This window comes from Streptomyces solicavernae, assembly GCF_029968095.1.
Lineage (GTDB): Bacteria > Actinomycetota > Actinomycetes > Streptomycetales > Streptomycetaceae > Streptomyces > Streptomyces solicavernae.
On the sequence record NZ_JASCIR010000018.1, the window covers coordinates 57,672 to 115,342 of the forward strand.

Genomic DNA, 57,671 nt, shown 5'->3' on the forward strand with positions numbered 1-57,671 from the left:
GTACACCGAGTGGCCGGACAGGGCGTGCCCCGCCTCGTGGCCGACGACGGCGCGCATCTCCTCCTCGTCGAGCAGCTCCACCAGGCCCGTGGTGACCACGATGATCGGCTCGTCCAGGCCGATGCACATCGCGTTCGGCTTCGGGTCCTGCGTGACGTACATCGCCGGGACCTTTTCCAGGTCCAGGATGTAACAGGCATCGCGCAGCATGGTGTTGAGGTGCGCGAACTGGGCGTCGCTGACCCGCACCGAGTCCGACAGGAACAGCAGCCGCAGGCTGCGCTCCGGCAGCAGTCCGCTGAGCGCCTTGAAGACGGTGTCGAACCCGCTGAGCCGGCGCAGGGCCACCAGCGCCGAGCGGTCCGCCGGGTGTTCGTACGCCCGTGAGGAGATCCCGGGGAAGCGGCGGCGCTGCCGGCCGGGGAGATTCTCGTGCTGTCCGGAGTTCTCGGTCATGTGGCCCCCAAAATTTCTGCGGCTGGTCCCGCCCCCGAAGAACGTCCAGCCTATGCGTTTCGGTTCCATCGCGGCGGGGGCACATCGATCCACTTTTTCCGCGCGGGCTACGGTGGCGGGGCAGCACACCGAAGGAGTACGCGTCATGGAGTACGGCCACACCGCCCTGCTGGCCGCCGCGGAGTTCGCCGAGCTCGCCGCGGAGGACCAGGGGCCGGGCACCACCCTGCGCATCGTCCTCGTCGCCTCCCTCGTCGGCGCCGCCCTGCTCGCCTGGCTGCTGCTCCGCGGCTACCGCAGGGACGCGGACGACGACCGCGACGACACCTGAGCGAAGCCGCCCCGGACCCGCGCTGTGCCCGGCCCCGCTCCGGACCCGCCCCGGCCCCCGGCCCCGTCCCCGAACCTGCCCCAGCCCTGCCCCAGCCCTGCCCCAGCCCCGCTCCGGGCCCGGCCGGGCGCCGATGCCTGAGTCGGCGTGAGCGCCCGCGAGGTGCCCGCATACGATGTGCGGGAAGTCTCGATCCCGCTCCCACCCGGATAGGTCCTGCCGACGATGAGCCTCCACACCACCACTGCCCAGCTGGTCACCCTCGCCTCCGGCGGCGGTGAGCACGTAGACGAGCACGCGAGCATCAGCCCTTACGTCACCGGCGGCGGCGCGCTCGTACTGCTGCTCCTGCTGCTCTGGATCACCACCCGCTTCAACCGCGACCGCTGATCCGCATCCCACCGCCGACAGCGCCTTCGCCTGTGGCCGGTAGGGTCTGCACGCATGGGAGAGCAGGACATGCCTACCGGCCCGTCGATCTCGGGCAAGCGCCGTCTCGGCGTCATGGGCGGAACGTTTGACCCGATTCACCACGGGCACCTGGTGGCCGCCAGCGAGGTGGCCGCCCAGTTCCACCTGGACGAGGTCGTCTTCGTGCCCACCGGGCAGCCGTGGCAGAAGAGCCACAAGACCGTCTCCCCGGCCGAGGACCGCTACCTCATGACGGTCATCGCGACCGCGGAGAACCCGCAGTTCTCGGTCAGCCGCCTCGACATCGACCGCGGCGGACGGACGTACACGATCGACACTCTGCGCGATCTGCGCGCGCTCAACCCCGACACGGATCTGTTCTTCATCACCGGTGCGGACGCACTCGGCCAGATCCTCACCTGGCGGGACGCGGAGGAGCTCTTCTCCCTCGCGCACTTCATCGGCTGCACCCGACCCGGCCACCACCTGTCGGACGACGGGCTTCCGGAAGGCGGGGTCTCGCTTGTCGAGGTGCCCGCCCTCGCGATCTCCTCTACGGACTGCCGCGCGAGGGTCGCCAAGGGGGAGCCGGTCTGGTATCTGGTGCCGGACGGCGTGGTGCGCTACATCGACAAGCGCGAGCTGTACCGCGGCGAGTGAGCCGAGAGGGGCACCGGTGAACGACCGACAGTACGAGCCTTACGACCCGTACGCAGACGGCCGCTACGAGATCGTCGGCTACGACGAGTACGGGCAGCCGGTGTACCAGCAGGTAACCCCCCAGCAGCCCCAGCCCCAGCCCCAGCCCCAGCAGCCCATGCAGCAGCCCCAGGGCCACGACCCCTTCGGCGCCCAGCAGCAGCCCCAGGGCTACGGCTACGACCCGTACGCCGCGCAGCCCGCGTACGACAACGGCCCCTACGGGCAAGGCGGTTACGCCCAGGGCGGGTACGGCGATCCGGCGTACGCCCCGGACCAGGAGGCCGCGTACGACCCGTACGGGCAGGCCGCCGGCACCGGGCAGCAGCAGCGCGTCGAGGAACAGACCGCCTGGGTGCCGCAGCAGCGGCCGGAACCTCACGTTCCCGAGGAGTCGCGCACCGCGGGCGAGTACCGCACCGAGCAGTTCCAGTTCGTCGAGGAGCCGGACGACGAGTCCGAGGACGTCATCGACTGGCTGAAGTTCACCGAGTCCCGCACCGAGCGCCGAGAAGAGGCCAAGCGCCGCGGCCGCAACCGCCTGATCGCCCTGGTCGTGGTCCTCGCGCTCGCCCTGACCGGCGGCGTCGGCTACCTCTGGTACGCGGGCAAGCTGCCCGGCCTGTCCGGCTCGGAGGGCGGCCCCGCCGCGGCGGACGGGCCGCAGAAGCGCGACGTGATCGTGCTCCACCTGCACAGCACCAAGAAGCCCGGCACCTCCACCGCCCTGCTCGTCAACAACAGCACCACCGGCCAGGGCTCCACCGTGCTGCTGCCCAACTCGCTCTCCGTGACCGACGAGGACGGCGCCACCACCACCCTCGGCAAATCCGTCGACGAGGACGGTGCGGGCGGCACCCGCGAGGCCATCAACTCGCTCCTCGGCACCAGGATCGAGGGCACCTGGCGCCTCGACACCCCGTACCTGAACAACCTCGTCGAGATCGTCGGCGACATCGAGATCGACACCGACACGAACGTGCCGGACCCCGAGGCGAAGAAGAAGGGCGAGGCCCCCCTCGTCAAGAAGGGCGAGAAACAGACCCTCAGCGGCCCGATGGCCGTCGCGTACGCCACCTACCGGGCGCCGGGCGAGAGCGAGACGGCGCAGCTGAAGCGGTTCGGCGCGGTCATGCACGGCGTGCTGCGGAAGATCTCCAGCGACCCGGACGCCGCCACCACCACCGTGAAAACCCTCACTCAGATCCTCGATCCGTCACTCAAGGAGAACGATCTGGGTGCCGCGCTCGCGACGCTCGCCGAGCACGCGAAAACCGGCGCTTACAAGACGTCGGTTCTGCCCGTGCAGCCGGACGGCACCCTCACCGAGCAGGCCACGCGGGCCGTGGTCAAGGACGTCCTCGGCGGCAAGGTCAAGAGCCCCGACCAGGGCGACACCGTACGTATCAGCGTCTCCGGCGCGGAGCGGTCCGTGCAGAGCGCCCGCGTCGACCTCGTCAACGGCGGCTGGGCCGTCGTCCGGGGCCGCTCGCCGGCGACCACCGTGTCGCAGGTCACTTACGCCGACGCCGCCCAGAAGGCGCAGGCGGAGGAGGTCGCCAAGACCCTCGACCTGCCGGCCGGCGCCGTCAGGAAGGGCAAGGTCGCCGCGAACGCCGACGTCACAGTGGTCCTCGGCGCCGACTACCGCGCGGGCTGACACCTGCCGCGCGGGCTGACAACCACCGCGCGGGCTGACACCGGGCCGCGAGTGGTCAGGGTCCGGGTAATTGGTTGAGGTGCCGTCCGTGGTCCGTGAGACCCTTGACGGGTACTGACCGCCTAAAGAAAGCCTCGTAGTGACCGCGACGGACCGCTCCAACGAGCTCATCAACGTTGCCGCACAGGCGGCGGCCGACAAGCTCGCGCACGACATCATCGCCTACGACGTCAGCGACGTCCTTGCCATCACGGACGCCTTCCTGCTGGCCTCCGCGCCCAACGACCGCCAGGTCAAGTCGATCGTCGACGAGATCGAGGAGCGCCTCAACAAGGAGCTCGGCGCCAAGCCCGTACGCCGCGAAGGCGACCGCGAGGCCCGCTGGATCCTCCTCGACTACGTCGACATCGTGGTGCACGTCCAGCACAGCGAGGAGCGCGTCTTCTACGCCCTTGAGCGCCTGTGGAAGGACTGCCCCGAACTCGACCTGCCCGAGGACGCCAAGGCGACCCGCGGCAAGGGCGCCGAGCACGCCGAGCAGCAGGCGGCGGCCGACGCCGACGCCGGAGACCTCCGGTGAGCTCCAAGGGCTCGTTCCTGAACGCCTCCGGCGGCCGCGGCCGCCGCGTCATCCTGTGGCGGCACGGCCAGACCGCCTGGAACCTGGAGCGCCGCTTCCAGGGCAGCACGGACATCGAGCTGACCGACGAGGGCATGGCCCAGGCCCGCCGCGCGGCCCGGCTGCTCGCCTCCCTGAAGCCGGACGCCATCGTCGCGTCCGACCTCAAGCGCGCCGCCGCCACCGCGGCCGAACTGGCCTCCCTGACCGACCTCGACGTCGCGCACGACGGCGCCCTGCGGGAGACCTACGCGGGCCGCTGGCAGGGCCTCACGCACGACGAGATCATGACCCAGTACGGCGAGCAGTACGCCGCGTGGAAGCGCGGCGAGCCGGTGCGCAGGGGCGGCGGTGAGCTGGAGACCGAGGTCGCCGAGCGGGCCGCCCCTGTGGTCCTCGGGCACGCGGACAAGCTGCCCGACGGCGGCACGCTCGTCGTCGTCAGCCACGGTGGCACGATCCGTACCACCATCGGCCGGCTGCTCGGTCTGGAGCCGCACCACTGGGAAAGCCTCGGCGGGCTCTCCAACTGCTGCTGGTCGGTGCTCGGCGAGGGCGCCCGCGGCTGGCGGCTGCTCGAACACAACGCGGGCACGCTGCCGGAGCCGGTCCTCGGCGACGACGACTGAGACCGGCCGGTCCTGCCTTCCGCGGCCTGGGACCCGGATTTCACTTTCCGGCAGGTCGCAGGCTAAAGTTCTTCTTGTTCGCCCGCCGAGCGGGAAGAACACCAGGGGCTATAGCTCAGTTGGTAGAGCGCTTGCATGGCATGCAAGAGGTCAGGAGTTCAATTCTCCTTAGCTCCACAGTCACCGGAATCCCGTCCCCGTCAGGGGGCGGGATTTTGCGTTGTGCGGGTTTCGCGTGGGTGTGCGTTTCGCGTGGGTGTGCGTTTCGTGTTGTGCGGGGTTTCCGTGGCATGCGGTTTCCGTGGCTCGCGGTTTCCGTGGCTCCCAGGTCAACGCCGCCGCAGCGCGCGCAGCGCGGCCGTACGGGAACGGCTCAGCTCGTCGGCCGGGGTGTACGCCACGATCCGGCACTCCGGCATGCCGTTGACCGACAGGGACACCGACGTCAGGCGTATCTCGCCGACCCTCCGGTGCCGGAACGTCTTCACGCGCGGGCCCGGCGTCACCACGTCCCCACTGCGCCACAGCTCCGCGAAGTGCGGGCTCGCGGCCGACAGATCACGCACGAAGTGCTCCCATGCCGGCTCGCCCACATGGGAGCCGTACGCCTGGCGCAGCTGCGCCACCATCATCGGGAGCTCCGTGTCCCGGAACATCACCGGGCACTCGGCCTCGTCGAGCGTGAACAGCGCCCACAGGCTGTTGTGCACGCCCACTGAACGGACTGCCGGGGTGTCGAACAGGTCCAGATAGGCGGCATTGGTGGCCAGGACGTCGTACCGCGCGTTGTAGACCACCGCCGGGTGCGGGTCCAGGGCGTCGAGGATGCCCTGGAGCTCCGGGCTGACGCGGTCCGTGTCCGGGCCGCGCGGTGGGACGTACGGCACCTGCGCCAGGTGGTAGAGGTGCTCGCGCTCCGTCTCGTCCAGGCGGAGCGTGCGCGCCACGGCGTCCAGAACCTGCGGGGAGGCGTTGATGGGGCGGCCCTGCTCCAGCCACGTGTACCAGGTCACGCCCACGCCGGAGAGCTGCGCCACCTCCTCGCGGCGCAGGCCGGGCGTGCGGCGGCGCAGGCCCGGTGCCATGCCGACGTCGGCGGGCGTCACCCGGGCCCGGCGGCCGCGCAGGAAGGCGGCGAGCTCCGGCCGGCGGCGCCGAGTGGCCGCTGTCTCCGTCACGGTCGTCACATCCCCCAGGATCGATCGGCTCGGGTGCTGTTGCCAGGTGCTGTCAGTACCCGTATCGGCGGGCTCTCGTGAGGCGCGGGCATGGGCGGGCACGCTCGCTGCCATGACGACAACCGCTGTGCCCAGTAAAGACCTTGGCACTGACATCGCGACCCCTGTGCGGCCCCGCAGACTCCTCGCGGTGGTGCTCGCGGCCCAGTTCATGGCGCTGCTGGACGTGTTCATCGTGAACGTCGCGGCGCCCACGATCCGCGCCGACCTCGCCGCCTCCGGCGCCGGCCTGCAGCTCGTGGTGGCCGGCTACACCGTCTCGTACGCGGTGCTCCTGATCACCGGTGCGCGGCTCGGGGACCGGTTCGGGCAACGTCGCATGATGCTCGTGGGGCTCGCGTTCTTCACGGCCGCCTCGCTGGCCTGTGGACTCGCCCAGAACACCGGGCAGTTGATCGGTTTCCGGCTCGCCCAGGGCGCCGGGGCCGCCGTGATGATTCCGCAGGTCCTCAGCCTGATCCAGCGCAACTTCACGGGCCACGCGCGCGTGCGGGCCCTCGGCGCGTACTCGGCTGTGCTCGCGGTCGGCGCCGCTGCGGGCCAGGTCGTCGGCGGCGTGCTCGTCGCGGCCGACCTGTTCGGCAGCGGCTGGCGGCCCGTGTTCCTCGTCAACGTGCCGATCGGCCTCGCCCTGCTGGCCGTCGGCGCCCGCGTGCTGCCGCGCGACGCCCGCGCACAGACCGCCCGCGGTCTCGACCTGCCGGGGCTGCTGCTGCTCGCCGCGGCCGTGTCGCTCTTCACGGTCCCGCTCGTGCTCGGCCAGGAACAGGACTGGCCGCTGTGGTCCTGGCTGTCGCTTGCCTCAAGTGCCGTGTTCCTCGCGGCATTCGCGGCGTACGAGAGCAGGCTCGCGGCCCGTGGTGGTGCGCCGCTGATCGCACCGCGCGTGTTGCGGATTCCCGGAATCGGCGCCGCAGTTGTGCGGATTCTGCTCGTGATGGCGGTGAACGCGGGCTTCCTGTTCGTGGTGACCCTGCACTTCCAGGCCGGCCTCGGACACAGCGCGCTGCGTACGGGGCTCACGTTCGCGCCGACGGCCCTGGTGTTCGGCGCGGTCGGGCTGACCTGGACGCGCTGGCCGCAGCGGCTCCAACGGTCCCTGGTCCCGGCCGGGTTCACGATCACCGCGCTGGCCGGGGCGGCGGTCGGCCTGCTGCTGCGCGACGGCTCCTTCGGCGGACCGTGGCTGTACGTGGCGTTCGCTGCGGTCGGCCTGGGCCTCGCGCTGGGCTACAGCCCGTCCCTGACCCGCGCGCTCGGCGGCGTACGCAAGGAGGACGCGGCGGACGCCAGCGGGCTGCTCGCGACCGTCACGCAGCTCGGCCAGCTCGTCGGCGTAGCCGTCTTCGGCAGCCTCTTCCTCGCACACCTCACCGACGCGGGCGCGGCCTCCGCCCGCCAGGGTTCCGCCGACGCCCTTCTGGTCGCCTGCCTGGCACTTGCGGTGACGGCGCTCCTGGGCGTCGTGTCCGGACCGGTACGCGCGCGACACTGACCCATCTGGCGGTCCGTGGCAGAATCGGGCGGGCCGGAAAGGGGGCCGCACGGCCGGCGAAGGGTGCCCGACGGGAGGGAGAAGCGCGATGCCTGCGAGCATCCTTGAGGAGGTCAACGACCTGCTCGACGTGGCCGAGGCGCAGGGCTACGACTGGTTGCCGGAGTACGCGCTCCGCTTCACCTGCCCCCCGTGCGAGTGTCCCGCGGTCCGCACGTCCCTCAACTGCCCGTCCTGCGGTTCCGGCCACGTCGCCCAGGTCCTCGGCGACAACGGCGGGATCTCCTACGTGTGCACGGCCTGCGGCCACAGCTGGAGCTGATCGATGGGTGCACACAGGCGGAAGTGCGACTGGTGTGGCAGCGGCACGCCGATCGTCCGCGACATGGAGCCGGTCAACTCCGAGTACCAGTACTGGTGCGAGGAATGCGCGCGGGCGCTGATCATAAAAGGCGACCCCATCGAGACGTACCGCGAGCTTGAGGGCGAACCGATCTACGGCAGGCTCCTCGATGAGCACTGCACGCTCAAGCGCTTCTATTCGTTCGCCAGGGCCTGAGTCCGCCGCGGCACTGGCACGCGCGCGTGGATCCTGTTTTCGGGCAGTCGGTTCTCGCGCAGCCGCCGGGCGGCCAGAGCGAGGAACGCGAGGCCGGCCAGCGTGTAACCCGCGGACAGCGTGAACTGCCAGGCGTTCTGGTCGAGTTCGGGGCGTGAGGTGGTGCTTCCCCCGGCGTGCGGCACCCACCACAGTGCGAACGAGTAGAACAGCACCGTCATCCCGGCCGTCCCGGCCCTGAGCCACGCACCGCGCGTACGACGTGTTTCGGCGGCGAGCAGGATCAGCACGGGCACGATCCACACCCAGTGGTGCGACCACGAGATCGGGCTGATCAGCAACGCGGTCACCGCACAGGAGGTGACCGCCCAGGCGGCCCGCGCGCGGAGCAGCGCGACGACCGCCACGGCGAGCCCGGCCACCGCGACGAGAGCCGCCGCCACGGTGTAGGCGGTGTCCGGTTCGGCGGTGTGCAGCAGCCGCGCCAGGACCCCGCGCAGCGACTGGTTCGCCGTGTCCTCGGCCTGTCCCGGGCGGCTCGCGGCGAAGATCATCTCCGTCCAGAACCGCTTCGAGTCGTACGGCAGGACCAGCCAGGACGCAGCGGTGACCGTCAGGAACGTGACCGTGGCGACCACGGAGCCGCGCAGCCACGTGTTCCACCACCGCTGCCCGCCGCGCGCGAGACGCACCGCCTGGACGAGGCCCGCCAGGGCCAGCATGACGGCGAACAGCGCGGGCGTGAGCTTGATCGCGGCCGCGAGGCCGATGCCGATCCCGGCCCAGCGGTTGCCGGGGCGGCGGGTCAGGTCCCACAGCACGAGCACGGCGAGCAGCAGGTTGATCTGCCCGTACCGCAGCGTCGTCCAGACCGGCTCGCACCACACGAGGAGCGCGGCCCCCCACAGGGCGGCCACGAGCCGCTGCCGGCGCCGCTCGACGCCGGTCAGGCGCAGCGACAGGTACACGACGGCCAGGACGAGCAGCAGGTTGAAGCCGGTCGCGAAAGTGCGCATCTCCGGTACGCCGAGCAGCGTCAGCGGCGTGAAAAGCAGGGCGGCGAACGGCGGGTACGTCGTCGGCAGTTTGTGGACGGTCGCTTCCAGGGCGTAGAGGTCGCCCCCGTTGCGCACCGTCCAGCCCTCGGCGCGGTAGACCATCACGTCCAGGAGCGTGACCCCGGCGAGGCGCTGGGCGACCCAGAAGGCGCTGAACGACGCCAGGCAGACCAGCAGGGCGGTCAGGAGCCGACGCCGGCCGGGACCCGCGGTGCTGCCGTCCGCAGGGGCCTCGGCGCCGTGTCCGGTCCGGTCCTGCTCGGGCCGTTCATCGGTGTTCGCGGCCGCTCGTCCCTGTGTGGTCACGCGTGCTGACAGTACCGGGTGGAGCGTCGTCGCCGGTGGGGCGGACAAACGATTTGGTGGAGCGGCGGGGGACCGGTACTGTTGTCGACGTCGCCGAGGGGAAAGCCCGGGCGGCGCACCGCAAGGGGCTATAGCTCAGTTGGTAGAGCGCTTGCATGGCATGCAAGAGGTCAGGAGTTCAATTCTCCTTAGCTCCACAGGAATTGGAGAGCGGGCCGTCCGAATCGGACGGCCTGCTCTCTTTTTGTGTACCGGTTCTGTGGTGTGCCGGTTCTCGATTCTCTTGTAGTGCCGGTCTTCTGTGGTGCAGGTCTCAGTGCGGCCTGTTCAACTCCGCCCGCTGTCCAGGGCCTTGCGGCCGAGCGGGCCGGGAAGGGCGGGACGGCCTGCGGAGGCGGTCCGTTCCAGGCGCAGGGCGAGCGCGGGACAGCGGCGTACGGCCCGCTGCGCACGGCCGCGCAGCTGCAGGGGCACCGAGGCGTCCGCGACCGCAGGGAAGCCGTCAGGGCCGAGCCTGATCAGCTCAGGCACGACGTCCGCACAGAGACCGTGCCCCTCGCAGAGCGTCCAGTCGACGGCGAGCCGCTCCCCGCTCGTCGTCCCCGGGGCGGGCGCACCGGCGGTCGGCAGCGGCAGTACGCCTCTGGTTCGACGGCCGCAGCCACCCCTCAGTACGTGCGCCGCGACGTCGTCCGCGAACGCCGCGAGCGTCGACTCGACGAAGCTCGCCGTCCCGTCCGGGTGCTTGCACGCGCCGCGGCCGCGTACCGCCGAGAGCACCTCGCGCAGCGCTTCGAGCGCGGTGGGGCCGCCGCCTGTGAGGAGGTCGGCGAGGCCGGCCGCCGCGGCGGGCAGGCCGAGGCGGCACGGACCGCACTGGCCGGAGCTCTCGGCGGCCAGCCAGTTCGCCACCCGCAGGGCCTCGCCGAGCGGGCAGGTCTCGGGGCCGATCGGCAGCACCGCGCCCGCGCCCAGGGCGCCGCCCAGCGACTCCAGGGCGGCGCGCGACACGATCGCGGCGTGCGCGGCCGTCGCGCCCAGCCAGCGGCCGTGGTAGCCGCCCGTGAGCACGCCCTGGGGCAGTGGCGGGGCGCCGGCCAGCCGCAGGACGTAGCGCAGCGGCACTCCTGCGGGCGCCTCGACGACCATCGGGCGGGCCACGGACCCGGACAGCGTCAGCAGGACCGTGCCGGGCTCGTCGCGCAGGCCGGTGTGGCGGTAGCGGGCCGGGCCCATCCGCGCGGCGACGGCGAGTTGGGCGAACGTCTCCGCGTTGGACAGCAGCGTGGGCGCGCCGCCGACCCCGGCGTCCGAGGCGCGCGCCTTGCGTCCCGGCGGCAGCGCGGGGCCGCCTTCCGCCGAGCGCACCAAGGCGGACGCCTCACCGGTCACCATGCGGTGTGGGTTGCGTTGGACACGCGCGCGTAGGGCCGCGTTTCGCCGGTTGGTGAGGCCGCGCTCGGCGAGGGCCGTGGTCATCGCCGCCTCGGTGGAGTCGCGCGTGACACCGATCACCAGAGTGCGGGCGCCCAGAGCCTCCGCGGCCAGCAGCGCGCCGTCGAGGACCAGGTGTGGCGCGCGGTTGATGAGGACCGTGTCCTTGCGGCAGGCGGGCTCGTCCTCGCTGCCGTTGACCACGACCACCGGGCGTATCCCACGGCCGATCGCCGCGCGTGCGACGGCCCGCAGCTTTCTGGCGAACGGAAAACCGGCGCCGCCGCGGCCGCGCAGCAGGACGTCGTCGGCCAGCGCGGCGAGCCGCTCACCGGCCATCGGTTCCAGCGGACCGTGCACCTCGAGGTGCATGGCCAGGTCGAGCCGCTCGACCAGGTCGAAGCCCGCGGTGAGCTGAGGGAGGCCGACGACACGCACTTCGGGGACGTCGGGGAGCGGGGCGTTCAAGGGCGGCCTCCTGGAGAGGGACGGCTCCCTGGAGAGCGGGATGTCAAGGACGGCCTCCTGTCGAGCCGGATGCGCTCCAGGGTTCACCGGACGTGGGCGGCCCGTAGGGCGGCATGTCCTTTTGAGAGGGGCGGTGAGGCGTGGCCTTTCTCGCGGCCTGGTGAGCCGTGACAGTCGGCGTCTCCCCGCTGTCGTCCGGGTCGTACGCGCGCGGTGTGTACGTGGGCGGCTCCTGGCCGGGGTGCGGGGCGCGGGCCGGCGGGGGCGGTGGCGAGGGGCAGGGCGTGGGCGGCGCGGACAGGGCGCGGTAGGCCGCCGTCATGTCGCTGCCGGGTGCCGGTGCGACGGGCGGCCTGTGCATGGTTTCGCCGAGCGGGGAAGCGGGCGGAGCGTGGCGGAGGCCGGAGGCGTGCGGGCCGGAACCGTACTCGTTCCCGTAGGGGTTCTCCCGCCCGCGCGGAGGCGGGTGCGGCGTCCAGCGGGGTCGTACGGGGATGTCGCCGGGCGGCGGGGGCGGTGCCGCCGAAGGGGGCTCCATTCCGGGCAGCGGTGCCTGCCTGCGCGGCGGCTCCCGGTGCGCGGACCGGCGCCCGCGCGGTGCCGGATCGAGCAGCGCCAGGAGGCGGCGGGCCACCTGGCGCTTGACCGGCGGGGGCGCCGAGCGCAGGGCGAGGGCGCCGGCCACGGCGACCAGGCACAGGCAGTACAGCGCGATGACGAAGCCGCTGGGCTCCCGGCCCGCGTACAGGCCGTGCACAAGCGCCGCGCACCAGGCCGGATAGGCGAGCGTGTGCAGGGCGCGCCAGCGGCCGGCGGCGTGGGCCGGGGAGGCGAAGGCGCTGCGCAGGGCGCCGGTGACGCCGGTGACCGCCATGAGAAGCCCCGCCAGGGCGCCGAGGCCGATCAGCACGCCCGTGCCGCTCAGACCGAGCGAGAACGGCACCAGGGCGCCCAGGAGCGACACATGGTCGAGCACCAGCTTCACCGTGCCGTGCAGCAGCAGGAAGCCGGTCGAGGCGACCGCAGTGCCCCGGTGCACGGCCTGGGCCAGCAGTCTGTGCCGGGTGGTGAGGAAGATCCGGTCGGAGGCGACCAGGCCCCAGACGACCGAGCAGGTCAGTGCGACCAGCGCGAGGACTCCGGTGGTGAAGTCCAGCGCCTCGCGCAGTCCGTCGCCGCCGGTGACGACGGTGAGAGGGATCAGGAGGAGCAGCGCGGCGACCAGGCCGCCGCGGACGGTGCGGCTCAACTCCGGTACGGCACCCGAGCGTTGATGTGGATCTCGAACGTGCGGAGAAGTTCGTGGAGGGTTCATGGGGTCACTCCGAATAGTTCGGCAAAGCGCGTCCCGGGCCGCATGCTAAGTGGCCCCGTACCGGCCAGTAAGGGGTTTGAGTTATTGCGCTGTTATCCGGTGGCAATCGGTCTGTTGTGTTGCCCCGATAGGCGCCGGTACGCCGAGTAACCGCAGGGGGCGGGCCCGCGGTGCAGGCGGAATGCGGGTGCTTCCCAAAGCTCGGTGCGACCGTCGTTGGCGCTGCGGTACCCTGACGCCATGCGTGCCGTACGCCTTCTGCTTAGCGAGCCGCGCTGATCAGTACCGACCACGGTCTTCCGAGGAAGCCGGTCGGAGTCAGCGCGGCGTCCCCTCCTGTGTGAGGGGATTTTTCATTTCGGCTGTACGTCGCAGCCGAAAGCGCCGGCAGAGACGATCGATGGAGCCTTAAGGATCATGAGCGAGACGAATTCTGCTGCCGAAGTGGCAGCGCCGCACCGCTACACGGCCACCCTGGCCGCGGACATTGAGGCACGCTGGCAGGACTTCTGGGACGAGAACGGCACCTATGAGGCGCCGAATCCGAGCGGAGACATGGCGGGCGACGCGTCGGTCGGCTCCCAGCCCAAGAAGTTCATCATGGACATGTTCCCGTACCCCTCCGGTGCGGGCCTGCACGTCGGCCACCCGCTGGGGTACATCGCGACCGACGTCTTCGCGCGCTTCCAGCGCATGACCGGGCACAACGTCCTGCACACCCTGGGCTTCGACGCCTTCGGCCTGCCCGCCGAGCAGTACGCCGTGCAGACGGGCACCCACCCGCGCGTGTCCACGGAAGCCAACATCGTCAACATGAAGGCGCAGCTGCGCCGCCTGGGCCTGGGCCACGACAAGCGCCGCTCCTTCGCGACGATCGACCCGGACTACTACAAGTGGACCCAGTGGATCTTCCTGCAGATCTTCAACTCCTGGTACGACACGGACGCGAAGAAGGCCCGGCCGATCGATGAGCTGATCACCCAGTTCGAGAGCGGCGAGCGCCCCGTGCCCGCCGACGAAAACGGCACCACGCGCGCGTGGTCCGAGCTGAGCCCGGCCGAGCGCGCCGAGGTCCTGGGCCAGTACCGCCTGGCGTACGCCTCCGACGCCCCCGTCAACTGGTGCCCCGGCCTGGGCACCGTACTGGCGAACGAGGAGGTCACCGCCGACGGCCGCTCCGAGCGTGGCAACTTCCCCGTCTTCAAGGCCAAGCTGCGCCAGTGGAACATGCGCATCACCGCCTACGCGGACCGCCTGATCGACGACCTGGACGGCCTGGACTGGCCCGAGGCGATCAAGCTGCAGCAGCGCAACTGGATCGGCCGCTCCGAGGGCGCCCGCGTCGACTTCCCGATCGACGGCGAGCGCATCACGGTCTTCACGACCCGCCCGGACACCCTGTTCGGCGCCACCTACATGGTGCTGGCGCCCGAGCACCCGCTGGTCGAGAAGTTCACCCCGGACGCCTGGCCGGAGGGCACGCACGACGTCTGGACGGGCGGCCACGCGACGCCCGCCGAGGCCGTCGCCGCGTACCGCAAGCAGGCCGCCACCAAGTCCGACGTCGAGCGCCAGGCCGAGGCCAAGGACAAGACCGGCGTCTTCATCGGCGCCTATGCGACCAACCCGGTCAACGGCGAGCAGGTCCCCGTCTTCATCGCCGACTACGTCCTGATGGGGTATGGCACCGGCGCGATCATGGCCGTCCCCGCGGGCGACCAGCGCGACTTCGAGTTCGCGCGCGCCTTCGAGCTGCCGATCCACTGCATCGTCGAGCCGACCGACGGCCGGGGCACGGACACCTCCACCTGGGAAGACGCCTTCGGCTCGTACGACGCGAAGATCATCAACTCGTCGAACGACGACATCTCCCTGGACGGCCTGGGCGTCGCCGAGGCCAAGGCGCGCATCACCGAGTGGATGGCGCAGCGCGGCGTCGGCGAGGGCACCGTCAACTTCCGGCTGCGCGACTGGCTGTTCAGCCGCCAGCGCTACTGGGGCGAGCCCTTCCCGATCGTCTACGACGAGGACGGCATCGCGCACTCGCTGCCCGAGTCGATGCTGCCCCTGGAGCTGCCGGAGGTCGAGGACTACTCTCCGCGCACCTTCGACCCGGACGACGCGGACACCTCCCCGGAGACCCCGCTGTCGCGCAACGAGGACTGGGTCAACGTCCAGCTGGACCTGGGCGACGGTGTCAAGACGTACCGCCGCGAGACCAACACCATGCCCAACTGGGCCGGTTCGTGCTGGTATGAGCTGCGCTACCTGGACCCGCACAACAGCGACAAGCTGGTCGACCCCGAAATCGAGCGCTATTGGATGGGCCCCCGCGAGGGCCGGCCGCACGGCGGCGTCGACCTGTACGTCGGCGGCGCCGAGCACGCCGTACTGCACCTGCTGTACGCCAGGTTCTGGTCCAAGGTGCTGTTCGACCTGGGCCACATCGCGTCGTCCGAGCCGTTCCACAAGCTGTTCAACCAGGGCATGATCCAGGCGTACGTCTACCGCGACAGCCGTGGCTTCCCGGTGGCGGCCGCCGAGGTCGAGGAGCGCGACGGCGCGTACTTCTTCGAGGGCGAGCCGGTCAAGCGCGAGCTGGGCAAGATGGGCAAGTCCCTGAAGAACGCGGTCACTCCGGACGAGATCTGCGCCGAGTACGGTGCGGACACCCTGCGCCTGTACGAGATGGCGATGGGCCCCCTTGACGTCTCCCGGCCGTGGGACACGCGCGCGGTGGTGGGCCAGTTCCGGCTGCTGCAGCGGCTGTGGCGCAACGTCGTCGACGAGGCCACGGGTGAGGTCACCGTGTCCGACACGGAGCCCGACGAGGGCACACTGCGGGCCCTGCACAAGGCGATCGACGGCGTCCGCCAGGACCTGGAGGGCATGCGGTTCAACACCGCCATCGCCAAGATCACCGAGCTGAACAACCACCTGACGAAGTCAGGTGGCGCGGTGCCGCGTTCCGTCGCCGAGCGCCTGGTGCTGCTGGTCGCGCCGCTGGCCCCGCACATCGGCGAGGAGCTGTGGCGCAGGCTGGGCCACGACGCATCGGTCGTCCTGGAGGTCTTCCCGGTCGCCGACCCCGCGTACGTCGTCGACGAGACCGTCACCTGCGTCGTACAGATCAAGGGCAAGGTCAAGGCGCGCCTGGAGGTCTCCCCGTCGATCTCGGACGAGGAGCTGGAGAAGGCGGCCCTGGCCGACGAGAAGGTCGTGGCGGCGCTGGGTGGCGCGGGCCTCCGCAAGGTGATCGTGCGTGCGCCGAAGCTGGTGAACATCGTTCCGGCGTGATGCGCCGGTGAGCCGTGCGTCCGGCTGATGCGCGGGTCGTGAACCGCACATCGGGCTGATCGGCGGCGCAGGGCAGGGATGTCCCCTACGGGCAGGTTGGGGGTTCGAAGGAACCCTCGGCCTGCCTGTCTGCGTTTACCGTGGAAGAGACCGTCGTCGAAACTCCCGGAGGCCCGCCATGGGTGAAGCGATCGCCGTACTGGCGGTGCTTTTCGCGCTCTTCGTGGTGCTGGGGGTGTTCGTCACGATCAAGGTCGCCAAGGCCGCCGCGCGCGGTGTGGACCGCACCATCGAGCAGGCCCGCCGCACGGTCGAGGACACCACCCTCAAGGCGAAGACGTACGCACAGCCCGGCTCCGCGGGTGAGCTCGCGCGGCTGCGCGTACAGCTGCGTTCGACGATGAGGGCCACCCAGGACGCCCTCGGCGCCGGCGCGAGGGAGGACGCCTCGCTGCAGGAGTCGCTGCGCCTCTTCGACCGCCTGAGCGCACACGGGCACGAGCTGGACCATGAGCTGAAGCGCCTGGAGCGCGACCCGGACAAGACCCGCCTCGCGCAGCGGCTGCCCGACCTCAAGGAGCGTACGGACCAGATCACGCAGGCCGCGGACTCCCTGCGCTGGGCCGCCCACGACCGTGCGCGCAACTTCGCCGAGGACGACCTGGCGGAGCTCGGCCGACAGATCGACATGGAGTCGGGCGCCCTGCGGCACTGGACTCCGGCCGGGGCTGAGGCGGGGGCTGGGGGTGAGGAGTCTCCGGGCTCGCGTCCGGCTGCCGCGCCCTCGTGGCCCGAGCCGACGCTCGTGGACGGGCCTGCGGCGCCGACCGAGCAGACCTGGCCCGACGGCCGGTCGGAGCGCTCGGAACACTCGGAGCGCTCGGAGAGGGAGGCGGGGAAGCCTGCCGAGGGCGGGCCCGAGGCGATCGAGCCGAGCAGACCGGCGCCCACGTACACGTGGCAGAAGGAAGCGAAGCCGGAGAGCACCACCTGAACCGCGAAGCGGTTTACGGGCGCCGAACTTGAGCAGGATCCGGTTCGGTCAACGTGCCACGCCGCAGGTGCGGCCGCTGATCGCCCCGAAGCCCCCGGACTGCCGCACGTGCGGTCCGGAAGGTAATCTCCAGCTCATGTCCCGCCATGTCGCGATCGTCACGGATTCAACGGCCTACCTGCCGCAGCGGGCGATCGAGCGGCACGGCATCACGGCGGTGCCGCTGACCGTGGTCCTGGGCGACCGAGCGCTGGAAGAGGGCACCGAGATCTCGGCCCGCTCGCTCGCCACCGCACTGCAGAAGCGCCGGCCGGTGACCACCTCCCGGCCGAGCCCCGAGCTGTTCGGCGAGATGTACCGCCGCGTCGCGGAGTCGGGCGCGACGGGCATCGTGTCGCTCCACCTGTCGTCGGAGTTCTCCGGCACGTACGACGCGGCGGTGCTGGCGGCCAAGGAGGCTCCGGTGCCCGTACGTGTCGTGGACACCGGCATGGTCGCGATGGCCCTCGGGTTCTGCGCCCTGTCCGCCGCGGAGACCGCAGAGGCCGGCGGGACGGTGGACGACGCGGTGGCCGCGGCCGAGAAGCGCGCGGCTTCCACCTCCGCCTACTTCTACGTGGACACCTTGGACTACCTGCGCCGCGGCGGCCGGATCGGAGCAGCCCAGGCGCTCCTCGGCTCGGCGCTCGCGGTGAAGCCGCTGCTCCAACTGGACAACGGGCGCATCGAGTTGCGGGAGAAGGTGCGTACCGCCGCCAAGGCCATCGCCCGGCTCGAAGAGATCGTGACGGAGCGGGCGGGCGTCAGCGCCGTGGACATCGCCGTGCACCACCTGGCCGCGCCGGAGCGCGCGACCGCACTCGCGGACCGCCTCAAGGAGCGCGTGCCGGGTCTGACCGAACTGCACGTCAGCGAGGTGGGCGCGGTGATCGGCGCGCACACCGGGCCTGGGCTGCTGGGGGCGGTCGTCTCGCCGCGGTAGGAGCTGGACCTTCTGCGCGTGGGGCGGTGTGGCTTGTGCGGGTGTGTGCGTTGCCTGGCTGCGGAGCGACTCGGCAGGGAGTGGTGTGACTCGTGTGGGTGACGGAGTTATCCACAACTCGCGGGTAATCCACAGGAATTGACCAAGATCAGCAAGTTCGTTCGGAGCTGCATAGCGTCGCGGACATGACTCCTCGATCGCCTCGCGCTCCTCGCCCCTCCGGTACCCCGCGCCGCCCGTTCGCCGCCGCTGCGACGAGCGGTCCGGGGCGCGGCCCGTCGTCCGACGTCCGCATGCGGCATCGTCATGCGGTCCGTCGCGGACGTTCTTCCTCACGAATGTCCGGTGTGCGCGGGGGCGTTCGGGGCAGCCGACGGGCTTCGGCCGAGCGCGTACGGATGCGTGCACAGCTGCTGTTCGACCCGGGCGGAGGCGGAGGCGGTGACGGTACGGCCTCGTTGCCGTCCCAGCTGCGCCCCGTCCCACCAGGCGGGTTGCGGGCGGCGGGCGCGGCGGACCGGGCGGAGGCGTCTGGGACAGCGGGGACGGCGAGGACGACACCCCGGGGCGCAGGCACGGGCGCGGGCGCAGGCGCACGCGCGGGCACAGGCACCGGTCCGGGCACAGCTACCGGCACCGGCACCGGCACCGGTACGAGTGTCGGCGGTGCGGCAGATGCCGGTGAGAGTGGTCGCGAGTCGCTGGCGAGCCCGGCGGCGGCCGAACCGGAAGGCAGGGCGAGGCGGCCCCTGCGCGCGCGTCTGGGCCTCGCCGTGCGCGAACGGCTCCCGCTGTGGCTGCAGTTGAGGTGCGGCGTCGAACGCCGCAGCCTGATCGCCCTGGCCGTGGTGCTGGTGGTCGCCGTCGGCTTCGCAGCCCAGCACTTCTGGTCCGGCCGGCCGCGGTCGGTACGCGCACCGGAGGCGGTGGGCGAGGCGACGGTGCCCCACCCCTCGCCCGGGCCGACCGTCACACACCCCGGAACGGGCGGGGCGAAGGACGCGGCGGGCGGACAGACAGCCGGTGCCGGAGCCACCGGCGCGCCCGGGGCCTCCGGTAGCCGGATCGTCGTGGACGTCAGCGGCAAGGTGCGCAGCCCGGGAATCCACCGCCTGCCGGCGGGCTCCCGGGTGGCGGACGCACTGAAGGCCGCCGGTGGAGTACGTCGGGGAGTCGACGTCACGGGCCTCAACCGGGCGCGGCTCCTGATGGACGGGGAGCAGGTCGTCGTCGGCGTGCCGCCAGCGCCCGGCCCTGCTGGAGCCGCCGCCTCAGGCTCGTCAGGCGGGAGCGCCGGGCCCGGGGCGGGGGCTGCCCCGGTCAGCCTCAACACGGCCACGGTCGCGCAGCTGGAGACGCTGCCCGGCGTGGGCCCCGTGCTGGCCCAGCACATCGTCGACTACCGCACCCAGCACGGTGGCTTCCGCTCCATCGGCGAACTCCGCGAGGTGAACGGCATCGGCGAGCAGCGCTTCGCGGACCTGAAGAACTCCGTACGGCCATGACCCGCCCGGCAGTTCACGGCACCTCCACAACGGCCGAGGGGCGAGGTGCCACAGCGGCAGGGCTGTCCGGTTCCGTCGCGCCAGGACAGGTGGGTTCCGCCCGCGTCGGTTCCACGGGCCTACGACAGGAAGGCCCGGCCGACCTCCGGCTCGTTCCACCCGCGCTGGCGGCCTGGGTGTCGGCGGGCGTGGCTCTGGGCGACTCCGGAGGGTGGACGGTCCTGGCGCTCACCCTGTGCGCGGTGGTGGCGGTGGGCGTGCTCGGCGCGGAGGCGCTGAGAGTGCTGCGGTCGAGGCGGCCACGACGAACAGGGCGGGGGCGACCGCAGCACGCCGAGGGGCAGCCCGGCGTGATGAGGCCGGGCCGTGTCGCCCTGGCCACCACGCTCCTCTGCGCCACCGCGGCCCTCGGCTCGACCGCGCTGCACACGGCGGACCTGTACCGCGGCCCGGTCCCCGCGCTCGCCCGCGAATACGCCCGAGCCACGGTCGAGTTGGAGGTGACCGCGGATCCACGTCCGGTCCGGGCGCGCGCGTCGGGTGCCAGGACTCTCCCGCCGGGCACGGCCGTCGAGGCCGACATCGTGAAGGTCACGACGTCGGCCGGGCAGGTCACCGAGACCCGTACGCCGGTCCTGCTCCTGGCCCGCGAGGCAGACGCGGAGAGGGCGAAGGAGCGGACTCCGTCCGCCTGGCGCACCCTTCTGCCCTCCACGCGGCTGAGAGTGGAGGGACGGCTCGCGCCGCCGATGCGGGACGGGGACCGGATCGCGGCCGTCGTACGGGTGCCGGACGGGGAGGCGCCGCGCGTAGTGGCGGGGCCGAGTGCCCTGCAGCGCACCGCAGGAAAGCTGCGGGCCGGACTGCGGGAGGCCGGCGACGGTCTCACGCCGGACGCCCGGGCCCTGCTGCCGGGGCTGGTCGTCGGGGACACCGGCCGCGTCACCGAAGAGCTGGACGCGGCCTTCCGGGCCACCGATCTGACCCATCTCCTCGCGGTGTCCGGCAGCAACCTGACCATCGTCCTGATCCTGCTCACCGGCCCGCCCGGGCGTGCGATGCGCGCGGAGCGCGGCGGCCTTGCACCACGCCTCGGCATCTCGCTCAGAGGCACGGCCCTGCTCGGCGGGGCGCTCACGCTCGCGTTCGTCGTGGTGTGCCGGCCGGATCCGAGCGTGCTGCGAGCGGCGGCCTGCGGGCTGATCGTGCTGGTCGCCATCGGTACGGGCCGGCGCCGCTCGCTGATCCCGGCGCTGGCTGCCGCCGTGCTGCTCCTGGTGCTGTACGACCCGTGGCTGGCGCGGAGTTACGGATTCGCGTTGTCGGTGCTGGCCACCGGTGCGCTGCTGACGCTCGCGCCGCGGTGGAGCGCCGGACTGCGTCGCAGAGGGGTGCCGGGCCGGCCCGCCGATGCGCTCGCCGCGGCGCTGGCGGCACAGGCCGTGTGCGCGCCCGTCGTGGCGGTGCTGTCGGCGCGCGTGAGCCTCGTGGCGGTGCCCTGCAATCTGCTCGCCGAGGTGGCGGTGGCACCGGCGACGATCCTCGGGTTCGCCGCGCTCGCCGTGGCGCCGGTCTCGATGCCGCTCGCCGAAGGGCTGTGCTGGGTGGCGAGTTGGCCGGTGGAGTGGATCGCCGAGGTCGCGAGGAGGGGTGCGGCGCTGCCGGGTGCGGGGGTCGACTGGCCGGGTGGATGGCGCGGCGGGGCGCTCCTCGCGCTGGTGACGGTGTGCGTGGTGGTGCTGGTCGGCCGGCTGGCGCGCGGGTCGGGGCGGAGACTGCTCGGACATCCCGTGACGGTCGGGCTGTGCGTCCTGCTGTTCCTGCTCGCCGTGGTCCGTCCGGCGCCGCTCACCCGGGTGATCTCCGGCTGGCCGCCGCCGGGTTGGCGGCTGGTGATGTGCGACGTCGGACAGGGAGACGCCACCGTGCTGGCGACCGGGCCGGGGGAGGCGGTGCTGGTCGACGCGGGGCCGGACCCGGTCCTTGTGGACCGGTGCCTGAGCGCGCTCGGGGTCACACGGATCCCGTTGGTGCTGCTCACGCACTTCCACGCGGACCATGTGACGGGCCTGCCGGGGGTGCTGCGCGGGCGCGAGGTGGGGCTGATCCAGACGACGGCGCTCGAAGAGCCGCAGGAACGCGCGGAGTTCGTGAAGGCGCAGGCCGCCGCGCACGATGTCCCGGTGATGCGGGCGGTGGCGGGCGAACGCCGCCGTGCGGGGCCGCTGCGCTGGCGGGTGGTGTGGCCGCCCGCAGGTCCGAGCCCGAGCCCCGAGCCCGAAGGGCCCAACGACGCGAGCGTGACGCTCCTTGCGGAAGTGGCCGGGCTGAAGCTGCTGCTGCCCGGCGACCTCGAACCGCCCGCGCAGCGGGCCCTGTTGCGCAGCCTGCCCCGGCTGCCTCCCGTGGACGTCCTCAAGGTCGCCCACCACGGCTCGGCCTACCAGGACCCGGAGCTGCTGCGCCGGCTCGACCCACGCCTGGCCCTGATCTCCGCAGGCAAGGACAACGAATACGGCCACCCGGCCCCCGCCACGCTCGCCGCGCTGCGCTCACGCGGCGCGCTCGTCCTCCGTACCGACGTACATGGCTCGGTCGCGGTGACGGGCACCGGCAACGATCTACAGGGCACGCCGTCCAGGGAGGACGCCGAAGGCGAACGTCGAAGACGAGCGTCGTAGGGGAGCGTCGAAGGAGAAGGTCGAAGGAGAGGGTCGTAGGAGATGTCGTAGAGGCACGCCGTAGGAGTGCAGCAAGCCCATGAAAACCGCTGCCTGACCGAACAGGGGTGTGTGTTGAGGAATGAGACCGAGTTGGCCCGAAAGCCGTAGTAATGGTCGAATGGGCCTTCGATGGGGGGAGTTATCCAGCCCTGCGGAACGATCGCGCGCTCGCCCGCCCCGAACGGTCACTGGGCGATCACCAAGAGTCCGGGCGGGCTCACGATACGCGTGCCGCGTCGAAGCCCGCACAGGCCGTCCGCAGAGCGCCGTACGGCATACGGCGCAGGGCACCCATCGCACGTCAACCGGTGCGTCCGCTCCGCACTACAGGTCCATAGCGCAATCAGGGGTGCTTTCCATGTTCGGCCGCTGGCTGGAGAACCGTAAGAACCGGGCGAGCGGCGGTGGTTCCGCTTCGTTGCCGCCCGTGCCGCCCAGCGGAGGGATGGTCAGCTGCCGGGTCGTCGACCCGATCGACGAGCCGTTGCGGCATGCGGAGTTCACCGTCTCGGACGCGCAGGGGCGGAAGGTCGTGGCGGGGGAGGCGGACCCGTTCGGCTCGTTCGTGGCGACGGTGCCGGTGGGGGAGTACCGGATCGCGGTGTCGGCCGAGGGGTACGTGCCGTACCGGGGCAGCGCGACCGTAGCCGGGGGCGGGCACACGGCGCTCGGGGATCTGACGCTGCAGCTCGCGCCGCCACCGATGCTGCCGGAGCCCGGTGACTGGGAGATGGAGCCCATGCACTCCTCGATCGCGTTCACGGCCCGGCACATCGGCCTGGCGCGGATCCACGGCAGGTTCAACAACTTCGCGGGCGCGATACGGATAGCGGAGCGCATGGAGGAGTCGGCCATGCACGTGGTGATCGACGCGGCGTCCATCGACACGAACGTCAAGATGCGCGACGACCACCTGCGGTCGGCGGACTTCCTCGACGTCGCACAGTTCCCGACGCTGGAGTTCTACAGCGACCGCTTCGTGCACCGCGGCGGCAGCCGTTGGGCCGTGACCGGCGCGCTGTCGCTGCACGGTGTGACGCGTACGGTCACGCTCGACACGGAGTACCTGGGCACCGGAAGCGGCATGGAGAGCGAGACCCGGGCCGCCTGCCGCGCCACGACCGAGCTGCACCGCGACGACTTCACGGTGAGCTGGCAGACGATGCTGGCCAAGGGGATCGCGGTGGTCGGCCCGAGCATCAAGATTGCGCTCGACGTCCAGATCGTCCCCAAGGGGTGAGCCGCCGCCCCGAGCCGGCCGGCCCCGGGGCGAGGGCAGGGGCTCAGCGGTGGACCAGGACAATGGTCGCGTGAGCGATGTGAGACATGTGCTGGTCCTGCCCGACCGCGACGCCGCCGAGGAAGCGGCCGAGGCGCTGGCCGGACGCTTCGCGGTCACCGAGGAGCCCCAGCTCGTACGGGACGCCCTGGCCGGTGAGGACGACGCCGAGGACGCACAGTGGCTGCTGGTCCTGGAGGACGCGCAGGACCGCCTGGACCCGGCGGCGCTGGACGAGTTCGCGGCCGAGTGGGAGGGCTGGCGCGAAGAGCCCTAGGTGTTCTGTCCACGGAGGTTGGTGGAACGCCGCCGAGCGCCGCCGTGAACGCTACGTCGTCGTCGACGACGTCATGTAACAGTCCACGATGGCCCGTGCCCGCGCCATCGCCCACCTCGGCGAGGTGGCCCGGCAGGGGGTCGGCATCCTCGGCCCCGACGCCCGGCCGCCGCCCGCCTGGAGAACATCGCCCGCTTCGTCGACTTCGTCTCCGAGAGCATCTCCCGCGCCGCTGACCAGGCCCGCGAGATCCTCCACACGAAACCCGAAACGACCTCGGACACCACTGCCTGAACCGCCTTCAGGGCATGGGGCTCCCTGGCGGGGCCGCTCGTCCGGCGTTGTCAGTGGCGCGTGGGATCCTTGACCGCGATGGCCAGGAAACCCGTAAACGACAATCCGCTCGCCCCCGTCACGATCGCCGTGGGCCAGGAGGACCTGCTGCTCGACCGTGCCGTGCAGCAGGTGGTGGCCGCCGCCCGGGCCGCCGACTCCGACACGGACGTGCGTGACCTCACGCCCGACCAGCTCCAGCCGGGCACGCTCGCGGAGTTGACCAGCCCGTCGCTGTTCGCCGAGCGCAAGGTCGTGGTCGTACGCAATGCGCAGGACCTCTCGGCGGACACGGTCAAGGACGTGAAGGCGTACTTCGGGTCGCCGGTCGAGGAGATCACCCTCGTCCTGCTGCACGCCGGAGCGGCGAAGGGCAAGGGCCTGCTCGACGCCGCGCGCAAGGCGGGCGCCCGCGAGGTGGCCTGCCCCAAGATGACGAAGCCGGCGGACCGGCTCGCGTTCGTACGGGCCGAGTTCCGCACCATCGGCCGGTCCGCGACGCCGGAGGCATGCCAGGCGCTGGTCGACGCGATCGGCAGCGACCTGCGGGAGCTGGCCGCGGCGGTGACGCAGCTGGCGGCGGATGTCGAGGGGACGATCGACGAGGCGGTGGTCGGCCGGTACTACACGGGTCGGGCCGAGGCCTCCAGCTTCACGGTCGCCGACCGGGCCGTGGAGGGCCGGGCGGCCGAGGCGCTGGAGGCGTTGCGCTGGTCGCTCGCGACCGGGGTGGCGCCCGTGTTGATCACCAGTGCGCTGGCTCAGGGGGTGCGGGCGATCGGCAAGCTGTCCTCCGCGCGCGGCGGTCGCCCCGCGGACCTGGCCCGTGAACTCGGTATGCCGCCCTGGAAGATCGACCGCGTACGGCAGCAGATGCGGGGCTGGACGCCGGACGGGGTCGCGGCGGCGCTGCGGGCGGTCGCGGAGGCGGACGCGGGGGTGAAGGGCGGGGGGGACGATCCCGAGTACGCGTTGGAGAAGGCGGTCGTCACGATCGCTCGGGCGGCGCGGGCGCGTCAGTGAGGTGCGAGGTGTGAGGTGCGAGGTGTGAGGTGCGAGGTGTGAGGTGTGAGGTGCTGCGTAATGCGGGGGTAGGTGGTGCGTGGTGCTGCGGGGGCGCCTGCGGCGGGCTTTCTCCCCGCCCCGCCCCTTCCCGTAACTGGGGGCAAGCCCCAGACCCCCGATCGCCCCGAACGGGCTCGTCCTCAAACGCCGGACGGGCTGAAGGGGCCGGGCGGAAGGAAGCCGCAGGACGGTCCGGGCTGAAGGACCCACGCCAAAAACCCCGCCGACCGCCCTGGGGAAGGGCGTTCAACGGGGTTCCGGTTGAAGCTGAATGGATCCGCACCCGCGTGGCGAACGCAGGCCGCGTGCGGATCCGGGGTGCCGGGCGGGAGCGGATGAGAGGGCCCGCTCGGGGTCCGTCCCGGCGATCAAATCAAGTGTCAGCCCTGAAGGGCGGCGACCTTGGTGGCAAGCGCCGACTTCTTGTTGGCGGCGTTGTTCTTGTGGAGGACGCCCTTCGAGACGGCCTTGTCCAGCTTGCGGTTGGCGTCGCGCAGGGCCGCGGTGGCCTTCTCGACGTCACCCGCGGCGGCAGCCTCACGGGTCTTGCGGATCGCGGTCCTGAGCGACGACTTGACGGCCTTGTTGCGCAGGCGCGCCTTCTCGTTGGTCTTGTTCCGCTTGATCTGGGACTTGATGTTCGCCACGAAAGAGCCTTTTCAGGTTCGATGATTCTTTACGGCGGCCACCCGGCGACCGGGAGACCGGACCGGGAGACCGAGGGAGTGCCTCGTACGCTGAGAGGGCACGCGAGACACAGCTGACCAGGCTACCAGCGCCCCTCCCGGCGGCCCAAACCGAGCCTTCCTCGCCGCTCATGGGACGATGGAGGCTACGTACCGATCCGCCCCGTGGCTGCAGAGAGCTGCAGACGTCTCAAGAATCAGGACCCTGCGTGCCCGCGACCCCTACGAATGTGCCTCAGCCGAGCCGTACCGACCCGGCGCTGATCCGCAATTTCTGCATCATCGCGCACATCGACCACGGCAAGTCCACTCTCGCCGACCGGATGCTCCAGCTGACCGGTGTGGTCGAGCAGCGGCAGATGCGCGCTCAGTACCTCGACCGGATGGACATCGAGCGCGAGCGCGGCATCACCATCAAGTCCCAGGCGGTCCGCCTGCCCTGGGCGCCCACCGAGGGTGAGGGTCAGGGCAAGACCCACATCCTGAACATGATCGACACCCCGGGCCACGTGGACTTCACGTACGAAGTCTCGCGTTCGCTCGCCGCCTGCGAGGGGACGATTCTGCTCGTCGACGCCGCCCAGGGCATCGAGGCGCAGACGCTCGCCAACCTGTATCTGGCGATGGAGAACGACCTCCAGATCATCCCCGTCCTCAACAAGATCGACCTCCCGGCCGCCCAGCCGGAGAAGTTCTCGGAGGAGCTCGCCAACCTCGTCGGCTGCGAGCCCGACGACGTCCTCAAGGTCTCCGCCAAGACCGGCCTGGGCGTGGAGGCGCTGCTCGACCGGGTCGTCCGGGACATCCCCGGCCCGGTGGGCGTCAAGGACGCCCCCGCCCGCGCGATGATCTTCGACTCGGTCTATGACTCGTACCGCGGCGTCGTCACGTACGTCAGGGTCGTGGACGGGCAGCTCAACAAGCGTGAGCGGATCCGGATGATGTCCACGGGCGCGACGCACGAGCTTCTTGAGATCGGGACCAACTCGCCGGAGATGCTGCCGGCCGACGGCATCGGCGTCGGTGAGGTGGGCTATCTGATCACCGGTGTGAAGGACGTCCGGCAGTCCAAGGTGGGTGACACGATCACCCAGCAGCACAAGGGCGCCGAGGAGCCCCTCGGCGGGTACAAGGACCCGAAGCCGATGGTGTTCTCCGGGCTCTACCCGCTGGACGGCTCGGAGTACCCGGACCTGCGCGAGGCCCTGGACAAGCTGCAGCTGAACGACGCCGCCCTCGTCTACGAGCCGGAGACCTCGGCCGCGCTCGGCTTCGGCTTCCGCGTCGGCTTCCTCGGCCTGCTGCACCTGGACGTGATCCGGGAGCGCCTGGAGCGCGAGTTCGGGCTCGACCTGATCGCCACCGCCCCCAACGTGGTCTACCGCGTGATCATGGAGGACGGCACCGAGCACCAGGTCACCAACCCGAGCGAGTTCCCCGAGGGCAAGATCGGCGAGGTCTTCGAGCCGGTCGTACGGGCCACGATCCTCGCGCCGTCCGAGTTCATCGGTTCGATCATGGAGCTGTGCCAGGGCCGCCGCGGTGTGCTGCTCGGCATGGACTACCTCTCCGAGGACCGCGTCGAGATCCGGTACACGCTGCCGCTCGCGGAGATCGTCTTCGACTTCTTCGACCAGCTGAAGTCCAAGACCCGCGGCTACGCCTCGCTCGACTACGAGCCCACCGGCGAGCAGTCCGCGCAGCTCGTCAAGGTCGACATCCTGCTGCACGGCGACAAGGTCGACGCCTTCTCCGCCGTGACGCACAAGGACCAGGCGTACGCGTACGGCGTGCGGCTCGTCGCCAAGCTGCGGGAGCTGATCCCGAGGCAGGCGTTCGAGGTGCCCGTGCAGGCCGCCATCGGTTCGCGGGTCATCGCCCGCGAGACCATCCGCGCCATCCGCAAGGACGTCCTCGCCAAGTGCTACGGCGGTGACATCTCCCGTAAGCGGAAGCTGCTTGAGAAGCAGAAGGAAGGCAAGAAGCGGATGAAGATGGTCGGCTCCGTCGAGGTGCCGCAGGAGGCCTTCATCGCCGTGCTCTCCAGCGACGAGGGCCAGTCGAAGAAGAAGTAAGAAGTAAGAAGTAAGAAGTAGCAGGCGTATCGAAGGCGAAGACGAAGCCGAAGGCGCATCTGCGGAAGCGGAAGCAGAGGCGGAAGCAGAAGCGGAAGCAGAGGCCGGAAGCAGAGGCGGAAGCAGGACCGGGGCCCGTCGCGCAGTCGCGCGGCGGGCCTTCGGCTTCGTTGAACGGGCCTTCGGCTCCGTTGAAAGTGAGAGGTCGCAGCCCCTTACGCGGCGGGCGCGGGCGCTCTACTCTGATCTCTGCTCGAAGGTTACTCGCTAGTTAAACAACCGCCCCCCAGCAGACGCACGCCAGCAGACGCAGCTACTGTCGCGGGCCCGGAGGATGTCGTGAGCGACACACAGACACTGATCGAGAACCGTCCGGCCTCCGTGGCAGGCCTCTTCCTGGAGCGCGTTGCCGCCACACCGGACGCCGAGGCCTACCGCTATCCGGTGCCGCCGGCCTCCGGCAGCGGGCCCGACGACTGGAAGTCCCTGAGCTGGGGCCAGGCCGCCGAGCGGGTGTTCGCGATCGCGGCGGGCCTGATCGACCTCGGCATCGAGCCCGAGGAGCGGGTGGCGCTCGCCGCCGACACCCGGGTGGAGTGGATCCTCGCCGACCTCGCCATCCTCTGCGCGGGCGCGGCCACCACGACGGTGTACTCCTCGACCAACGCCGACGAATCCGCGTACATCCTGTCCGACTCCGCCAGCAAGGTGCTGATCGCCGAGAACGAGGCGCAGCTGGCGAAGGCGCGGGAGCGGCGGGCGGAGCTGCCGGAGCTGAAGCATGTCGTCGTCATCGACGGCGACCACGGGCTCGCGACCGGCGACGCCGAGGACGACTGGGTGCTCTCGCTCGCCGACCTGGAGGCGCGCGGCGCCGCGTACCTGGAGAAGCACCCCGAGGCCGTCAAGGAGCGGATCGGGAACATCACCAAGGACCAGCTGGCGACGCTGATCTACACCTCCGGCACCACAGGGCGCCCCAAGGGCGTCCGCCTTCCGCACGACAACTGGTCGTACATGGCGAAGGCCATCGCGGCGACCGGGCTCGTCGGGCCGGACGACGTGCAGTACCTGTGGCTGCCGCTCGCGCATGTCTTCGGCAAGGTGCTGACCAGCGGGCAGATCGAGGTCGGGCACGTGACCGCCGTCGACGGCCGCGTGGACAAGATCATCGAGAATCTGCCGGTCGTGCAGCCGACGTACATGGCCGCCGTGCCGCGGATCTTCGAGAAGGTCTACAACGGGGTCGCAGCCAAGGCCCGCGCGGGCGGCGGCGCCAAGTACAAGATCTTCCAGTGGGCGGCCGGCGTGGCCCGCGAGTACGCCAAGGTCACGCAGGACAACTTCCGCAGGACCGGCAACGCCTCGGCGCCGTTCCCGCTCTCCGCCAAGCACGCCGTCGCCGACAAGCTGGTCTACGGCAAGCTGCGCGAGGCCTTCGGCGGGCGTCTGCGGGCCTGCGTCTCCGGCTCGGCGGCGCTCGCGCCCGAGATCGGCTACTTCTTCTCCGGCGCCGGCATCCACATCCTGGAGGGGTACGGGCTCACCGAGTCCAGCGCCGCCTCCTTCGTGAACCCCGGCGAGGCGTACCGCACCGGCACGGTCGGCAAGCCGCTGCCCGGCACCGAGGTGCGGATCGCGGACGACGGCGAGATCCTGCTCCGCGGCCCCGGCATCATGGAGGGCTACCACGGGCTCCCCGAGAAGACCGGCGAGGTCCTGGAGTCCGACGGCTGGTTCCACACCGGCGACATCGGCGAGCTGTCGGCCGACGGCTATCTGCGGATCACCGACCGCAAGAAGGACCTGATCAAGACGTCCGGCGGCAAGTACATCGCCCCGGCCGAGGTCGAGGGCCAGTTCAAGGCGGTGTGCCCGTACGTCTCCAACATCCTGGTGCACGGCGCCGACCGGAACTTCTGCACCGCCCTGATCGCCCTCGACGAGCCGGGCATCCTCGCCTGGGCCGAGGAGCAGGGCCTCGGCGGCAAGTCGTACGAGGAGGTCGTGGCGGACCAGCGGACGGTCACGCTGATCGACGGCTATGTGCGGGAGCTCAACCAGGGCCTGCAGAAGTGGCAGACGATCAAGAAGTTCCGGCTGCTGCCGCGCGATCTCGACGTGGAGCACGGCGAGCTGACCCCCAGCCTGAAGCTGAAGCGGCCGGTCGTGGAGCGGGAGTACAAGGGGCTGATCGACGAGATGTACGCGGGCACCCTGGAGAAGTGAGCGGCCTGCCGAGCTGAGCGGCCTGCCGAGCTGAGGGGCCTGCCGAGCTGAGGGGCCTGCCGAGCTGAGCACTGCGCGTCGGGCGCGGTTCCTGGAGACGATCCCAGGGCCGCGCCCGCGGGCGTTCCGGAACCGATTCCTCCGTACTGACCGGAACCGATTCCTCCGTACTGACCGGAACCGATTCCTCCGTACTGAACTGCTCCGTACGGAAGTTGACCGTTTTCGAGCGCACGCGTACCACGGTTTGCGCCCTTGGCGGCCCAGTTCGGTAACTCGGTGCTTATGAGCGGGCTCTGTCTGTCACTCTGGCGTGGCCGCCTGAGGCAGCACACCGCCCGAAACCGCTCAGGAGCTGCACGTGGGGTCCATTCCAATGCAGCGGGAGACCGACTCGCATGCGTCGGAGTCCCGCCCGTCGCCTCCGCACGTCCCGTGGGAGGCCCACCCCTGCGCCCGTACCACCCTGCCCGGCACCTCCCTCGCCCCCGCCGCCGCCCGCCGCTTCGTCCGCTCCGCCCTCGCCGACTGGGCGGAGCCCGGCGCACGCGCCGACCCGGAGGAGAACGGTGAACACGCCTCCGCCCACGGCGTCACCGAGCGGCTGGCCGACGACGCGGCGGTCCTCGTCAGCGAGCTCGTCACCAACGCCGTGGTGCACGCAGGCACCGACGTCGAGGTGCTCTGCCGCCTGGAGTACGCGCAGGAGAACGACGAAGGGGAGGGCGCCGCGCTGCTCGTCGAGGTCACCGACCACCACCCCGCCCGCCCCGTGCACGGCGCGAGCACCGACGACCACGCCGGCGACGGGCCGGAGTACGGCCGTGGCCTCCACCTCGTCGCCTCCCTCTCCGAGTCCTGGGGCATCACGTACCGCACCGGCAGCAAGACCGTCTGGGCCCGGCTTCCCGTGGACGGCGTCGACGTGGCGCGGGAGCTGGAGGTGTACGCCGGGGAACAGGCCGCCGAGCGCGGGCTGCGCGCCGCCGAACGCCTCGCCCCCGCGCCCGACTCCGCGCCCGACTCCGCGCCCGCCCACGACCGCACGCGCGACGACCGCACGCGCGACGACCGCACCCGCGACCCCGGCTCCTGGGACCACCGCGACGCCGTGACCTTCCTCGCCGAGGCCTCCGACCTGCTCGCCGGGCAACTGGACGAGGACCTGGTCGCCGCCCTCGCCGGACAGCTGCTCGTCCCGCACCTCGCCGACTGGTGCGCGGTCTGGCTCGACGACGAGGGCGGCCGGCGCACAGCGCCCCCGGCCTCCGCACCCCGCCTCGCCCGCGTCTGGCACCGCAGCGAGAACCGCATCGAGGAGCTGCACCGCGTCCTGGAGAAGGAGCCGCCGCACCTGCACGGACCGCCGCACTCCGGCCCCGTCACCGTGCCCTGGCCCGCCGAGGGCCTCGCCGAGCCCACCGGCACCGCACTCGCCCACCGCCTTGTCGCGGGCGGCCGGGCCCTCGGCACGCTGCTCGTCGGCCGGGCCGGGCAGCAGCGGTTCCCCGACCAGGTCACCGGTCTGCTGCAGGACTTCAGCCGCCGCGTCGCCCTCGCCGTGGGCGCCGCCCGGCAGTACACCCGGCAGGCCACCATCAGCCGCGTCCTGCAGCGCGGCCTGCTGCCCAGCTCTGTCGCCGAGGTCCCCGGACTGCAGACCGCGCTCGTCTACGAACCCCGCGACAAGGGCCTCGCGGGCGGCGACTTCTACGACGTGTTCCCCGCCGGCGACGGCCGCTGGTGCTTCGCCCTCGGCGACGTCTGCGGCAACGGCCCCGAGGCCGCCGTCGTCACCGGCCTCGCCCGCCCCTGGCTGCGGCTCCTCGCCCGCGAGGGGTACAGCGTCGGGGACGTCCTCACCCGCCTCAACCAGGCCCTCCTCGACGACGCGATGGAAGCCGCCGAGGCCGCCGCCCGCGCGGTCGCCGCGGCCGGGCTGCCCGGGCTGCCCGGACCGCCCGACCACGCTTCGCGTACGGGCGGGGCGCACGGCTCCCCGTACGCCGCACTGCCGCACACCGGCTCCCCCGACACCGCCTCGCCCAGCCGCTTCCTCTCTGTCCTGTACGGCGAGCTCGTCCCCACCGACGACGGCGTGCGCTGCACCGTGGCCTGCGCCGGGCACCCGCTCCCGCTCGTCCTCGACCCCGAGGGCGGCGTCCGGGCCGCCGCCGAGCCGCAGGTGATCCTCGGCGTCCTGGACGACGCGGCATACACCGGCGAGACCTTCCTGCTGCGCCGCGGCGAGACCCTGCTGCTCGTCACCGACGGCGTCACCGAACGCCGCGACGGGCCGCGCCAGTTCGACGACGGCGACGGACTCGCCGCCGCGCTCGCCACCTGCACCGGCCTGAGCGCCCTGCACGTCGCGGAGCGCATCCGCCACCTCGTGCACGAGTTCTCCGCCGAGCCGCCGGACGACGACCTGGCGCTGCTTGTCCTGCAGGCCCAGTGAGCCCCGGTCGGAGTTATCCACAGGCGGCCCGGCCTTCGGCGGCGGTACGGGACAATGGACCCCATGCCCTCCGTACTCCCCGATGGTGAGCCCGTCCCCTTCGACGGGGCGCTGCCCGCGCACGCCCTGGCCGACGCAGCCGCCCGCCCCCTCGGGTTCTACCTGCACGTTCCCTACTGCGCGACCCGCTGCGGCTACTGCGACTTCAACACCTACACCGCGAGCGAGCTGCGCGGCCCCGAGGGCGCCCTGGCCTCCCGGGACAACTACGCGGACCACCTGATCGAGGAGATCCGCCTCGCCCGCAAGGTCCTCGGCGACGACCCGCGCCCGGTCCGCACGGTCTTCGTCGGCGGCGGCACGCCCACGCTGCTGCCCGCGGCCGATCTCGTACGGGCCCTCGGCGCCCTGCGCACGGAGTTCGGGCTGGCCCCCGACGCCGAGGTCACGACCGAGGCCAACCCGGAGTCCGTGGATCCGGCGTACCTCGCCGAGCTGCGCGAGGGCGGATTCAACCGGATCTCGTTCGGCATGCAGAGCGCCCGGCAGCACGTCCTGAAGGTCCTCGACCGCACGCACACCCCCGGCCGCCCCGAGGCCTGCGTCGCCGAGGCCCGCGCGGCCGGCTTCGGCCATGTCAACCTCGACCTGATCTACGGCACCCCCGGCGAGTCCGACGAGGACTGGCGGGCCACCCTCGACGCGGCCATCGGCGCCGGGCCCGACCACGTCTCGGCGTACGCCCTGATCGTCGAGGAGGGCACGCAGCTCGCGCGGCGGATCCGGCGCGGCGAGGTCCCGATGACCGACGACGACGTGCACGCCGACCGCTATCTCATCGCCGACGAGCTCCTCGCCGGGGCGGGCTTCTCCTGGTACGAGGTGTCCAACTGGGCCACCACGGACGCGGGGCGCTGCCTGCACAACGAGCTGTACTGGCGGGGCGCGGACTGGTGGGGCGCGGGCCCCGGCGCGCACTCGCACGTGGGGGGCGTGCGGTGGTGGAACGTCAAGCATCCGGGCGCGTATGCGCAGGCGCTGGGTGCCGGGCGCTCGCCCGGTGCCGGGCGGGAGCTGTTGTCCTCGGAGGACCGGCGGGTCGAGCGGGTGCTGCTTGAGCTGCGGCTGCGGGAGGGGGTGCCGTTGTCGCTGCTCCGTCCGGACGGGCTTGCGGCGTCTCGCCGGGCGCGGGAGGACGGCCTGCTGGCCCCCGGTCCGTACGAGCAGGGACGTGCGGTTCTCACGTTGCGGGGGCGGTTGCTGGCGGACGGGGTGGTGCGGGACCTGGTCGACTGAGGCGGATTTCTCCCCTGCCGCCCAGGCATTCGGCTGTCGCGCCGTCGTGGCTGGTCGCGCAGTTCCCCGCGCCCCTATCGGGGCACCGTCACAAAGTCGATCAACTCCTCCACCCGTCCCAGGAGTTCCGGCTCCAAGTCCCGGTAGGAGTTGACCCGCCCCAGAATCGCCTGCCACACCGCCCCCGTGTTGGACGACGGCCAGCCCAGCGCCTCGCACACCCCCGTCTTCCAGTCCCGCCCCCGGGGCACGCGGGGCCACCTTGCGATGCCGAGCGCGGACGGCTTCACGGCCTCCCAGATGTCGATGTACGGGTGCCCCACCACCAGCGCGTGCTCGCTGCTCACCGACGCCGCGATGCGGGACTCCTTCGAGCCGGGCACCAGGTGGTCCACCAGAACGCCGAGGCGGGCGTCCGCGTCCGGGGCGAACCCGGCGACGACCGAGGGGAGGTCGTCGACGCCCTCCAGGTACTCCACGACCACGCCCTCGACGCGCAGGTCGTCGCCCCACACCTTCTCGACCAGCTCGGCGTCGTGCCGCCCCTCCACGTAGATCCGGCCGGCCCGCGCGACCCGGGCCCGAGCGCCGGGGACGGCGACCGAACCGGAGGCGGTACGGGTGGGGCGTACCGGAGCGGACGCGGCGGGGCGGACGAGGGTGACGACGCGGCCCTCCAGGAGGAAACCGCGCGGTTCGAGCGGGAAGACGCGGTGCTTGCCGAAGCGGTCCTCCAGGGTCACGGTGCCCGCCTCGCAGCCGGTCACCGCACCGCAGAACCCGGTCGACACCTCCTCCACGACCAGATCGCGTTCGGCCGCCACCTCCGGGACCGGCTTCGGCTTCTTCCACGGGGGCGTCAGATCGGGGCTGTACACACGGCGCTGCGGGCCCGAAGGGCCCTCGTCGGAGGGGCGGTGGCGGGAGACGGGTGGGCGCATTCGGCCGACGATAAGAGAAGCCTCCCGGCCGGGGCTACGACACGCCGAACTGCGCGGCCAGCGCGGCCCGTTGCGTACGGACAAACGCCGCGTTCACCACGGAACCGTGCCCCGGCACGTACACCGCGTCCTCCCCGCCGAGGTCGAGCAGCCGGTCCAGGGCGTGCGGCCACTGCGCGGGCATCGCGTCCGGGCCCGCCTGCGGGTCGCCGGACTCCTCGACCAGGTCGCCGCAGAACACGATCTCCGGGGAACCGTTCCCGCCCGGGACGAGCACCGCCAGGTCATGGCCCGTGTGGCCGGGGCCGACATTGGCGAGCATGACCTGCACGCCGCCCAGGTCGAGCGTCCACTCGCCGCACACCAGATGGTGCGGGCGGACAAGGAGGTCCACGGCCTCGCCCGCCGCGCGCGCGTCCAGACCGTGCCGTACCGCGTCCGCGGCCAGCTCGTCGCGGTCGCGCGCCAGGACCCCGTCGACGCCGACCGCGCCGAACACCTCGACGCCGGAGAACGCGGCCGCGCCCAAGATGTGGTCGAAGTGCGGATGCGTCAGGGCGAGATGCGTCACACGCGCGCCGCCGAGCAGCGCCTCGGCCTGCCGGCGCAGCTCCACGCCCTCCCGCAGCGAGGACCCCGCGTCGACCAGGAGCGCCGCGTGCTCGCCCGCCACCAGGCCCGCCGTGCAGTCCCACCGCGGCAGCCGTCGCCGCGCCGCGTACGGGGACAACCGCTCCCAGTCGGAGGCGTACGGCTCTTCCCAAGTCAACCGCATAAGGAGACGCTAACCCCGCCCGCGCGGGGCTGCGCGGCCTCGGTGCCCCCACCCTTGCCGGGTGCGTACCCCACGGCCGTACACTGGGCCGGTAAATGCTGGCACTCTGCTGCGGTGAGTGCCAGACAGTGGCCAGGCCGACAGTGGCCGGGCCGACTGCGGTGACGAGGCGAGGCAGGGAGGTGCGCGCGCATGCTGAGTGAACGCAGGCTTGAAGTGCTGCGCGCCATCGTCCAGGACTACGTCGGCACCGAGGAGCCCGTCGGCTCCAAGGCGCTCACCGAGCGGCACCACCTCGGCGTCTCCCCGGCCACCGTGCGCAACGACATGGCGGCCCTGGAGGAGGAGGGGTTCATCGCCCAGCCGCACACCAGCGCCGGGCGCATCCCCACCGACAAGGGGTACCGCCTCTTCGTCGACAAGCTCACCTCCGTGAAGCCGATGACCGCCCCCGAGCGGCGCGCCATCCAGAACTTCCTCGAAGGCGCCGTCGACCTCGACGACGTCGTGGGCCGTACGGTGCGGCTGCTCGCGCAGCTGACCCGGCAGGTCGCCGTGGTGCAGTACCCGTCCCTGACGCGGTCCACGGTGCGCCACGTGGAACTCCTCTCGCTCGCGCCCGCACGCCTGATGCTGGTGGTGATCACCGACACCGGGCGGGTCGAGCAGCGGCACGTGGACTGCCCGGCGCCGTTCGGCGAGAGTGCGCTCGCGGACCTGCGGGCGCGCCTCAACAGCCGGGTCGCGGGGCGCCGCTTCTCGGACGTACCGCAGCTGGTGCAGGACCTGCCCGAGTCCTTCGAGGCGGACGACCGCGGCACCGTCGCGACCGTCCTCGCCACCCTTCTCGAAACCCTCGTCGAGGAGACCGAGGAGCGGCTGATGATCGGCGGCACCGCCAATCTCACCCGCTTCGGGCATGATTTCCCGCTCGTGATCCGGCCGGTGCTCGAAGCACTTGAGGAGCAGGTCGTTCTCCTCAAGCTGCTCGGCGAGGCCAAGGATTCGGGCATGACGGTACGCATCGGGCACGAGAACGCCCACGAGGGCCTCAACTCCACGTCCGTCGTCTCGGTCGGCTACGGTTCGGGCGGCGAAGCAGTCGCCAAGCTCGGCGTGGTCGGACCGACCCGCATGGACTACCCCGGAACGATGGGAGCAGTACGCGCAGTGGCACGTTACGTCGGACAGATCCTGGCGGAGTCGTAAGTGGCCACGGACTACTACGCCACTCTTGGCGTGCGCCGCGACGCCTCCCAGGACGAGATCAAGAAGGCCTTCCGGAGGCTGGCGAGGGAACTTCACCCCGATGTGAACCCCGACCCGAAGACCCAGGAGCGGTTCAAGGAGATCAACGCCGCCTACGAGGTGTTGTCGGACCCGCAGAAGAAGCAGGTCTACGACCTCGGCGGCGACCCCCTGTCCCAGGCGGGCGGCGGCGGAGGCGCCGGCGGCTTCGGCCAGGGCGGGTTCGGGAACTTCTCGGACATCATGGACGCGTTCTTCGGTACGGCGTCCCAGCGCGGACCCCGTTCGCGTACGCGCCGTGGCCAGGACGCGATGATCCGCCTGGAGATCGAGCTGGACGAGGCGGCCTTCGGCACGACCAAGGACATCCAGGTCGACACGGCCGTCGTCTGCACGACGTGCTCCGGCGAGGGCGCCGCACCCGGCACCTCGGCGCAGACCTGCGACATGTGCCGCGGCCGCGGTGAGGTCTCCCAGGTCACCCGGTCCTTCCTCGGCCAGGTCATGACCTCGCGCCCCTGCCCGCAGTGCCAGGGCTTCGGCACCGTCGTCCCGACCCCGTGCCCCGAGTGCGCGGGCGACGGCCGGATCCGCTCCCGTCGCACCCTGACGGTGAAGATCCCGGCCGGTGTCGACAACGGCACGCGCATCCAGCTCGCGGGCGAGGGCGAGGTCGGCCCCGGCGGCGGCCCCGCCGGAGACCTGTACGTCGAGATCCACGAACTCCCGCACCCCGTCTTCCAGCGGCGCGGCGACGACCTGCACTGCACGGTCACCATCCCGATGACCGCGGCGGCCCTCGGCACGAAGGTGCCGCTTGAGACGCTGGACGGCATGGAGGATGTCGACATCCGGCCGGGCACCCAGTCCGGCCAGTCGATCCCGCTGCACGGGCGCGGCGTCACGCACCTGCGCGGCGGCGGCCGCGGCGACCTCATCGTGCACGTCGAGGTCACCACGCCCACCAAGCTGGACCCGGAGCAGGAACGGCTGCTGCGGGAGCTGTCCAAGGCACGCGGCGAGGAACGGCCGACCGGCCAGTTCCAGCCGGGGCAGCAGGGGTTGTTCCATCGGCTGAAGGATGCGTTCAACGGGCGCTGAGTGCTCGGCCCAGGGCTGGATCTACGCCCGGCCCAGGGCTGGATCTACGCCCGGCCCTGGGCTGGATTTAACGGTGTGCGGTGGACGTGAAAGCATGCGCTCATGTCCACCGCACTGACCGATCTCAGCCCGTACCCGATCGTGCAGGCCCCCATGGCCGGTGGCACGTCAGGACCCCCGCTCGCCGCCGCCGTCTGCGCAGCGGGCGGCCTCGGTTTCCTGGCCGCCGGATACAAGACCGCCGACGGCATGTACCAGGAGATCAAGCAGCTGCGCGGGCTCACCGACCGGCCGTTCGGCGTCAACCTGTTCATGCCGCAGCCCGAGTACGCCGACCCGAGCGCGATCGCCGTGTACGCCCACCAGCTCGCCGGCGAGTCCGCCTGGTACGACGCCCCGCTCGGCGACCCGGACTCCGGCCGCGACGACGGCTACGAGGCCAAGCTGGCCATCCTGTTCGACGACCCCGTACCCGTCGTCTCCTTCACCTTCGGCTGCCCCACGCGGGACGTCCTCGAAGCGTTCGCGCGCGTCGGCACCACCACCGTCGTCACCGTGACCAGCGCCGAAGAGGCCCAGGCCGCCCAGTGGGCGGGCGCCGACGCGGTGTGCGTGCAGGGCATCGAGGCCGGCGGACACCAGAGCACCCACCGCGACGACCCGCAGCGCGACGCCGCCGGGGTCGGCCTGCTCGCGCTGATCGCACAGGTGCGGGAGACCGTGCAGCTGCCGATCGTCGCCGCCGGCGGACTGATGCGCGGCAGCCAGATCGCGGCGGTGCTCGCGGCCGGCGCGGAGTCGGCACAGCTCGGCACCGCGTTCCTGGTCTGCCCCGAGTCGGGCGCGAACCCGCTGCACAAGCAGGCCATGACGAACCCCCTGTTCGTACGCACCGAACTCACCCGCGCCTTCTCCGGCCGCCCGGCCCGCGGCCTCGTCAACCGCTTCCTGCGCGAGCACGGCCCGTACGCACCCGCCGCGTACCCCCAGATCCACTACCTCACCGGCGGCATCCGCAAGGCCGCCGCCAAGGCCGGGGACGCGCAGGCCATGAGCCTGTGGGCCGGCCAGGGCCACCGGCTGAGCCGGGAGCTGCCGGCCGGTCAGCTGGTCGAGGTGCTCGCGGCCGAGCTGGACGCGGCGCGGACGGCGCTCGCCGAGCGGGCCGTGCGATGACCGCGCCGGTCTTCGTGGTCGACGAAGTCCCCTCCGGCGGCGGCGAGTTCGTCCTCGACGGGCCCGAGGGCCGGCACGCGGTGTCGGTACGGCGGCTGCGCGCGGGCGAGCGGGTGGTCCTCACGGACGGGCTCGGCCGCGGAGCCTCGGCGACCGTCCTGGCCGCGGAGGGCAAGGACCGGCTCACGGTCGAGCTGACCGGATCGCTCGTGGACCCGGAGCCGGCGCCGCGCATCACCGTCGTCCAGGCCCTGCCCAAGGGCGACCGGGGCGAGCTGGCCGTGGAGACCATGACGGAGACCGGCGTCGACGCGATCGTGCCGTGGTCGGCGTCCCGGTGCATCACGCAGTGGCGCGGTGAGCGGGGAGTCAAGTCCCTCGGCAAGTGGCGGGCCACCGCCCGGGAGGCGGGCAAGCAGGCGCGGCGGCTGCGCTTCCCCGAGGTCTCCGGCCTCGCCTCCACGAAGGACGTCGCGGCGCTCCTCGCCGGTGCGGCCTTCGCGGGGGTCCTGCACGAGGAGGGCAGCTCGCCGCTTGCCTCGGCGGAGCTCCCCGCCACCGGTGACGCGATCCTCGTCGTCGGCCCCGAAGGCGGCGTCTCCCCCGAGGAGTTGGACCTCTTCGCCGCGTCCGGCGCACAGCCGTACCGCCTGGGGCCTTCGGTCCTGCGGACGTCCACGGCGGGGACTGCGGCCGCGGCGCTGCTGTTGGGGCGGTCGGGGCGCTGGGGTTAAGGGCCCGTCTCCCACGGGCCGGATCTGACGACCGCGTCGAACACCGGCCAGCCGTCCGTCTCGCCCGTGCCCGGCAGCAGCCCGACGGCGTGGGCCGCATCGACCAGGTTCCGTACCGTGCCCGGCTCCCGCAGGTTCAGCGCCCCGCCGCCGCTCTTCGTGATGCGGCCCGTGGCCATCAGGGCCTCGGACACATACCGGCCGTCGCCCTCGCGGAACACCAGGCGCAGCGGCACCCTGGCGCCCTCCGCGTACAGGCTGAGGACCTCCTCGCACGAGCCCGTGCGGGAGTGGCGGTGGCGGACCGACCAGAGGTGGACCGCGTCCCCCGTGACCAGGCGGCGCAGGCGGTGGTTGTTCGGCATCGGGTCACCGTAGGACGACAGGCACCCGCCCCGCAGGGGGACAGCCGACAGGCACCCGCCCCGCAGAGGGATACCGCTCACGACCGCGCGCTCCGGCCAAGTGATCCAAACACCCCCCGCCCGCGGCGCGAGCTGCATACGCTGACCGGGTGACGCAGCCTGCCTACCTCCGGTTCCCGCATGTTCAGGGCGACTTGGTCGCCTTCGTCGCCGAGGACGACGTCTGGGTCGCCCCGCTCGACGGTGGGCGCGCCTGGCGCGTCAGTGCGGACAACATGCCCGTCGACCACCCGCGGATCTCGCCCGACGGCACCCGGGTCGCCTGGACCTCCACCCGCGACGGCGCGCCCGAGGTGCACGTCGCGCCCGTCGACGGCGGGCCCGCCGAGCGGCTCACGCACTGGGGGAATTGGAAGACCTCCGTGCGCGGCTGGACCCCCGACGGGCAGGTCCTCGCGATCACCACCGAGGGCCAGGCCTCCCTGCGCCGCAGCTGGGCCCGCGCCGTGCCGCTCGACGGCGGACCCGCGCCCACGCTGCCGTACGGTCCGGTCGGTGACCTCGCCTTCGGGTCCGGCGGCGAAGTGCTGCTGCAGACCGTCACGATGGGCCGCGAGGCCGCGTACTGGAAGCGGTACCGGGGCGGTACGGCGGGCAAGCTGTGGATCGACCGGGCGGGGGACGGCGAGTTCGTCCGCGTGCACGAGGGCCTGGACGGGAACATCGAGTACCCGATGTGGGCGGGGGAGAGGATCGGGTTCCTGTCCGATCATGAAGGCTCCGGCGCCGTCTACTCCTCGCTGCCCGACGGGAGCGACCTGCGGCGGCACAGCCCTCTTGACCAGTTCTACGCCCGGCACGCCGCCACCGACGGCCGGCGCGTCGTCTACACCGCCTCCGGCGAACTCTGGCTCCTCGACGACCTCGACGACCTCGACGACCTCGACGACCTCAACGACCACTCCGCCGCCGAACCCCGCCGCCTCGACATCCGCCTCGGCGGCCAGCGCACCGACCTGCAGCCGCACCCCGTCCGCCCCGAGCGGAACCTCGGCGCCGCCGCCCCCGACCACACCGGCCGCGGCAGCGCCGTCTCCGTGCGCGGCACCGTGCACTGGGTGACGCACCGCGACGGCCCGGCCCGCACCCTCGCCGCCGAGCCGGGCGTACGGGCCCGGCTGCCGCGCACCTTCCGGGTGGAGGGCGAGGAGCATGTGGTGTGGGTGACGGACGCGGAGGGGGACGACGCCCTGGAGTTCTCGCCCGCCACCGGGGTCGCGCCCGGCGGGTCCGTACGGCGGGTCGGCGCCGGGCAGTTGGGGCGGGTGCTGTCCCTCGCCATGGCGCCCGACGGCAGCCGAGCCGCCGTCGCCTCGCACGACGGCCGGATCCTGCTCGTCGAGCGCGCCTCCGGGGAAGTCCGGGAGGTCGACCGCAGCGAGCACGGCGAGGCGTCCGGGCTCGTCTTCTCGCCCGACTCCGGCTGGCTCGCCTGGTCCCACCCCGGCCCCTCCCCGCTGCGGCAGCTCAAGCTCGCCAACACCGCCGACCTCACCGTCTCCGAGGCGACCCCGCTGCGCTTCTGCGACTACGCGCCCGCGTTCACCCTCGACGGCCGGCATCTCGCGTTCCTCTCCGAGCGCTCCTTCGACCCGGTCTACGACGTGCACGTCTTCGACCTGGCCTTCGTCGGCGCCTGCCGCCCGCACCTCATCACCCTGTCCGCGACGACGCCCTCGCCCTTCGGGCCGCAGCGGCACGGCCGGCCCTTCGAGACCGGCGAGAAGTCCGGCGAGGTGCAGGGCGGCGACGACGCCCCCACCACCCGTATCGACCTCGACGGGCTCGCCGACCGGATCGTGCCGTTCCCCGTCGAGGCCGCCCGCTACTCGGCACTCCGCGCCGCCAAGGACGGCGTGCTGTGGCTGCGCCACCCCGTCCGCGGCGCCCTCGGCGCCAACCGCGCAGGCCTCGACGACCCGGGCCCGCACACCACGCTCGAACGGTACGACCTGGCCCAGCGCCGCATCGAGGAACTGCACTCCGACACCGACCAGTTCGGCGTCAGCGGCGACGGCAAGCGGGTCCTGCTGCGCAGCGGCGACCAGCTGAAGGTCGTCCCCAGCGACCGCCGCGCCCCCGCCGACGACGACGGCGACAGCCACATCACCGTCGACCTGTCCCGTATCCGCCAGACCGTCGACCCCGTCGCCGAGTGGCGGCAGATGTTCGACGAGACCGGCCGCCTCATGCGCGACCACTTCTGGCGCGCCGACATGGGCGGCGTCGACTGGGCCGCCGCCTGCGCGCGCTACCGCCCCGTCGTCGACCGCCTCGCCACCCACGACGACCTCGTCGACCTGCTCTACGAACTCCACGGCGAACTCGGCACCTCCCACGCCTACGTCAGCGGACCCGGCGGGTACGGCGGCTCCGACACCCGCCAAGGACTGCTCGGCGCGGACATCTCCCGGCACCAGGACGGCAGTTGGCGCGTCGACCGCGTCCTCGCCTCCGAGACGTCCGACCCGCACGCCCGCTCCCCGCTCGCCGCACCCGGCGTCGCGGTACGCGCGGGGGACGCGCTGCTCGCGGTCGACGGGCGGCCCGTCGACCCGGTGACCGGCCCCGGGCCGCTGCTCGTGGGCGCCGCCGGGCGGCCGGTCGAGCTGACCGTCTCCCCGTCCGGCGGCGGCGATCCACGGCACGCGGTGGTCGTACCGATCGACGACGAGGAGCCGCTGCGGTACCACGCGTGGGTCGCGGACCGGCGGGCGTATGTGCACGAGAAGTCCGAGGGGCGCCTCGGCTACCTCCACGTACCCGACATGCAGGCGCCCGGCTGGGCCCAGATCCACCGCGACCTGCGGGTTGAGGTGGCCAAGGACGGCCTGGTCGTCGACGTACGCGAGAACCGCGGCGGGCACACCTCGCAGCTCGTCGTGGAGAAGCTGGCCCGGCGCATCGTCGGCTGGGACCTGCCGCGCGGCGCGGCGCCCTTCAGCTACCCGCTCGACGCGCCGCGCGGGCCCGTGATCGCCGTCGCCAACGAGTTCTCCGGCTCCGACGGGGACATCGTCAACGCCGCGATCAAGGCCCTCGGCATCGGGCCCGTGGTGGGTACGCGGACCTGGGGCGGCGTCGTCGGCATCGACAGCCGCTACCGCCTGGTCGACGGGACCCTTGTCACGCAGCCCAAGTACGCGATCTGGCTTGAGGGGTACGGGTGGTCGGTGGAGAACCACGGCGTCGACCCGGACGTGGAGGTCGTCACGGCACCCCAGGACTACGCGGCGGGGCGGGACCCTCAGCTGGACGAGGCGGTCCGGATGGCACTGGCGGTGCTGACGGAGAACCCGGCGAAGGTGCCCCCGGAGCTGCCGCCCCTGTAACCCCCAGGGGGCTCCGCCCCCGCCCCCCCCGCTCCTCAATCGCCGGAGGGCTTTCCTCGCGCCGTCGGTCATCTTTCCGCGCCGCCGTGGCTGGTCGCGCAGTTCCCCGCGCCCCTGAAAGACCCGCCCCACAGAAGGGGCGGGGTGGGGAAAAGATCGCCGGATACCATCGCCGTACGCACTTGAGACGCCGAAGGACCGAGGAGCTCCCCATGGCCGGTGAGGCACAAGCCGACTGCCTGTTCTGCAAGATCATCGCAGGCGAGGTGCCCGCAACCGTCGTACGCGAGACCGACACCACGTACGCCTTCCGCGACATCAACCCCCAGGCCCCCACGCACATCCTGGTCATCCCCAAGGTCCACTACCGGGACGCCGCCACCCTCGCCGCCGTCGAACCGCAGATCACCGCCGACCTGCTGCGCGAGGCCGGAGAAGTCGCCGCGGACGAGAAGCTGGAGAGCTACCGGCTGGTGTTCAACACCGGCAGCGGCGCCGGCCAGACCGTGTTCCACGCGCACGCCCACATCCTCGGCGGCCGCGGCATGCAGTGGCCCCCCGGATAGCGGCAGCGACAGCAGAGACCGGTAACCCACCTTGTCCGCACGGGAATTCGTCGTCCTCGGCACCGCCAGCCAGGTGCCGACACGGCACCGCAACCACAACGGCTACCTGCTGCGCTGGGACGGCCAGGGCATCCTCTTCGACCCCGGCGAGGGCACCCAGCGGCAGATGCTGCGCGCCGGTGTCTCCGCGCACGACATCGACCGGATCTGCGTCACCCACTTCCACGGCGACCACTCCCTCGGCCTCGCCGGCGTGATCCAGCGCATCAACCTCGACCGGGTGCCGCACGAGGTCACCGCCCACTACCCGCGCTCCGGCCGGCACTTCTTCGACCGCCTCCGGTACGCCACCGCGTACCGCGAGACCGTCCGGCTGACCGAGGCCCCGGTCGCCGCCGACGGCGTGCTCGCCACCACGCCCGCGTACACCCTCGAAGCGCGCCGCCTCTCGCACCCGGTGGAGTCCTTCGGCTACCGGCTCGTCGAGCCCGACGGGCGCCGCATGCGGCCCGAACTCCTCGCCGGGCACGGCATCGAGGGGCCGGACGTGGGCGTGCTGCAGCGCGCGGGCGAGCTGCGCGGGGTGCGGATCGAAGACGTCAGCGAGGTGCGGCGCGGGCAGCGGTTCGCGTTCGTCATGGACACCCGCCTCTGCGACGGCGTGTACGCCCTCGCCGAGGGCTGCGACCTGCTCGTCATCGAGTCGACCTTCCTCGACGAGGACAAACAACTCGCCCGCGAACACGGCCACTTGACGTCCGGCCAGGCCGCGACGGTGGCGCGGGACGCGGGCGTGCGGCACCTGGTCCTCACTCACTTCTCGCAGCGGTACGCGGACCCGCAGGAATTCGCCCGGCAGGCGCGCGCCGCCGGATTCACGGGCGAACTGACCGTCGCGGCCGACCTGTCGACCGTCCCCATGCCCAAACGGAACCCCTGAACCAGCACCCTGAAAGTACGCCCATGCCCACGCACCTGCCCAAGGCCGAACTCCACCTCCACATCGAAGGCACCCTCGAACCCGAGCTGGCCTTCGCGCTCGCCGCCCGCAACGGCGTCGAACTGCCCTACGCCGACACCGAGGAGCTGCGCCGCGCGTACCTCTTCGAGGACCTGCAGTCCTTCCTCGACCTGTACTACGGCCTGATGGCGGTCCTGCACACCGAGGCCGACTTCGAGGAGCTCGCCGACGCCTATCTCGCGCGCGCCGCCGAACAGGGCGTACGACACGCGGAGATCTTCTTCGACCCGCAGGCGCACACCGCGCGCGGCGTCGCCCTCGGCACCGTCGTCGAGGGCCTGGGCCGCGCCCTGGACCGCAGCCGGGAGCGGTACGGGATCTCCACCCGCCTCATCATGTGCTTCCTGCGCGACGAGTCCGCCGAGTCGGCCCTCGCGACCCTTGAGGCCGCGAAGCCGCATCTGCACCGGATCACCGGCGTCGGCCTCGACTCGGCGGAAGCCGGCCACCCGCCCGCCAAGTTCCGCGAGGTGTACGAGGCGGCCGCCGCGCTCGGCCTGCGCCGGGTCGCGCACGCGGGGGAGGAGGGGCCCGCGGCGTACGTCACTGAGGCCCTGGACGTCCTCGGCGTGGAGCGGATCGACCACGGGCTGCGGTGCATGGAGGACGCCTCGCTGGTCGAGCGCCTGGTGCGGGACCGCATCCCGCTCACCCTGTGCCCGCTGTCCAACGTGCGGCTGCGGGCCGTCGACGTCCTGGAGGACCACCCGCTGCCGCGGATGATGGCGGCCGGATTGCTGTGCACGGTCAACTCGGACGATCCGTCGTACTTCGGCGGGTATGTGGGGGACACGTTCCACGCGGTGCACGAGGCGCTGGGCCTGGACCGCGAGCAGCTGCGGGAGCTGGCCCGGAACTCGTTCCTCGCGTCCTTCCTGGAGGACGAGGAGGCGCTGCGCGAGCGCTACCTGGCTGAAGTCGAGGCGTACGAGTTCGACTGAGGCAGGTCCGGTCAAGCCTCGGCCGAGACGGCGCTCAGGATCCTCGCCGCCACCGCAGGTGAGTCCACCAGCGGGTGCAACGCCAGGGCACGGAGCGCCGCGTCCCGGTCCTTGAAGAGCGCCGCCTCCACCGTCGCCCGCTCCACCGCCTTCAGTTGGAGCATGAGCCCCAGTTCGGCCTCCCCCAGGGGCGCACCCCGCAACGGACGCGCCCCCCGCGCATCCACCTCGCACACCGTCTCCACGATCGCGTCGGCGGGAAGCGCCGGCACCGTCCCGCCGTTGCGGACGTTCAGGATCAACCGGGTGCCCGCGCCGGAGGCGATCGCGCGCATCAGGGCGAGCGCCACCCGGTCGTAGCCGCCGCCGTCCAGATCGCAGGAGTCCCGCTGCCAGCCGCCGCTCGCCGCGCGGCTGTCCGCCATGTACGTCTCCTCGCGCTCCAGGCGCGTCGCCTCCCACAACTCGCGTGCCCGCTGAGGGTGTTCGGCCGCGCGGGCGAAGAACTCGCCCTGCTGGTGGTCCAGGAACTCGCCGCGCGTCTCGTCGGCGGCGCGCACCGCGTCCAGGGTCTCGCGCCGGAAGTAGTAGTAGTGCAGGTACTCGTTGGGGATCGAGCCGAGCGCGCGCAGCCACTCCGCGCCGAAGAGCTTCCCCTCCTCGAAGGAGCCGAGCGCCGCGGAGTCCGCGAGCAGCCCGGGCAGCAGGTCACGCCCGTCCGGAGCCGTCAACGACCGCAGCCAGCCGAGGTGGTTGAGACCCACATAGTCGTACGCGACCGCGTCCGGGTCGGCGCCCGCCGCCCGCGCCGCCCGCCGCACCAGGCCGACCGGGGAGTCGCAGATGCCGATGACCCGGTCCCCGAGCACCGAGGCCATCGCCTCCGTGACCGTGCCCGCCGGGTTGGTGAAGTTGATCACCCACGCCTCCGGCGCCACCGCCGCCACCCGCTCCGCGATGCGCACCGCGACCGGCACCGTGCGCAGCCCGTACAGGACCCCGCCCGCGCCGACCGTCTCCTGCCCGAGCACACCCTCCGCGAGCGGCAGCCGCTCGTCCCTGACCCGGCCCGCGGTGCCGCCGACCCGGATCGCGGAGAACACGAAGTCCGCGCCGCGCAGCGCGTCGTCGAGCCCGTCGGCCACCCGCACGCGCGGGCCCGGCGGCAGCCCCGCCAGGACCGAGCGGATCACGCCGAGCCGCACCGGATCCGTGTCGTACAGGGTGAGTTCCGTGATCTCGCTGCCCGCCAGGGCGCCGTACACGAGAGGGACCCGGAATCCGCCGCCACCGAGAATCGTCAGCCTCATGCGGCGGAAGCTACCCCATGCACCGGCTTTCCGGCCGAGCCGGCCGGCGTTGATGCACACTGGCCTGGCCTGCACGCATCATGTACGGGGAGCGCACAGTGAGTTTCGACGAACAGACCGCGTACGGCGGCCGTGGCCTGCCGCCCGGGACGGCCCGGTTCGACCACACGACCTGCCTCGACCCGCTCGCGGCCCTGCGCACCCCCGACGACCCGGCGTGCGACGTGTTCCTCACCGGCACCGTCTTCCTCGACATCATCTTCACCGGCCTCGACTCGGCGCCCGTGCGCGGCACCGAGTCCTGGGCGCGCGGCATGGGGTCGAGCCCCGGCGGCGTCGCCAACATGGCCACCGCCCTGTCCCGGCTCGGCCTGCGCACCTCGCTCGCCGCGGCCTTCGGCGACGACCACTACGGCGAATACTGCTGGGACGCCCTGGAGAAGGGCGAGGGCATCGACCTGGCGCCGTCGCGCACCGTGCCCGGCTGGCACTCCCCGGTCACCGTGTCCCTCGCGTACGAGGGCGAGCGGACGATGATCTCGCACGGCCACGAGGCACCGCCGCCACGCGAACCGGCGCCGGAATCGCCGCCACGCGCGCGCGGGGCGGTCGCCTCCCTGGCGCCGGGCACGAGCGAGGACTGGGTCGCGACCGCCGCCGCGCGCGGCACCCGGGTCTTCGCCGACGTCGGCTGGGACGACACCGGCTGCTGGGACCTCGCCGCCCTGCCCGACCTGCGGCACTGCGAGGCGTTCCTGCCGAACGCCGAGGAGGCCATGCGCTACACCCGCACGTCCTGCCCGCGCGCCGCGGCCCGCGCGCTCACCGAGCACGTGCCGCTCGCCGTCGTCACCCTCGGCGCCGAGGGCGCGTACGCGGTGGACGGGCGCACCGGCGAGACCGCCGAGGTGCCCGCGATCGAGGTGGCGGCGCTCGACCCGACCGGCGCGGGCGACGTGTTCGTCGCGGGCTTCGTCACCGGCACCCTGGCCGGCTGGCCGCTCGCCGACCGGCTCGCCTTCTCCGGCCTCACCGCCGCCCTCTCGGTGCAGGAGTTCGGCGGTTCGCTCTCGGCGCCCGGCTGGGTCGAGGTGGCCGCGTGGTGGCGGCATGTGCAGTCGTACGACGACCAGGAGCCGGCGGCGCTCAGGCGGTACGCGTTCCTCGACGCAATGCTGCCCGACGTGGTCCGGCCGTGGCCGCTGCGGCGGGCGGTGCCGACGATCGGGTTCGGCACCCGGTAGCGGGCCGTGCGAGGCCGGGAAACGGCGGGTGAGGGGCCGGCGAGCGTTCGAAAAACTTCTCGGTGTTGTCAGTGGCCCGACGTACTCTTGTAGCACCAGAAGCAGTCGCGCGGCGTCAGCCCCGCATCGAGGAGGACGAGCAGGCCACAGAGCCGGCCCATGACTCAGACACCGACAGCTCAGACCCCTGCGCAGGGTCAGGCACGAGCCCACTTCTCCGTACCGGCGAAGCACCCGATGGTGACCGTTCTGGGCTCGGGGGACGCCCTGCTGCGCGTGATCGAGAAGGCTTTCCCGGCGGCCGACATCCATGTCCGGGGCAACGAGATCAGCGCCGTGGGCGACGAGGCCGAAGTCGCCCTCATCCAGCGCCTGTTCGACGAGATGATGCTGGTGCTCCGCACCGGACAGCCGATGACGGAGGACGCAGTGGAACGCTCGATCGCCATGCTCAGGGCGGGCGAGAACGGCGAGGGCCCCGAGGAGACCCCGGCCGAGGTGCTCACCCAGAACATCCTCTCGTCCCGCGGCCGCACGATCCGCCCCAAGACGCTCAACCAGAAGCGGTACGTCGACGCGATCGACAAGCACACCGTCGTGTTCGGCATCGGCCCCGCCGGCACCGGCAAGACGTACCTCGCGATGGCCAAGGCCGTGCAGGCGCTGCAGTCCAAGCAGGTCAACCGCATCATCCTGACCCGCCCCGCCGTCGAGGCCGGCGAACGCCTCGGCTTCCTGCCCGGCACGCTCTACGAAAAGATCGACCCGTACCTGCGTCCGCTCTACGACGCGCTGCACGACATGCTCGACCCGGACTCGATCCCGCGGCTGATGGCTGCGGGGACCATTGAGGTCGCGCCGCTGGCGTACATGCGTGGCAGGACCTTGAATGACGCGTTCATCATTCTCGACGAGGCGCAGAACACCAGCCCCGAGCAGATGAAGATGTTCCTCACCCGCCTCGGGTTCGACTCGAAGATCGTCATCACCGGTGACGTCACGCAGGTCGACCTGCCCGGCGGCACCAAGTCCGGGCTGCGGCAGGTGCAGGACATCCTGGACGGCGTCGAGGACGTGCACTTCTCGCGGCTCACATCGCACGACGTGGTCCGGCACAAGTTGGTGGGCCGTATCGTCGACGCGTACGAGAAGTACGACAACGAGAACGGCACGGAGAACGGGACGAACAAGCCGCCCCGTCACCGACGCGGGAAGTAGCGAGAAAGCGCACATGGCGATCGACGTCAACAACGAGTCCGGCACCGAGGTCGACGAGCAGGCGGTCCTCGACATCGCCCGCTACGCGCTCGCGCGGATGCGTATCCACCCGCTCTCCGAGCTCTCGGTGATCGTCGTGGACACCGAGGCGATGGAGCAGCTGCACATCCAGTGGATGGACCTGCCGGGCCCGACGGACGTCATGTCCTTCCCGATGGACGAACTGCGCCCGCCGGGCCGGGACGACGATGTCGCGGAGCCCCCGCAGGGACTCCTCGGTGACATCGTGCTCTGCCCCGAGGTCGCCAAGCGGCAGGGCGAGGAGGCCGAGACGGGGCACTCCATGGACGAGGAGCTGCAGCTCCTCACCGTCCACGGCGTGCTCCACCTCCTCGGGTACGACCACGAGGAGCCGGACGAGAAGGCCGAGATGTTCGGCCTGCAGTCCGCGATCGTCGACGGCTGGCGCGCGGAGAAGGGCCTCACCGGTCCCTCCCCGGCGCCCACCGTGTCGTGAGCGCCTCCCTCGTTCTCGGCGCCGTCCTGCTGGTCGTCGTCGCGTGGCTCGCCTCCTGCGCGGAGGCGGGCCTCGCGCGTGTGACCAGCTTCCGCGCCGAGGAGGCGGTGCGCTCCGGGCGGCGCGGCAGCGCGAAGCTCGCGCAGGTCGCCGCCGATCCGACGCGGTATCTGAACCTGGCGCTGCTTGTCCGCGTCGGCTGCGAGATGGCCGCCGCGGCCCTCGTCACGTATGCGTGCCTGCAGGAGTTCCAGCGGACCTGGGAGGCGCTGGCCGTCGCGATCGGCGTGATGGTCCTCGTGTCGTACGTCGCGGTGGGGGTCTCGCCGCGCACCATCGGCCGCCAGCACCCGCTGAACACGGCGACGGCCGCCGCGTACGTGCTGCTGCCGCTCGCCCGGATCATGGGCCCGGTCCCGCCGCTCCTGATCCTCCTCGGCAACGCGCTCACCCCCGGCAAGGGCTTCAGGCGCGGCCCGTTCGCCTCCGAGGCGGAGTTGCGCGCGCTGGTCGACCTGGCCGAGAAGGAGTCCCTGATCGAGGACGAGGAGCGCCGCATGGTGCACTCCGTCTTCGAGCTCGGCGACACCCTCGTACGCGAAGTCATGGTCCCGCGCACCGACCTGATCGTGATCGAGCGCTACAAGACGATCCGGCAGGCCCTCACGCTCGCCCTGCGCTCCGGTTTCTCGCGCATCCCGGTCACCGGGGAGAGCGAGGACGACGTGGTCGGGATCGTGTATCTGAAGGACCTGGCGCGCAAGACGCACATCAGCCGGGACGCCGAGTCGGAGCTGGTGTCCACGGCGATGCGCCCGGCGTCGTTCGTGCCGGACACGAAGAACGCCGGTGACCTGCTGCGTGAGATGCAGCAGGAGCGCAACCACGTCGCGGTCGTCATCGACGAGTACGGCGGCACGGCCGGCATCGTCACGATCGAGGACATCCTGGAGGAGATCGTCGGCGAGATCACCGACGAGTACGACCGGGAACTCCCGCCCGTGGAACCCCTCGGCGACGCCACCTACCGGGTCACGGCCCGGCTCGACATCGGCGACCTCGGCGAGCTGTACGGCATCGAGGAGTTCGACGACGAGGACGTGGAGACGGTCGGGGGGCTGCTTGCGAAGGCCCTTGGGCGGGTGCCGATCGCGGGGGCGTCGACGGTTGTGGAGCTGCCGGACGGGCGGGGGCTGCGGCTCACCGCGGAGGCGGCGGCGGGACGGCGGAACCGGATCGCCACGGTGCTGGTCGAGCCGGCGGCGCCGGCTCCGCCGGACAGGCCCTAGGTCCCACACCGTCGACTCGGGCACCGTCGATCGCCCTCCGGGCTCGTCCTCAAACGCCGGACGGGCTGGATTTGCCGCCCCCGTATGCTCGGGTCCATGAGCGAAAACGCCCTCGGTCCCGAGGACCGCAAGATCGTCACCCTCGCCCGTTCCGCCCGGGCCCGCAACGGAGTGCCGGAGGGCGCTGCCGTGCGGGACGAGACGGGCCGTACGTACGTCGCCGGCAGCGTCGACCTCGACTCGCTGAAGCTGAGCGCGCTGCGCACCGCCGTCGCGATGGCCGTGGCCAGCGGGGCCAAGTCCCTGGAGGCGGCGGCCGTCGTCAGCGAGGCCGGGGCGGTCTCCGACGAGGACCGCGCGGCCGTGCGCGACCTGGGCGGCGCCCAGACGCCGGTGCTGCTTGCCGGGCTCGACGGCGAGGTCGTCGTGACGGTCAGCGCGGGCTGAACAGCTGCCGATGCGGAGGGCGGCCGGTTTCCGGCCGCCCTCCGCCGTGTTCTCGCCAAAGCCGAGCCGAAGCTGAACAGTCTTCCCAAGTCACCGAAGAATCAAGGGGCTTGGCCTTGTCATCACAGGCCACCCGCGCCTCAATGTCCTATGCGCGCGCACCGCACCTGACCAGCTCACCCCACGAGCACTCCCCACGAACGGGAAGGTGAACCGATGAAGCGCAGCACCAGCACCAGCACCCGCACCAGCAGGGGCAGAACCCTGGGTGTCGCACTCGCCACGGGCTCCCTCGCCCTCGCCGGTTTCGTCCTGGCACCCGGCGCCGCCGCCGTCGCGCCCGGCGAGGCCACCACGCAGGCCGACTGCGGCATCTACGGCAGCGGAGGGGTCACCCTGACCGCGACCCAGAGCGGCACGACCGGCACCATCACCGTCACCTCGTCGGAGATCACTACGCCCGTGGCCGTCGGGGCGAACACGGTCGAGTCGACCCTCACCCTGACCAAGGCCGACGGCTCCACCGCGACGTTCACCGGCAAGAGCAACCCGGCGATGGAGGCCGGCGGCGGGGTCGACTCCGGGCCGCTGACCGGGACCGTCGCCTCCGGTGACTCCCTCGACCACCCGGGCTCCCTCCAGCTGGTGGTCTCGGGCATCACCGTGACCTGCAACTCCACCGCAGCGCTCGCGCCCGGACCGTTCGTCTTCGACTGACCGGCAGCGCACCGAAGGGACCGGCCGGCCGGGTCATGAGGCCCGGCCGGCCGGGTCATGAGGCCCGGTCGGCCGGGGGTCCCCGCATCGGGGACAATGGTCGCCATGAGCGCACCTTCCCCGGCCGAGTCCGAGCCCCAGGCCACCGACCACCGCGCGGGCTTCGCCTGCTTCGTCGGGCGGCCGAACGCGGGCAAGTCGACCCTGACCAACGCCCTCGTCGGTACGAAGGTCGCCATCACCTCCAACCGCCCGCAGACCACCCGGCACACGGTCCGCGGCATCGTGCACCGCCCGGACGCGCAGCTGATCCTGGTCGACACCCCGGGCCTGCACAAGCCGCGCACCCTGCTCGGCGAGCGGCTCAACGACGTGGTCCGTACGACCTGGGCCGAGGTCGACGTGATCGGTTTCTGCCTGCCGGCCAACGAGAAGCTGGGCCCCGGCGACCGGTTCATCGCCAAGGAACTCGCGTCCATCAAGAAGACTCCGAAGATCGCCATCGTCACCAAGACCGACCTGGTCGACTCCAAGCAGCTCGCCGAGCAGCTCATCGCGATCGACCAGCTCGGCAAGGAGCTCGGCATGGAGTGGGCCGAGATCGTGCCCGTATCGGCGGTCGGTGCAGAAGAAGGGGCGGGACGCAGTCCCTCGGGCAAGGGTGGTGGTGGGAGAGGGGCCGGCCAGGTGGACCTGCTGGCCGAGCTGATCACGCCGCTGCTGCCGAAGAGCCCGGCGCTGTACCCGGAGGGCGACCTCACGGACGAGCCGGAGCAGGTCATGGTGGCCGAGCTGATCCGCGAGGCCGCGCTCGAAGGCGTACGGGACGAGCTGCCGCACTCCATCGCCGTGGTCGTCGAGGAGATGCTGCCCCGCGAGGACCGCCCGGCGGACCGGCCGCTGCTCGACATCCACGCGTTCGTCTACATCGAGCGGCCCAGCCAGAAGGGCATCATCATCGGCCCCAAGGGCAAGCGGCTGAAGGAAGTCGGGATGAAGTCCCGCAAGCACATCGAGGCGTTGCTCGGGACGCCGGTCTTCCTCGACCTGCACGTCAAGGTGGCGAAGGACTGGCAGCGCGACCCCAAGCAGCTCAGGAAGCTCGGGTTCTGAGCCGCAGGCTGCTGAAGCGGGGACGCGTCAGCGCACCCCCTTGATCCGCCCCACAAGCACCGCCCCCGCCACCCCGATCCCCGCCGCCACCAGGTAGAGCACCCGGTACCCGCCCACCGCCACCACTGTCGCCGCCAGTGCCGGGGCGGCGACCTGGGGCAGGGAGTTGGCGATGTTGATCACGCCGAGGTCCTTGCCGCGGTCGGCGGCGCGCGGCAGTACGTCCGTCATCAGCGCGAAGTCGACCGAGGTGAACACCCCGAACGCCAGACCCAGGACGACCGCCGCGACGACCGCGCCCGGCCAGGTCTGCCAGACCGCGAGCAGCCCGGTGGCCGCCGCCATCAGCAGCCCCGACCAGAGAACGAACGGCTTGCGGCGCCCGACCCGGTCCGACCAGGCACCGCCGGCCACGACCGTGGCGAGCATGGTGACGCCGTTGACCGCCGTGAGGATCAGCACGCCCTGCTCCGGGTCCGGGTGACGGAGCCGGTCGCGCAGGTAGTACAAGAGATAGAGCAGGACCAGCGTGTTGCCCAGGTTGATCAGGAACCGGGTGAGCCACGCCCAGGCCAGGTCCGGGTGGCGGCGCGGGCTGATCCAGAAGCCGCGCAGGAACGGCCCCCACGCGAACGCAGGACGTTCCTCCGCCGGAAGCCGCGGCTCGCGGTGCAGCAGGACGTACGGCAGGACACCGAGAGCAGTGAACAGCGCGCACGCCGCGTAGCCCGCGAAGACGCCGCCGACGGCGGTGGCGAGGGCCGTGCCGAGGACCACGCCGAGGAGCTGCGTGGTGCCCAACCAGCCGCCGACCGAGCCGCGTTGGAGTCGCGGCACCCGGTCCGGCACGGCCGCCGTGACCGCGGCGAACGCGGCGTTCAGGGTGAGCTGGACCAGGCACCAGCCGAGCGCGAGCACCGCCACCGAGCCCGCCGCGCCGGTGACAAGGAGTGCCCCCGCCCCGCTCACCGCGCCCGCCGCGATCCACGGCGCGCGCCGCCCGAAGCGTCCCGTCGTGCGGTCCGAGACCGCGCCGAACAGCGGGTTCGCGGCGAGCGAGACGACCGCGCCCGCCCCGGTGACCCAGGCGAGGACGGTCTCCTTCGACGTGCCGGCCGGGGCGAGCTCGGCGGCCTGGAGGGCGAGCAGGATCTGCAGCGGCCCGTACCAGCCCACCCAGATCGCCCCGTTGGCCAGGCACAGCGCCGAGGTCCAGCCGCGGCCGACCCGGGTGACGGGTTCGGGCTCGGGTTCGGGTTCGGGCTCGGGCTCGGGCTCGGGTTCGGCGAGAGCGGTCACCGCTGGGCCCGGAGCGCCTCGCGCAGCCACGCGTACGACGCCTTCGGGGTGCGCTCCAGGGTGGCGTAGTCGACGTGGACGAGGCCGAACCGCTGCCGGTAGCCCTCCGCCCACTCGAAGTTGTCGAGCAGCGACCAGACGAAGTAGCCGCGTACGTCGACGCCCGCCGCCAACGCCCGGTGCAGGGAGCGCAGATGGCCGTCGAGGAAGGCGATGCGGTCCTGGTCGTCGAGTCCGTCGTACGAGCAGCCGTTCTCGGTGATCAGCAGGGGCGGGAGCCGGTCGCCGTACCGTTCACGGAGGGCGAGCAGCAGCTCGGTGAAGGCCTCGGGGACGACGGGCCAGCCGAAGGCGGTGCGCGGGTACCCCTCGATCTCCTGCGGCGCGAAGGGAAGTCCGGGCGGGATGGCCACGCCGGAGAACTCCTCGGGGCCGGTGCCGGCCGCGCCCACCCTGGTCGGCTGGTAGTAGTTGACGCCGTACCAGTCGAGGGGCGCGGAGATCACCTTCAGGTCGGCGTCGAGGCCGGGGGTGTCGAGGAGTTCGGCGATGCCGTCGGGGTAGCGGCCGAGGAGCAGCGGGTCGGCGAAGAGCCGGTTGAGGAGCAGGTCGTAGAAGTCGGCGGCCTCGCGGTCGGCGGGCTCGTCGGAGGCGGCCCAGGTCGGGCCGTGCGAGTTGGCGATGCCGAGGTGGTCCGCGCCCGCCGCGCGCAGCGCCTGGACGGCGAGGCCGTGGCCGAGCAGCTGGTGGTGGGCGACGGGCAGCGCGTCGAAGAGCAGCCGTTGCCCGGGCGCGTGGGCGCCGAGCGCGTGCCCGAGGAGGGTGTGCTCGGCGGGTTCGTTGAGGGTGATCCAGGTCGGCACCCGGTCCCCGATCCGCTCGGCGACCACGGCCGCGTACTGCGCGAACCGCTCGGCCGTGTCGCGGCGCCGCCAGCCGCCCGCCTCCTCCAGGACGAGCGGGGTGTCCCAGTGGAACAGCGTCGGCACGGGGCGTACGCCCGCCGCGCACAGCTCGTCCACGAGCCGGTCGTAGAAGTCCAGGCCCCGCTCGCTGACCCGGCCCGCGCCGGTGGGCTGCACCCGGGGCCAGGAGACGGAGAAGCGGTACGCGCCGACGCCGAGGCCGCGGATCAGGGCGACGTCCTCGCGGTACCGGTGGTAGTGGTCGCAGGCCACGTCGGCCGTCGAACCGTCCTTCACGCGGCCGGGCACGGCCGTGAAGGCGTCCCACACGGAGCGGCCGCGCAGGTCGGCGGCGCCCTCGATCTGGTGGGCGGAGGTGGAGACACCCCAGAGGAAGTCCCCGGGGAAGCGGGGGAGGGCGGTGCCGCTCGGGCCGGTGCCCGGGCCGGTGCTACTGCCGGTGCTCGTGCCGCTGTTCGTTCCGGTGCTCGCGCTGGCTGCCATGCGCGGGATCATGCGTAACCGTGAGTAAGGTGTCAACGGGTAGGGGCGGGCGGGTTGTTGGACTTCCCGCCCGCCCTTCCCGGAGGGTCCGGAACCGCCCTTCCCGGAGGGTCCGGAACCGCCCCTCCCGGAGGGCCCGGAACCGCCCCTCCCGGAGGGTCCGGAACCTGCCCTACGAGCCTTCCTTCAGGACCCTGGTGATCAGGTGGCGCTGCTCGTCCGTGAGCCGGGGGTCCGAGCAGTAGAAGGTGCGGTCGTCGACGGTGATCTGGTAGCAGAACCCGTCCGGCACTCCGACCGGAGGTTCGTCACTGCCTTCGGTCCGGGCCTGCTCGGCGAGGGTCCGCCAGGCCTCGGCGTCGGACAGGCCGGCCGTGTCGACCGAGGCGTCCCGCTCGATCCCGGCGAAGCCGCCCGTTCGTTTGACGTGGATGCGCATGGTTCCTGTCTACCCCCCGCGGCCGGTCCCCGCATGCCTTACGCGGTCGGCACCCCGACCTCGGACCAGGCCTTCACGACCGCCTCGTGTGCCTCGCCCCGGCCGTACCGCTCGGCGGCCTTGTCGATCGTGGCCTTGGCGAAGTCGGCGAAGGTGCAGTCCACCGCGAGCTCGCCGCCGGTCAGGACGTCGTACCAGATCTGGCCCGCGCGCTCCCGGGCGTGGCCGCCGAGGCGGGTGGCGAGGAGGTAGAAGGCGTGGTTGGGGATGCCGGAGTTGATGTGCACGCCGCCGTTGTCCTGCTCGGTGTCGACGTAGTCGTCCATGTGCGCCGGCTGCGGGTCCTTGCCGAGGACGTCGTCGTCGTACGCCGTGCCCGGGGCCTTCATGGAGCGCAGGGCGACGCCCTGGACGCCGGGGGCGAGCAGGCCCTCGCCGATCAGCCAGTCGGCCTGGTCGGCGGTCTGGCCGAGGGTGTGCTGCTTGACCAGCGAGCCGAACACGTCGGAGACGGACTCGTTGAGCGCGCCGG

At 72.0% G+C, this 57,671-nt stretch carries 50 protein-coding genes, 2 tRNA genes and 1 pseudogene (2 of these 53 cut by a window edge); 39 read left to right on the plus strand and 14 right to left on the minus strand.

Annotation, left to right across the window (positions count from 1 at the left end; all coding sequences use genetic code 11):
- Window positions 1-456 carry the 5' end (the start) of a M48 family metallopeptidase gene (locus QIS99_RS20640; RefSeq protein WP_282515047.1) on the minus strand. The gene continues 696 nt to the left of window position 1, outside the view, so the window shows 456 of its 1,152 coding nt (coding positions 1-456); the start codon lies at window positions 454-456; the stop codon falls past the left edge of the window.
- A 145-nt stretch (window positions 457-601) separates the two neighbouring features.
- On the opposite strand from QIS99_RS20640, the gene QIS99_RS20645 reads away from it, so the two are divergent.
- The 7 genes from QIS99_RS20645 (at window position 602) to QIS99_RS20675 (ending at window position 4,982) form a co-directional block, all read left to right on the plus strand.
- Complete coding sequence (locus QIS99_RS20645) at window positions 602-787, plus strand: hypothetical protein (RefSeq protein WP_282515048.1); 186 nt, start codon at window positions 602-604, stop codon at window positions 785-787.
- A 225-nt stretch (window positions 788-1,012) separates the two neighbouring features.
- On the plus strand, window positions 1,013-1,177 hold the full coding sequence (locus QIS99_RS20650) for a hypothetical protein (protein WP_282515049.1): 165 nt from the start codon (window positions 1,013-1,015) through the stop codon (window positions 1,175-1,177).
- Window positions 1,178-1,231: 54 nt separating this feature from the next.
- Window positions 1,232-1,858 (plus strand): nicotinate-nucleotide adenylyltransferase, encoded by a 627-nt coding sequence (gene nadD, locus QIS99_RS20655; RefSeq protein ID WP_282515050.1) that lies wholly within the window; start codon window positions 1,232-1,234, stop codon window positions 1,856-1,858.
- Window positions 1,859-1,874: 16 nt separating this feature from the next.
- Window positions 1,875-3,557: an LCP family protein gene (locus tag QIS99_RS20660; protein ID WP_282515051.1), complete on the plus strand. Its 1,683-nt coding sequence runs from the start codon at window positions 1,875-1,877 to the stop codon at window positions 3,555-3,557.
- A 139-nt stretch (window positions 3,558-3,696) separates the two neighbouring features.
- The gene (rsfS, locus tag QIS99_RS20665) at window positions 3,697-4,137 is read left to right on the plus strand and encodes a ribosome silencing factor (protein WP_282515052.1); all 441 of its coding nucleotides are present in this window, start codon (window positions 3,697-3,699) and stop codon (window positions 4,135-4,137) included.
- Window positions 4,134-4,805 carry a histidine phosphatase family protein gene (locus QIS99_RS20670; protein WP_282515053.1) on the plus strand — a complete coding sequence of 224 codons (672 nt, stop codon included), beginning with the start codon at window positions 4,134-4,136 and terminating at the stop codon, window positions 4,803-4,805. Before rsfS ends, QIS99_RS20670 begins: the two co-directional genes overlap by 4 nt.
- Before the next feature lie 104 nt (window positions 4,806-4,909).
- Window positions 4,910-4,982, plus strand: a tRNA-Ala gene (locus QIS99_RS20675).
- A 152-nt stretch (window positions 4,983-5,134) separates the two neighbouring features.
- Here QIS99_RS20675 and QIS99_RS20680 read toward each other — a convergent pair.
- The gene (locus QIS99_RS20680) at window positions 5,135-5,992 is read right to left on the minus strand and encodes a helix-turn-helix transcriptional regulator (protein WP_282515054.1); all 858 of its coding nucleotides are present in this window, start codon (window positions 5,990-5,992) and stop codon (window positions 5,135-5,137) included.
- A gap of 103 nt (window positions 5,993-6,095) precedes the next feature.
- On the opposite strand from QIS99_RS20680, the gene QIS99_RS20685 reads away from it, so the two are divergent.
- The 3 genes from QIS99_RS20685 (at window position 6,096) to QIS99_RS20695 (ending at window position 8,097) form a co-directional block, all read left to right on the plus strand.
- Entirely contained in the window at window positions 6,096-7,538 is a 1,443-nt protein-coding gene (locus QIS99_RS20685) for an MFS transporter (RefSeq protein WP_408909595.1), read from the plus strand.
- An 88-nt stretch (window positions 7,539-7,626) separates the two neighbouring features.
- Window positions 7,627-7,860, plus strand: coding sequence for a hypothetical protein (locus tag QIS99_RS20690; protein ID WP_282515055.1), 234 nt, complete (start codon window positions 7,627-7,629; stop codon window positions 7,858-7,860).
- Window positions 7,861-7,863: 3 nt separating this feature from the next.
- A complete protein-coding gene (locus QIS99_RS20695; RefSeq protein ID WP_185026367.1) occupies window positions 7,864-8,097 on the plus strand; it encodes a hypothetical protein in 234 nt (77 codons plus the stop codon).
- Here the strand turns inward: QIS99_RS20695 and QIS99_RS20700 are convergent.
- Window positions 8,076-9,341, minus strand: coding sequence for a glycosyltransferase 87 family protein (locus tag QIS99_RS20700; RefSeq protein ID WP_282515117.1), 1,266 nt, complete (start codon window positions 9,339-9,341; stop codon window positions 8,076-8,078). The two genes, QIS99_RS20695 and QIS99_RS20700, sit on opposite strands and share 22 nt — an antisense overlap.
- 244 nt (window positions 9,342-9,585) lie before the next feature.
- Here QIS99_RS20700 and QIS99_RS20705 point away from each other — a divergent pair.
- Window positions 9,586-9,658, plus strand: a tRNA-Ala gene (locus QIS99_RS20705).
- 130 nt (window positions 9,659-9,788) lie between these two features.
- Here QIS99_RS20705 and QIS99_RS20710 read toward each other — a convergent pair.
- Complete coding sequence (locus tag QIS99_RS20710; protein WP_282515056.1) at window positions 9,789-11,363, minus strand: NADH-quinone oxidoreductase subunit NuoF family protein; 1,575 nt, start codon at window positions 11,361-11,363, stop codon at window positions 9,789-9,791.
- A gap of 43 nt (window positions 11,364-11,406) precedes the next feature.
- Window positions 11,407-12,612: a hypothetical protein gene (locus QIS99_RS20715; protein WP_282515057.1), complete on the minus strand. Its 1,206-nt coding sequence runs from the start codon at window positions 12,610-12,612 to the stop codon at window positions 11,407-11,409.
- A 483-nt stretch (window positions 12,613-13,095) separates the two neighbouring features.
- Between QIS99_RS20715 and leuS the strand changes: the two genes are divergently transcribed.
- From leuS to holA, 9 genes and pseudogenes are all read left to right on the plus strand, one after another.
- Window positions 13,096-15,975: a leucine--tRNA ligase gene (leuS, locus tag QIS99_RS20720; RefSeq protein WP_282515058.1), complete on the plus strand. Its 2,880-nt coding sequence runs from the start codon at window positions 13,096-13,098 to the stop codon at window positions 15,973-15,975.
- A 178-nt stretch (window positions 15,976-16,153) separates the two neighbouring features.
- Window positions 16,154-16,969, plus strand: a complete 816-nt coding sequence (locus QIS99_RS20725) for a hypothetical protein (protein ID WP_282515059.1) — start codon at window positions 16,154-16,156, stop codon at window positions 16,967-16,969.
- A 136-nt stretch (window positions 16,970-17,105) separates the two neighbouring features.
- Window positions 17,106-17,951 carry a DegV family protein gene (locus tag QIS99_RS20730; RefSeq protein WP_282515060.1) on the plus strand — a complete coding sequence of 282 codons (846 nt, stop codon included), beginning with the start codon at window positions 17,106-17,108 and terminating at the stop codon, window positions 17,949-17,951.
- A 773-nt stretch (window positions 17,952-18,724) separates the two neighbouring features.
- Window positions 18,725-19,456, plus strand: a complete 732-nt coding sequence (locus QIS99_RS32205) for a ComEA family DNA-binding protein (protein WP_349017315.1) — start codon at window positions 18,725-18,727, stop codon at window positions 19,454-19,456.
- Window positions 19,453-22,137: a ComEC/Rec2 family competence protein gene (locus QIS99_RS20740; protein ID WP_282515062.1), complete on the plus strand. Its 2,685-nt coding sequence runs from the start codon at window positions 19,453-19,455 to the stop codon at window positions 22,135-22,137. Before QIS99_RS32205 ends, QIS99_RS20740 begins: the two co-directional genes overlap by 4 nt.
- A gap of 400 nt (window positions 22,138-22,537) precedes the next feature.
- On the plus strand, window positions 22,538-23,419 hold the full coding sequence (locus QIS99_RS20745; protein ID WP_282515063.1) for a YceI family protein: 882 nt from the start codon (window positions 22,538-22,540) through the stop codon (window positions 23,417-23,419).
- A gap of 70 nt (window positions 23,420-23,489) precedes the next feature.
- A complete protein-coding gene (locus QIS99_RS20750; protein ID WP_282515064.1) occupies window positions 23,490-23,735 on the plus strand; it encodes a hypothetical protein in 246 nt (81 codons plus the stop codon).
- 34 nt (window positions 23,736-23,769) lie between these two features.
- Window positions 23,770-24,029 (plus strand): annotated as a pseudogene (locus QIS99_RS20755) (MarR family transcriptional regulator); the annotation flags it as partial.
- A gap of 78 nt (window positions 24,030-24,107) precedes the next feature.
- Entirely contained in the window at window positions 24,108-25,091 is a 984-nt protein-coding gene (gene holA, locus QIS99_RS20760; protein ID WP_282515065.1) for a DNA polymerase III subunit delta, read from the plus strand.
- A gap of 422 nt (window positions 25,092-25,513) precedes the next feature.
- On the opposite strand, the gene rpsT is transcribed toward holA, so the two are convergent.
- Entirely contained in the window at window positions 25,514-25,780 is a 267-nt protein-coding gene (gene rpsT / locus QIS99_RS20765) for a 30S ribosomal protein S20 (protein ID WP_282515066.1), read from the minus strand.
- A gap of 248 nt (window positions 25,781-26,028) precedes the next feature.
- Between rpsT and lepA the strand changes: the two genes are divergently transcribed.
- The 4 genes from lepA (at window position 26,029) to hemW (ending at window position 33,877) form a co-directional block, all read left to right on the plus strand.
- Complete coding sequence (lepA, locus tag QIS99_RS20770; protein ID WP_282515067.1) at window positions 26,029-27,894, plus strand: translation elongation factor 4; 1,866 nt, start codon at window positions 26,029-26,031, stop codon at window positions 27,892-27,894.
- Window positions 27,895-28,233: 339 nt separating this feature from the next.
- Window positions 28,234-30,123, plus strand: a complete 1,890-nt coding sequence (locus tag QIS99_RS20775; RefSeq protein WP_282515068.1) for an AMP-dependent synthetase/ligase — start codon at window positions 28,234-28,236, stop codon at window positions 30,121-30,123.
- Window positions 30,124-30,484: 361 nt separating this feature from the next.
- On the plus strand, window positions 30,485-32,581 hold the full coding sequence (locus QIS99_RS20780; RefSeq protein WP_282515069.1) for a SpoIIE family protein phosphatase: 2,097 nt from the start codon (window positions 30,485-30,487) through the stop codon (window positions 32,579-32,581).
- 63 nt (window positions 32,582-32,644) lie between these two features.
- The gene (gene hemW, locus QIS99_RS20785; RefSeq protein WP_282515070.1) at window positions 32,645-33,877 is read left to right on the plus strand and encodes a radical SAM family heme chaperone HemW; all 1,233 of its coding nucleotides are present in this window, start codon (window positions 32,645-32,647) and stop codon (window positions 33,875-33,877) included.
- A gap of 74 nt (window positions 33,878-33,951) precedes the next feature.
- Here the strand turns inward: hemW and QIS99_RS20790 are convergent, their stop codons facing one another.
- Window positions 33,952-34,818: a DUF3097 domain-containing protein gene (locus QIS99_RS20790; protein ID WP_282515071.1), complete on the minus strand. Its 867-nt coding sequence runs from the start codon at window positions 34,816-34,818 to the stop codon at window positions 33,952-33,954.
- A gap of 34 nt (window positions 34,819-34,852) precedes the next feature.
- Window positions 34,853-35,593 carry an MBL fold metallo-hydrolase gene (locus tag QIS99_RS20795; RefSeq protein ID WP_282515072.1) on the minus strand — a complete coding sequence of 247 codons (741 nt, stop codon included), beginning with the start codon at window positions 35,591-35,593 and terminating at the stop codon, window positions 34,853-34,855.
- A gap of 192 nt (window positions 35,594-35,785) precedes the next feature.
- On the opposite strand from QIS99_RS20795, the gene hrcA reads away from it, so the two are divergent.
- From hrcA to QIS99_RS20815, 4 genes are all read left to right on the plus strand, one after another.
- Entirely contained in the window at window positions 35,786-36,802 is a 1,017-nt protein-coding gene (gene hrcA, locus QIS99_RS20800; protein ID WP_282515073.1) for a heat-inducible transcriptional repressor HrcA, read from the plus strand.
- On the plus strand, window positions 36,803-37,942 hold the full coding sequence (gene dnaJ / locus QIS99_RS20805) for a molecular chaperone DnaJ (RefSeq protein WP_282515074.1): 1,140 nt from the start codon (window positions 36,803-36,805) through the stop codon (window positions 37,940-37,942). It begins immediately after the preceding gene.
- Window positions 37,943-38,044: 102 nt separating this feature from the next.
- A complete protein-coding gene (locus QIS99_RS20810) occupies window positions 38,045-39,118 on the plus strand; it encodes a nitronate monooxygenase (protein WP_282515075.1) in 1,074 nt (357 codons plus the stop codon).
- Entirely contained in the window at window positions 39,115-39,852 is a 738-nt protein-coding gene (locus tag QIS99_RS20815; protein ID WP_282515076.1) for a 16S rRNA (uracil(1498)-N(3))-methyltransferase, read from the plus strand. The genes QIS99_RS20810 and QIS99_RS20815 overlap by 4 nt, the downstream gene beginning before the upstream one ends.
- Here the strand turns inward: QIS99_RS20815 and QIS99_RS20820 are convergent.
- Window positions 39,849-40,217: a hypothetical protein gene (locus QIS99_RS20820; RefSeq protein WP_282515077.1), complete on the minus strand. Its 369-nt coding sequence runs from the start codon at window positions 40,215-40,217 to the stop codon at window positions 39,849-39,851. The two genes, QIS99_RS20815 and QIS99_RS20820, sit on opposite strands and share 4 nt — an antisense overlap.
- 149 nt (window positions 40,218-40,366) lie before the next feature.
- Between QIS99_RS20820 and QIS99_RS20825 the strand changes: the two genes are divergently transcribed.
- The 4 genes from QIS99_RS20825 to QIS99_RS20840 all read left to right on the plus strand — a co-directional run bounded on the left by QIS99_RS20825 (window position 40,367) and on the right by QIS99_RS20840 (window position 46,137).
- Window positions 40,367-43,609: a S41 family peptidase gene (locus tag QIS99_RS20825; protein ID WP_282515078.1), complete on the plus strand. Its 3,243-nt coding sequence runs from the start codon at window positions 40,367-40,369 to the stop codon at window positions 43,607-43,609.
- A 212-nt stretch (window positions 43,610-43,821) separates the two neighbouring features.
- Window positions 43,822-44,175, plus strand: a complete 354-nt coding sequence (locus QIS99_RS20830; protein WP_282515079.1) for a histidine triad nucleotide-binding protein — start codon at window positions 43,822-43,824, stop codon at window positions 44,173-44,175.
- A 31-nt stretch (window positions 44,176-44,206) separates the two neighbouring features.
- A complete protein-coding gene (locus tag QIS99_RS20835; protein ID WP_282515080.1) occupies window positions 44,207-45,115 on the plus strand; it encodes a ribonuclease Z in 909 nt (302 codons plus the stop codon).
- A gap of 23 nt (window positions 45,116-45,138) precedes the next feature.
- On the plus strand, window positions 45,139-46,137 hold the full coding sequence (locus QIS99_RS20840; protein WP_282515081.1) for an adenosine deaminase: 999 nt from the start codon (window positions 45,139-45,141) through the stop codon (window positions 46,135-46,137).
- Between the two features lie 11 nt (window positions 46,138-46,148).
- Here the strand turns inward: QIS99_RS20840 and QIS99_RS20845 are convergent, their stop codons facing one another.
- Entirely contained in the window at window positions 46,149-47,447 is a 1,299-nt protein-coding gene (locus QIS99_RS20845; protein ID WP_282515082.1) for a family 4 glycosyl hydrolase, read from the minus strand.
- Between the two features lie 137 nt (window positions 47,448-47,584).
- Here QIS99_RS20845 and QIS99_RS20850 point away from each other — a divergent pair, with 137 nt between their 5' ends.
- The 7 genes from QIS99_RS20850 (at window position 47,585) to QIS99_RS20880 (ending at window position 53,992) form a co-directional block, all read left to right on the plus strand.
- The gene (locus QIS99_RS20850; RefSeq protein ID WP_282515118.1) at window positions 47,585-48,691 is read left to right on the plus strand and encodes a carbohydrate kinase family protein; all 1,107 of its coding nucleotides are present in this window, start codon (window positions 47,585-47,587) and stop codon (window positions 48,689-48,691) included.
- Between the two features lie 159 nt (window positions 48,692-48,850).
- Entirely contained in the window at window positions 48,851-49,909 is a 1,059-nt protein-coding gene (locus QIS99_RS20855; protein ID WP_282515083.1) for a PhoH family protein, read from the plus strand.
- Between the two features lie 13 nt (window positions 49,910-49,922).
- Complete coding sequence (gene ybeY, locus QIS99_RS20860; protein WP_282515084.1) at window positions 49,923-50,426, plus strand: rRNA maturation RNase YbeY; 504 nt, start codon at window positions 49,923-49,925, stop codon at window positions 50,424-50,426.
- The gene (locus tag QIS99_RS20865) at window positions 50,423-51,715 is read left to right on the plus strand and encodes a hemolysin family protein (RefSeq protein ID WP_282515085.1); all 1,293 of its coding nucleotides are present in this window, start codon (window positions 50,423-50,425) and stop codon (window positions 51,713-51,715) included. The genes ybeY and QIS99_RS20865 overlap by 4 nt, the downstream gene beginning before the upstream one ends.
- Before the next feature lie 96 nt (window positions 51,716-51,811).
- Window positions 51,812-52,162, plus strand: a complete 351-nt coding sequence (locus QIS99_RS20870; protein ID WP_282515086.1) for a cytidine deaminase — start codon at window positions 51,812-51,814, stop codon at window positions 52,160-52,162.
- A gap of 216 nt (window positions 52,163-52,378) precedes the next feature.
- On the plus strand, window positions 52,379-52,879 hold the full coding sequence (locus tag QIS99_RS20875; protein ID WP_282515087.1) for a hypothetical protein: 501 nt from the start codon (window positions 52,379-52,381) through the stop codon (window positions 52,877-52,879).
- A gap of 96 nt (window positions 52,880-52,975) precedes the next feature.
- On the plus strand, window positions 52,976-53,992 hold the full coding sequence (locus QIS99_RS20880) for a GTPase Era (RefSeq protein ID WP_282515088.1): 1,017 nt from the start codon (window positions 52,976-52,978) through the stop codon (window positions 53,990-53,992).
- A gap of 27 nt (window positions 53,993-54,019) precedes the next feature.
- Here QIS99_RS20880 and QIS99_RS20885 read toward each other — a convergent pair whose 3' ends face one another.
- The 4 genes from QIS99_RS20885 to QIS99_RS20900 all read right to left on the minus strand — a co-directional run.
- Window positions 54,020-55,291: an MFS transporter gene (locus QIS99_RS20885; protein ID WP_282515089.1), complete on the minus strand. Its 1,272-nt coding sequence runs from the start codon at window positions 55,289-55,291 to the stop codon at window positions 54,020-54,022.
- On the minus strand, window positions 55,288-56,700 hold the full coding sequence (locus tag QIS99_RS20890) for a GH1 family beta-glucosidase (protein WP_282515090.1): 1,413 nt from the start codon (window positions 56,698-56,700) through the stop codon (window positions 55,288-55,290). Before QIS99_RS20890 ends, QIS99_RS20885 begins: the two co-directional genes overlap by 4 nt.
- A gap of 172 nt (window positions 56,701-56,872) precedes the next feature.
- Window positions 56,873-57,139 carry a protealysin inhibitor emfourin gene (locus QIS99_RS20895; protein ID WP_282515091.1) on the minus strand — a complete coding sequence of 89 codons (267 nt, stop codon included), beginning with the start codon at window positions 57,137-57,139 and terminating at the stop codon, window positions 56,873-56,875.
- Window positions 57,140-57,177: 38 nt separating this feature from the next.
- Window positions 57,178-57,671 carry the final stretch of a M4 family metallopeptidase gene (locus tag QIS99_RS20900; protein WP_282515092.1) on the minus strand. 574 nt of this gene lie beyond the right edge of the window, so only the last 494 of its 1,068 coding nucleotides appear in the window; its start codon lies beyond the right edge, outside the window; its stop codon occupies window positions 57,178-57,180.

Excerpts from the sequence above, each read along its gene's own strand:
- QIS99_RS20645 (WP_282515048.1), top strand. The coding sequence starts at position 602 with ATGGAGTACGGCCACACCGCCCTGCTGGCCGCCGCGGAGTTCGCCGAG.
- QIS99_RS20725 (WP_282515059.1), top strand. The coding sequence starts at position 16,154 with ATGGGTGAAGCGATCGCCGTACTGGCGGTGCTTTTCGCGCTCTTCGTG.
- QIS99_RS20695 (WP_185026367.1), top strand. The coding sequence starts at position 7,864 with ATGGGTGCACACAGGCGGAAGTGCGACTGGTGTGGCAGCGGCACGCCG.
- QIS99_RS20730 (WP_282515060.1), top strand. The coding sequence starts at position 17,106 with ATGTCCCGCCATGTCGCGATCGTCACGGATTCAACGGCCTACCTGCCG.
- QIS99_RS20870 (WP_282515086.1), top strand. The coding sequence starts at position 51,812 with ATGAGCGAAAACGCCCTCGGTCCCGAGGACCGCAAGATCGTCACCCTC.
- QIS99_RS20875 (WP_282515087.1), top strand. The coding sequence starts at position 52,379 with ATGAAGCGCAGCACCAGCACCAGCACCCGCACCAGCAGGGGCAGAACC.
- QIS99_RS20790 (WP_282515071.1), bottom strand. The coding sequence starts at position 34,818 with ATGCGCCCACCCGTCTCCCGCCACCGCCCCTCCGACGAGGGCCCTTCG.
- QIS99_RS20810 (WP_282515075.1), top strand. The coding sequence starts at position 38,045 with ATGTCCACCGCACTGACCGATCTCAGCCCGTACCCGATCGTGCAGGCC.
- QIS99_RS20740 (WP_282515062.1), top strand. The coding sequence starts at position 19,453 with ATGACCCGCCCGGCAGTTCACGGCACCTCCACAACGGCCGAGGGGCGA.
- hrcA (WP_282515073.1), top strand. The coding sequence starts at position 35,786 with ATGCTGAGTGAACGCAGGCTTGAAGTGCTGCGCGCCATCGTCCAGGAC.
- QIS99_RS20830 (WP_282515079.1), top strand. The coding sequence starts at position 43,822 with ATGGCCGGTGAGGCACAAGCCGACTGCCTGTTCTGCAAGATCATCGCA.
- QIS99_RS20845 (WP_282515082.1), bottom strand. The coding sequence starts at position 47,447 with ATGAGGCTGACGATTCTCGGTGGCGGCGGATTCCGGGTCCCTCTCGTG.
- QIS99_RS20690 (WP_282515055.1), top strand. The coding sequence starts at position 7,627 with ATGCCTGCGAGCATCCTTGAGGAGGTCAACGACCTGCTCGACGTGGCC.
- QIS99_RS20840 (WP_282515081.1), top strand. The coding sequence starts at position 45,139 with ATGCCCACGCACCTGCCCAAGGCCGAACTCCACCTCCACATCGAAGGC.
- QIS99_RS20685 (WP_408909595.1), top strand. The coding sequence starts at position 6,096 with ATGACGACAACCGCTGTGCCCAGTAAAGACCTTGGCACTGACATCGCG.
- QIS99_RS20815 (WP_282515076.1), top strand. The coding sequence starts at position 39,115 with ATGACCGCGCCGGTCTTCGTGGTCGACGAAGTCCCCTCCGGCGGCGGC.
- QIS99_RS20890 (WP_282515090.1), bottom strand. The coding sequence starts at position 56,700 with ATGGCAGCCAGCGCGAGCACCGGAACGAACAGCGGCACGAGCACCGGC.
- QIS99_RS20820 (WP_282515077.1), bottom strand. The coding sequence starts at position 40,217 with ATGCCGAACAACCACCGCCTGCGCCGCCTGGTCACGGGGGACGCGGTC.
- QIS99_RS20895 (WP_282515091.1), bottom strand. The coding sequence starts at position 57,139 with ATGCGCATCCACGTCAAACGAACGGGCGGCTTCGCCGGGATCGAGCGG.
- QIS99_RS20650 (WP_282515049.1), top strand. The coding sequence starts at position 1,013 with ATGAGCCTCCACACCACCACTGCCCAGCTGGTCACCCTCGCCTCCGGC.
- nadD (WP_282515050.1), top strand. The coding sequence starts at position 1,232 with ATGGGAGAGCAGGACATGCCTACCGGCCCGTCGATCTCGGGCAAGCGC.
- QIS99_RS20880 (WP_282515088.1), top strand. The coding sequence starts at position 52,976 with ATGGTCGCCATGAGCGCACCTTCCCCGGCCGAGTCCGAGCCCCAGGCC.
- ybeY (WP_282515084.1), top strand. The coding sequence starts at position 49,923 with ATGGCGATCGACGTCAACAACGAGTCCGGCACCGAGGTCGACGAGCAG.
- QIS99_RS20855 (WP_282515083.1), top strand. The coding sequence starts at position 48,851 with ATGACTCAGACACCGACAGCTCAGACCCCTGCGCAGGGTCAGGCACGA.
- hemW (WP_282515070.1), top strand. The coding sequence starts at position 32,645 with ATGCCCTCCGTACTCCCCGATGGTGAGCCCGTCCCCTTCGACGGGGCG.
- QIS99_RS20745 (WP_282515063.1), top strand. The coding sequence starts at position 22,538 with ATGTTCGGCCGCTGGCTGGAGAACCGTAAGAACCGGGCGAGCGGCGGT.
- leuS (WP_282515058.1), top strand. The coding sequence starts at position 13,096 with ATGAGCGAGACGAATTCTGCTGCCGAAGTGGCAGCGCCGCACCGCTAC.
- QIS99_RS20795 (WP_282515072.1), bottom strand. The coding sequence starts at position 35,593 with ATGCGGTTGACTTGGGAAGAGCCGTACGCCTCCGACTGGGAGCGGTTG.
- holA (WP_282515065.1), top strand. The coding sequence starts at position 24,108 with ATGGCCAGGAAACCCGTAAACGACAATCCGCTCGCCCCCGTCACGATC.